Origin of the sequence: uncultured Thalassospira sp., assembly GCF_963976115.1 — a bacterium.
GTDB lineage: Bacteria > Pseudomonadota > Alphaproteobacteria > Rhodospirillales > Thalassospiraceae > Thalassospira.
Genome location: NZ_CAXBJJ010000023.1, coordinates 1 through 57494 on the forward strand (window position 1 = coordinate 1; position 57494 = coordinate 57494).

At 53.8% G+C, this 57494-nt stretch carries 48 protein-coding genes, 1 tRNA gene and 1 pseudogene; 18 read left to right on the top strand and 32 right to left on the bottom strand.

The genetic code is table 11. The features are described 5' to 3' along the window. The 5 genes and pseudogenes from AAC086_RS21430 to AAC086_RS21450 form a co-directional block, all read left to right on the top strand. Positions 1–830 (top strand): annotated as a pseudogene (locus AAC086_RS21430) (hypothetical protein); the annotation flags it as partial. Further along, complete coding sequence (gene rsmD / locus AAC086_RS21435; RefSeq protein WP_339781865.1) at positions 830–1399, top strand: 16S rRNA (guanine(966)-N(2))-methyltransferase RsmD; 570 nt, start codon at positions 830–832, stop codon at positions 1397–1399. The pseudogene AAC086_RS21430 and the gene rsmD, both read left to right, overlap by 1 nt. Before the next feature lie 118 nt (positions 1400–1517). Then, complete coding sequence (locus tag AAC086_RS21440) at positions 1518–2111, top strand: helix-turn-helix transcriptional regulator (protein ID WP_339781867.1); 594 nt, start codon at positions 1518–1520, stop codon at positions 2109–2111. Positions 2112–2224: 113 nt separating this feature from the next. Further along, positions 2225–3382, top strand: a complete 1158-nt coding sequence (locus AAC086_RS21445; protein WP_339781869.1) for an MFS transporter — start codon at positions 2225–2227, stop codon at positions 3380–3382. Positions 3383–3476: 94 nt separating this feature from the next. Beyond that, positions 3477–4940 (top strand): serine hydrolase, encoded by a 1464-nt coding sequence (locus AAC086_RS21450; protein WP_339781871.1) that lies wholly within the window; start codon positions 3477–3479, stop codon positions 4938–4940. A gap of 90 nt (positions 4941–5030) precedes the next feature. Here AAC086_RS21450 and AAC086_RS21455 read toward each other — a convergent pair whose 3' ends face one another. From AAC086_RS21455 to AAC086_RS21465, 3 genes are all read right to left on the bottom strand, one after another. Then, positions 5031–6500, bottom strand: coding sequence for an AMP nucleosidase (locus AAC086_RS21455; protein ID WP_339781873.1), 1470 nt, complete (start codon positions 6498–6500; stop codon positions 5031–5033). Between the two features lie 960 nt (positions 6501–7460). Further along, on the bottom strand, positions 7461–7703 hold the full coding sequence (locus AAC086_RS21460; protein WP_339781875.1) for a hypothetical protein: 243 nt from the start codon (positions 7701–7703) through the stop codon (positions 7461–7463). Continuing rightward, the gene (locus AAC086_RS21465) at positions 7703–8392 is read right to left on the bottom strand and encodes a sigma-70 family RNA polymerase sigma factor (RefSeq protein ID WP_339781877.1); all 690 of its coding nucleotides are present in this window, start codon (positions 8390–8392) and stop codon (positions 7703–7705) included. Before AAC086_RS21465 ends, AAC086_RS21460 begins: the two co-directional genes overlap by 1 nt. A gap of 77 nt (positions 8393–8469) precedes the next feature. On the opposite strand from AAC086_RS21465, the gene AAC086_RS21470 reads away from it, so the two are divergent. Beyond that, complete coding sequence (locus AAC086_RS21470) at positions 8470–8787, top strand: hypothetical protein (protein WP_339781879.1); 318 nt, start codon at positions 8470–8472, stop codon at positions 8785–8787. Positions 8788–8878: 91 nt separating this feature from the next. On the opposite strand, the gene AAC086_RS21475 is transcribed toward AAC086_RS21470, so the two are convergent. Then, a complete protein-coding gene (locus AAC086_RS21475; protein WP_339781880.1) occupies positions 8879–9481 on the bottom strand; it encodes a VTT domain-containing protein in 603 nt (200 codons plus the stop codon). Positions 9482–9636: 155 nt separating this feature from the next. After that, positions 9637–10086, bottom strand: coding sequence for a hypothetical protein (locus tag AAC086_RS21480; protein WP_339781881.1), 450 nt, complete (start codon positions 10084–10086; stop codon positions 9637–9639). A gap of 192 nt (positions 10087–10278) precedes the next feature. Between AAC086_RS21480 and AAC086_RS21485 the strand changes: the two genes are divergently transcribed. Both AAC086_RS21485 and AAC086_RS21490 read left to right on the top strand, forming a co-directional pair. After that, positions 10279–10782, top strand: a complete 504-nt coding sequence (locus AAC086_RS21485) for a DNA starvation/stationary phase protection protein (RefSeq protein WP_339781882.1) — start codon at positions 10279–10281, stop codon at positions 10780–10782. 133 nt (positions 10783–10915) lie between these two features. Beyond that, positions 10916–12277 carry a diacylglycerol kinase family protein gene (locus tag AAC086_RS21490; RefSeq protein ID WP_339781884.1) on the top strand — a complete coding sequence of 454 codons (1362 nt, stop codon included), beginning with the start codon at positions 10916–10918 and terminating at the stop codon, positions 12275–12277. Between the two features lie 126 nt (positions 12278–12403). On the opposite strand, the gene prpB is transcribed toward AAC086_RS21490, so the two are convergent. Genes prpB through AAC086_RS21505 form a run of 3 tightly spaced genes read right to left on the bottom strand, consistent with a single transcriptional unit; the run spans position 12404 to position 15197 of the window. Next, the gene (gene prpB / locus AAC086_RS21495) at positions 12404–13327 is read right to left on the bottom strand and encodes a methylisocitrate lyase (RefSeq protein ID WP_339781886.1); all 924 of its coding nucleotides are present in this window, start codon (positions 13325–13327) and stop codon (positions 12404–12406) included. Between the two features lie 26 nt (positions 13328–13353). Further along, entirely contained in the window at positions 13354–14526 is a 1173-nt protein-coding gene (locus tag AAC086_RS21500; RefSeq protein ID WP_339781887.1) for a PrpF domain-containing protein, read from the bottom strand. Then, positions 14523–15197, bottom strand: coding sequence for a GntR family transcriptional regulator (locus tag AAC086_RS21505; protein ID WP_339781888.1), 675 nt, complete (start codon positions 15195–15197; stop codon positions 14523–14525). The genes AAC086_RS21500 and AAC086_RS21505 overlap by 4 nt, the downstream gene beginning before the upstream one ends. 201 nt (positions 15198–15398) lie before the next feature. On the opposite strand from AAC086_RS21505, the gene AAC086_RS21510 reads away from it, so the two are divergent. The 3 genes from AAC086_RS21510 (at position 15399) to AAC086_RS21520 (ending at position 18455) form a co-directional block, all read left to right on the top strand. Further along, a complete protein-coding gene (locus tag AAC086_RS21510) occupies positions 15399–16400 on the top strand; it encodes a tripartite tricarboxylate transporter substrate binding protein (protein ID WP_339781889.1) in 1002 nt (333 codons plus the stop codon). 68 nt (positions 16401–16468) lie between these two features. Further along, positions 16469–16939, top strand: a complete 471-nt coding sequence (locus AAC086_RS21515) for a tripartite tricarboxylate transporter TctB family protein (RefSeq protein ID WP_339781891.1) — start codon at positions 16469–16471, stop codon at positions 16937–16939. 1 nt (position 16940) lies between these two features. Continuing rightward, entirely contained in the window at positions 16941–18455 is a 1515-nt protein-coding gene (locus AAC086_RS21520) for a tripartite tricarboxylate transporter permease (protein WP_339781893.1), read from the top strand. A 487-nt stretch (positions 18456–18942) separates the two neighbouring features. Here AAC086_RS21520 and AAC086_RS21525 read toward each other — a convergent pair whose 3' ends face one another. The 12 genes from AAC086_RS21525 to AAC086_RS21580 all read right to left on the bottom strand — a co-directional run bounded on the left by AAC086_RS21525 (position 18943) and on the right by AAC086_RS21580 (position 32259). Next, on the bottom strand, positions 18943–19893 hold the full coding sequence (locus AAC086_RS21525) for a DUF2971 domain-containing protein (RefSeq protein ID WP_339781894.1): 951 nt from the start codon (positions 19891–19893) through the stop codon (positions 18943–18945). Between the two features lie 242 nt (positions 19894–20135). Further along, a complete protein-coding gene (gene ftsY, locus AAC086_RS21530; protein ID WP_339781896.1) occupies positions 20136–21071 on the bottom strand; it encodes a signal recognition particle-docking protein FtsY in 936 nt (311 codons plus the stop codon). Further along, the gene (gene mtaB / locus AAC086_RS21535; RefSeq protein WP_339781897.1) at positions 21068–22315 is read right to left on the bottom strand and encodes a tRNA (N(6)-L-threonylcarbamoyladenosine(37)-C(2))-methylthiotransferase MtaB; all 1248 of its coding nucleotides are present in this window, start codon (positions 22313–22315) and stop codon (positions 21068–21070) included. The genes ftsY and mtaB overlap by 4 nt, the downstream gene beginning before the upstream one ends. 491 nt (positions 22316–22806) lie before the next feature. Continuing rightward, positions 22807–23856, bottom strand: coding sequence for a GGDEF domain-containing protein (locus tag AAC086_RS21540; RefSeq protein WP_339781899.1), 1050 nt, complete (start codon positions 23854–23856; stop codon positions 22807–22809). A 176-nt stretch (positions 23857–24032) separates the two neighbouring features. After that, on the bottom strand, positions 24033–24959 hold the full coding sequence (gene argB / locus AAC086_RS21545) for an acetylglutamate kinase (protein WP_339781901.1): 927 nt from the start codon (positions 24957–24959) through the stop codon (positions 24033–24035). A gap of 37 nt (positions 24960–24996) precedes the next feature. Beyond that, on the bottom strand, positions 24997–25659 hold the full coding sequence (gene yihA, locus AAC086_RS21550) for a ribosome biogenesis GTP-binding protein YihA/YsxC (RefSeq protein ID WP_339781902.1): 663 nt from the start codon (positions 25657–25659) through the stop codon (positions 24997–24999). A gap of 42 nt (positions 25660–25701) precedes the next feature. Continuing rightward, the gene (yidC, locus tag AAC086_RS21555; RefSeq protein WP_339781904.1) at positions 25702–27423 is read right to left on the bottom strand and encodes a membrane protein insertase YidC; all 1722 of its coding nucleotides are present in this window, start codon (positions 27421–27423) and stop codon (positions 25702–25704) included. A 51-nt stretch (positions 27424–27474) separates the two neighbouring features. Further along, positions 27475–27765, bottom strand: a complete 291-nt coding sequence (gene yidD, locus AAC086_RS21560) for a membrane protein insertion efficiency factor YidD (RefSeq protein ID WP_085580473.1) — start codon at positions 27763–27765, stop codon at positions 27475–27477. Continuing rightward, positions 27762–28220, bottom strand: a complete 459-nt coding sequence (gene rnpA / locus AAC086_RS21565) for a ribonuclease P protein component (RefSeq protein WP_339781906.1) — start codon at positions 28218–28220, stop codon at positions 27762–27764. The genes yidD and rnpA overlap by 4 nt, the downstream gene beginning before the upstream one ends. A 4-nt stretch (positions 28221–28224) precedes the next feature. Continuing rightward, positions 28225–28359: a 50S ribosomal protein L34 gene (rpmH, locus tag AAC086_RS21570; protein WP_073953396.1), complete on the bottom strand. Its 135-nt coding sequence runs from the start codon at positions 28357–28359 to the stop codon at positions 28225–28227. 470 nt (positions 28360–28829) lie between these two features. Then, positions 28830–29309 (bottom strand): RNA-binding S4 domain-containing protein, encoded by a 480-nt coding sequence (locus tag AAC086_RS21575; protein WP_339781909.1) that lies wholly within the window; start codon positions 29307–29309, stop codon positions 28830–28832. A gap of 16 nt (positions 29310–29325) precedes the next feature. Next, on the bottom strand, positions 29326–32259 hold the full coding sequence (locus AAC086_RS21580; protein WP_339781911.1) for a helicase-related protein: 2934 nt from the start codon (positions 32257–32259) through the stop codon (positions 29326–29328). A gap of 542 nt (positions 32260–32801) precedes the next feature. On the opposite strand from AAC086_RS21580, the gene katG reads away from it, so the two are divergent. Next, positions 32802–34976, top strand: coding sequence for a catalase/peroxidase HPI (katG, locus tag AAC086_RS21585; RefSeq protein WP_339781912.1), 2175 nt, complete (start codon positions 32802–32804; stop codon positions 34974–34976). A 193-nt stretch (positions 34977–35169) separates the two neighbouring features. Here the strand turns inward: katG and AAC086_RS21590 are convergent, their stop codons facing one another. Beyond that, positions 35170–35493 (bottom strand): HPF/RaiA family ribosome-associated protein, encoded by a 324-nt coding sequence (locus tag AAC086_RS21590; RefSeq protein WP_339781914.1) that lies wholly within the window; start codon positions 35491–35493, stop codon positions 35170–35172. 260 nt (positions 35494–35753) lie between these two features. On the opposite strand from AAC086_RS21590, the gene htpG reads away from it, so the two are divergent. Together htpG and AAC086_RS21600 are read left to right on the top strand one after the other, a co-directional pair. Next, a complete protein-coding gene (gene htpG, locus AAC086_RS21595; RefSeq protein WP_339781915.1) occupies positions 35754–37643 on the top strand; it encodes a molecular chaperone HtpG in 1890 nt (629 codons plus the stop codon). Between the two features lie 180 nt (positions 37644–37823). Continuing rightward, positions 37824–39149, top strand: a complete 1326-nt coding sequence (locus AAC086_RS21600) for a deoxyguanosinetriphosphate triphosphohydrolase (RefSeq protein ID WP_339781917.1) — start codon at positions 37824–37826, stop codon at positions 39147–39149. A gap of 137 nt (positions 39150–39286) precedes the next feature. Here AAC086_RS21600 and AAC086_RS21605 read toward each other — a convergent pair whose 3' ends face one another. From AAC086_RS21605 to AAC086_RS21625, 5 genes are all read right to left on the bottom strand, one after another. Further along, positions 39287–39484 (bottom strand): YqaE/Pmp3 family membrane protein, encoded by a 198-nt coding sequence (locus tag AAC086_RS21605; RefSeq protein WP_339781919.1) that lies wholly within the window; start codon positions 39482–39484, stop codon positions 39287–39289. 223 nt (positions 39485–39707) lie between these two features. Beyond that, positions 39708–40571, bottom strand: coding sequence for a hypothetical protein (locus AAC086_RS21610; protein WP_339781920.1), 864 nt, complete (start codon positions 40569–40571; stop codon positions 39708–39710). 254 nt (positions 40572–40825) lie between these two features. Further along, entirely contained in the window at positions 40826–41620 is a 795-nt protein-coding gene (gene xth, locus AAC086_RS21615) for an exodeoxyribonuclease III (RefSeq protein WP_339781922.1), read from the bottom strand. A gap of 29 nt (positions 41621–41649) precedes the next feature. Then, positions 41650–42336 carry a fumarylacetoacetate hydrolase family protein gene (locus AAC086_RS21620; protein WP_339781924.1) on the bottom strand — a complete coding sequence of 229 codons (687 nt, stop codon included), beginning with the start codon at positions 42334–42336 and terminating at the stop codon, positions 41650–41652. 272 nt (positions 42337–42608) lie between these two features. Continuing rightward, positions 42609–43595 carry a D-glycerate dehydrogenase gene (locus tag AAC086_RS21625; RefSeq protein WP_339781926.1) on the bottom strand — a complete coding sequence of 329 codons (987 nt, stop codon included), beginning with the start codon at positions 43593–43595 and terminating at the stop codon, positions 42609–42611. Between the two features lie 200 nt (positions 43596–43795). On the opposite strand from AAC086_RS21625, the gene AAC086_RS21630 reads away from it, so the two are divergent. Beyond that, a complete protein-coding gene (locus AAC086_RS21630) occupies positions 43796–44296 on the top strand; it encodes an SH3 domain-containing protein (protein WP_339781928.1) in 501 nt (166 codons plus the stop codon). Positions 44297–44351: 55 nt separating this feature from the next. On the opposite strand, the gene AAC086_RS21635 is transcribed toward AAC086_RS21630, so the two are convergent. After that, positions 44352–45752 carry a methyltransferase gene (locus AAC086_RS21635; protein ID WP_339781930.1) on the bottom strand — a complete coding sequence of 467 codons (1401 nt, stop codon included), beginning with the start codon at positions 45750–45752 and terminating at the stop codon, positions 44352–44354. A gap of 384 nt (positions 45753–46136) precedes the next feature. Here AAC086_RS21635 and AAC086_RS21640 point away from each other — a divergent pair, with 384 nt between their 5' ends. Beyond that, positions 46137–48740: an EAL domain-containing protein gene (locus AAC086_RS21640; protein ID WP_339781932.1), complete on the top strand. Its 2604-nt coding sequence runs from the start codon at positions 46137–46139 to the stop codon at positions 48738–48740. Between the two features lie 95 nt (positions 48741–48835). On the opposite strand, the gene mgtE is transcribed toward AAC086_RS21640, so the two are convergent. The 5 genes from mgtE to AAC086_RS21665 all read right to left on the bottom strand — a co-directional run bounded on the left by mgtE (position 48836) and on the right by AAC086_RS21665 (position 55569). Beyond that, on the bottom strand, positions 48836–50248 hold the full coding sequence (mgtE, locus tag AAC086_RS21645; protein WP_339781934.1) for a magnesium transporter: 1413 nt from the start codon (positions 50246–50248) through the stop codon (positions 48836–48838). A 145-nt stretch (positions 50249–50393) separates the two neighbouring features. Continuing rightward, entirely contained in the window at positions 50394–52685 is a 2292-nt protein-coding gene (locus tag AAC086_RS21650; protein WP_339781936.1) for an NADP-dependent malic enzyme, read from the bottom strand. Positions 52686–53021: 336 nt separating this feature from the next. Next, on the bottom strand, positions 53022–53918 hold the full coding sequence (locus AAC086_RS21655; protein WP_339781937.1) for an SAM-dependent methyltransferase: 897 nt from the start codon (positions 53916–53918) through the stop codon (positions 53022–53024). Next, entirely contained in the window at positions 53915–55117 is a 1203-nt protein-coding gene (locus AAC086_RS21660) for a cyclic nucleotide-binding domain-containing protein (protein ID WP_339781938.1), read from the bottom strand. The genes AAC086_RS21655 and AAC086_RS21660 overlap by 4 nt, the downstream gene beginning before the upstream one ends. Positions 55118–55482: 365 nt before the next feature. After that, positions 55483–55569: transfer RNA gene (locus tag AAC086_RS21665), tRNA-Leu, on the bottom strand. A gap of 118 nt (positions 55570–55687) precedes the next feature. Between AAC086_RS21665 and lipB the strand changes: the two genes are divergently transcribed. Continuing rightward, the gene (gene lipB / locus AAC086_RS21670) at positions 55688–56368 is read left to right on the top strand and encodes a lipoyl(octanoyl) transferase LipB (protein ID WP_339781939.1); all 681 of its coding nucleotides are present in this window, start codon (positions 55688–55690) and stop codon (positions 56366–56368) included. Between the two features lie 64 nt (positions 56369–56432). Further along, positions 56433–57473, top strand: coding sequence for a diguanylate cyclase (locus AAC086_RS21675; RefSeq protein ID WP_339781940.1), 1041 nt, complete (start codon positions 56433–56435; stop codon positions 57471–57473). The last annotated feature ends 21 nt before the right edge of the window (positions 57474–57494 follow it).

Genomic DNA, 57494 nt, shown 5'->3' on the forward strand with positions numbered 1-57494 from the left:
ACCGTTCGTTCGGTGGCGGCAATGATCGCCATGAGCGTTCTGGCAACGACAGCCGCAGTGGTGGGTATAATGACCGCGCCCCGACCGGTCGGGGTCGCGATAATGATCGTGATGACAACCGCAGCAATAGCCGGGATGACAATGCACGCCGTGGCGCACCGCAAAACCGTTCGTTCGGTGGCGGCAATGATCGCCATGAGCGTTCTGGCAACGACAGCCGTAGTGGTGGGTATAATGACCGCGCCCCGGCCGGTCGGGGCCGCGACAATGACCGTGATGATAACCGCAGCAATAGCCGGGATGACAATGCACGCCGTGGCGCACCGCAAAACCGTTCGTTCGGTGGCGGCAATGATCGCCATGAGCGTTCTGGCAACGACAGCCGCAGTGGTGGGTATAATGACCGCGCCCCTGCCGGTCGGGGTCGCGATAATGATCGTGATGATAACCGCAACAACAGCTTTGAGAACGGCGCGCGCCGTGGCGCACCGCAAAACCGTTCGTTCGGTGGCGGTAATGATCGCAATGAGCGTTCTGGCAACGATAGAAGCGGTGGCCGCTCAGACAATGACAGCCGCGATAGCGGCTATCAGGGCCGTCCGTCAGGTCGGGGGGGTAATCCGCGCAGCCGGGATGACGCGAGCGATAGAAGCGACAGCACAAACCGCCCGCTGAATAAAGGCCGGGGCCGTTATGCCGGTGGTAATGCCGGTTCGGGCGCGCCTGCGGGCAGGCCCGCTGGACATACCGGCAGTAAACCGGCAGGCAATCGCCCGGTAGGGCGCGGCGGGTCTAAACCTTCGGGTCATGGCAATCGAGGAGATCGTTAATGCGGATTGTCGGCGGAAGTTTTCGCGGTCGCACCCTGACCTGCCCTGCGGGCAGTGATGTGCGCCCGACACTGGACCGGGTGCGTGAATCGCTGTTTAATATTCTGTCCCATGCCGGGCGCTGGTATGAAGATGGTGAAAACCCGCTATTTGACGGCATCGTGCTTGATGCTTTCGCCGGGTCCGGTGCGCTGGGGCTTGAGGCCCTGTCGCGCGGGGCGCAAAAGGCCGTGTTTTTTGATCGCGATGCCAAGGCCCTTGCCGCGATTGAGGAAAACATCAAGACCCTGCGCCTTGAAGACCGCGCCAGCGCACGCCGTGCCGATGCCACGAAACCGGTCAAAAGCCATCAGGCTGCCAGCCTGATTTTCCTTGATCCGCCTTACCATAAGGAAATGATCACGCCCAGCATCGTCGCTCTGCGCGATGCGGGCTGGATTAATGACAAAACCCTGATCATTGCCGAACGTGCGCTCCGCGACCCGGGTGCCGACGTTCCTGGTATCGACTTGCTCGATTCACGCAAATATGGTCGCTGCAAGATCGAGATCATGCGCCTGTACGCCTGATCTAAAACACAGCATCCAAGAACAAACGGAGGCACATGTGCCTCCGTTTGTTTCTGCAAATATTGCATCGCATTGCCCTGAACGATATTTTACCGCAGTGACAAGATGAAATAGCCCAATGCACGCCATAAACAAACAGACCGGCATCCCCGACGATATGGCCCGATTTGGCCTTGCGCTGCGTCAGTGGCGGCGCACGGCTGAAATCAAACAGCAACGGCTGGCCGATATATTGGGGGTAACGCAGGCAACGGTGTCGCGCTGGGAAAAAGGGATGCAGCACCCGGCCCCGTTTCAACACCAGTTGTTGCAAGATATGATGACGCGCAATCGCAATGTGCGGTTGGACCATGCGGTAAAACGGCTGGTGATGCAATCATGCCAGCGCGTTCACCTGATCGAGGACCGGAGCCACCGGCTTTTATGTTCCTCCCAACCCCGACAAAAAGAATGGCAGCGCAACGACCACGATTTGCTGGGCCAGTCCTTATGGCGCTTTGCCACGGCCGAAATTGCCGCAGCCGAGAAAAGCCTGCACCCCATGGGCTGGCATGATGACCAGGCCGATCATGTTTTGTTTGCCAATTCCACCCGTGAAGGCGCGCCCATGCGCATTATTGACCAGTATATTCTATGGGAACGGTTTTACCTTGCCGATGGTCGGGCTGTGCGGCTGACAACCGGCTTTGATCACCGCCCGGCCGATTATTGATCGGGATAGCATCTGTATTAACCGGTCTGAGCGGGCACATCGCGCATATTTCATACGTGGTCATATGAAGCCGCCCACGGTAAAAGCACGCAAACTCAATATGGATCAGTCCCATGCGTGCCGTTTTATCCATCATCTTTCTTTATGGAACCGGGCTTTGTGCCTCCATGCAGGTGGGGCTGATTGGCCCGATTGCCACGATGCTACGCGCGCAATTTGACCTGTCACAGGCACAGTTTGGCCTTGTTGCTTCGCTGATTACAGCAGCCGGTGCGCTTTGCGCCATTCCTGCCGGGGTCTGGGCCGCGCGCCTGGGCCTGAAGCAAGCGGTTCTGGCCGGGGGTGCCATGATGCTGGTCGGTGCGGCGGTTTTCTCGCAGGCGGAAAGTATCGGTTTTCTCTATGCCGGGCGGTTCCTGACCAGTATCGGATATTTGCTGATCGTTGTCGGCGCGCCCAGCTGGATGACGCATTTGGGCAGCCCGCGCGTGGTGGCATTGGCAATGGGCCTGTGGGGCACGTTTGTGCCGGTCGGCATTGCGCTTGGCACATGGATCAGTGCCGGGTTAAGTGGCTATTTTGGCTGGCAGATCGCTGTTCTGGGATGTGCCATGCCCGTCCTGCTTTTTTGCATCCCTCTTGTCTTGATGCAAAACCCGCCCCGCGACGGGTTTAACCGGTCGCTGGCCAGCGGGATGATGGGGGTATTGCGCAATAAAAACGCTGTTTCCATTGCCCTGACATTTGCAATTTTCGGCGGCACAACCTCGGCAACGGTTGCCTTCATGCCCGCCATGCTGATGGACCGGCTTGATATCAGCCTGAACATGGCGGCAACCCTTATTGGCATCACCACAATTGGTGGCAATATTGTCGGATCGCTGACCGGGGGTATTTTACTGGGGAAAAACACGCCAGGCCGCGTTTTACTGTTGTCGGCGCTGCCAATTATGGCGGGCTGTATTGCGGTTATTTATATGGCCCCCAGCCTGATGATTGTCATTATTGCATTGTGCGGCTTTAATTTCGGCCAGGGCATTGTCGCGGGCACCTGTTTTGCCATGTTGCCGCGTATTGCGGGCAAAAACCTGTCCATGCCGGCCCTTCAGGGTATGCTGGCACAGTTTGCCGAAATATTTGTCGTCATTGTTCCCCCGGTTTCAGGGCTGATTATTGATGATTTCGCCTGGACAGGGGCGGCCATCGCCTTTGCCGGGTTTTATGTGCTGGCGATGATGTTTGCGGGCAAGCGCATCACAACAGCGACATGATTGTTGCATATCGCATCCCATCAGGAACACCCCCTTGACCAAAAGGTGAAAGCGGGCGACTTTCCTTGCGCGAAACAAGTTTAAGGGATGTGGGATGGCCTGGTTGAAAGCCATATTTATCGGTTTGTTACTGCTGGTTGTTGTGGCGATTTCCGGGTTTTTCATCTGGCTGGCCCCGGTCGGTGCCGGATATACGGCCAAGGTGATGTGTTCGCGTATTTTTGTCAGTGGTCTGTCATCGGAACGGGCCTTGAACGAGGATGTGCTGTCGGACAATACCAGCCTGTTATCGCTGATTACCGCCAATATCGACCTGCGTCACCAAACCGTCAGCGCCCATGCCTTTGGTTTTAGAACCCGCGTTGCCGTTTACCGCCCCAATATGGGCTGCACCCTGACCGACCCCGACCAGGTTGCCGCCTTGCAAAATACATCGCCGGTTTTGCGCCCGATTGCGCCACAACCCTTGATGACAGCCGCTCTTCCGCCCGGCATCGACAGACGCAAACTGAATAATATTATTGCCGATGCCATGGACGAACCGACCATCACCCCCAGCCGGCGCACACGGGCGATTGTTGTGTTATATAAAGGCCGGGTCGTTGCGGAACGCTACGGGGATGGCATTAGTGTTGATACCCCGCTGCCAGGCTGGTCGATGACCAAAAGCGCCTTTTCCGCCATTTTGGGCCGGATGCGGATGAACGGAATGTTACCGCCGCTGAATTATCCGGTCAGCATCAATGAATGGGACACCGAACCCGACGATCCCCGCATCAAGATCACCTATGACGAATTGCTGCAAATGAGCAGCGGCCTTGAATTTAATGAAAGCTACTGGAACCCTGTTTCCGATGTGGTGCAAATGCTGTTTGTTGCGCCCAGTGCCGCCGGTCTGGCCGTTTCCAAACCCCTGACCAGTACACCGGGCACGGAATGGCGTTATAGCTCGGGCACCACCAACGTTTTGTCAGCCGCCATGCGCAATCTGACCATTTCCATGCAGCAATATCAGTCACTGCCCGCCGAGTTACTTTTTCGGCCGCTGGGAATGCGCCATGCCGTGGTTGAAACCGACAGTGACGGCTATCTGGTTGGTTCTACATTCATGCATGCCACGGCGCGCGAATGGGCCAAGCTGGGCCAGTTTTACCTGCAAGACGGTGTCTGGAACAATACCAGGCTGCTGCCAGAGGGCTGGGTCGCCCATGCCACCACGCCAGCCCCCCATGCCCCTAACGGCAGCTATGGCGCGCACTGGTGGCTTAAAATGCCGTCCTATGGCGACAATGGGTCCTCTTCCGGCTCTGGTGCCAGCCCAGCCACCCCGCCCATCCCCGAAGATGCCTTTTTCGCCCTGGGCCGCGACGGGCAATCGCTCAGTGTTATTCCATCAAAAGACCTGGTGATTGTCAGGCTGGGATTAACACGCAGTAACAAGGCCTTTAACCCCAGCGCATTCATTGGCAATATTGCCAGCCTGTTTCCCCTGCAAGGTCCGAATGCCGCAGCCAGCGACGCATCGGATACCAGTACCGCCACAAACGACACGAACTGACTTCCGGCAATAGCGCAGCAATAGCACAACAAAAACATCCCCTGCCACACTGGGCCGGGGATGTTTGAAATATGCTTTATAATGCTGAAATTACCGAAATGCCGGTTCATCCAGCGAGCGCAACTTGCGTGAATGCAGCTGGTTTACCTCGGCGCGCAGGGTTTCAATGGTTTGCAAACCGATTTCCAGGTGCTGACCAATCCGCTGGCGATAAAAATTGTTCGCCATGCCGGGCAATTTCAATTCGCCATGTACCGGTTTATCCGACACACATAACAATGTGCCGTAAGGAACGCGAAACCGGAACCCGTTGGCGGCAATGGTTGCACTTTCCATATCCACCGCAATGGCGCGGGCCTGGTTAAGGCGCACAAACAATTCGCTATAGCGTAGTTCCCAGTTGCGGTTATCGGTGGTGGCAACGGTGCCGGTGCGCATCCGGGCTTTCATTTCACGGCCCGTCAAACCGGTAACTTTGGCCACCGAGTCCGCCAGGGCAACCTGAACTTCGGCAATCGGGGCCACCGGTATCCACAAAGGCAGGTCGGAATCAAGCACATGGTCATCGCGGACATAGCCATGGGCCAGAACATAGTCGCCCAAAAGCTGGCTTCTGCGCAAACCGGCACAATGGCCCAGCATCAACCAGCAATGTGGCCGCAAAACCGCGATATGATCGGTTGCTGTTTTAGCATTTGACGGGCCAACCCCGATATTGACCAGGGTCACGCCAAGGCCATCTTCGCGGATCAAGTGATAAGACGGCATTTGCGGCAACTGCTTCACCGCTTCGCCGCCAGCCTGCCATTTTTTAGGGGCGTTTTTGCGCACATGCACCGCGGGGCCAGGCTCCACAAAGGCCACATAGGGGCTTTTGGGGTCTTCCAACTGCAATTTGGCATATGCGATAAATTCATCGACATAGCGCTGGTAATTGGTGAACAGGACAAATTTCTGGAAATGTTCAGGGGCCGTTGCCGTGTAATGGCGCAACCGTGCCAGCGAATAATCCACCCGTTCCCCCGAAAACAGCGACAGCGGCTTGGGCCCGTCACCATTGCGAACATGCACGCCATTGGCAATGTCATCGTCGGTTCGCGCCAGATCGGGCATATCGAATGTCATTTGCAGTTGGCGAATATCGGTCGGCCCAATGGCATCGGTTGCCGTTTCAACCAGAAACGGCACCGGAATGGGCCGGTCCGATGTGCCAACAACAATCGGGACATCGTGGTTTTTCAGCAAAAGTTCGATCTGTTCGCGATAATATTCCTCAAACAGGTCAGGCCGGGTCAGGGTTGTGCCATACACACCCGGATCGCGCGGCGCGCCATAAGAAAGCGTGCTTTCAACATGCAGCTTTTCCGGCGGCACTTCGATGCCAAGATAAGGGTAATAGGCGCGCACGGGCGATGTTTGCTGACCATTGCCAAAGCGGTCAAAGGCCTCGCGAACAGCGGTTGCGCCGGTATCGTAAATATCGCGAATGCGGGCCAGTGCCTTGTCAGCATCGGTAAATTCAAACAGATCGCGTACCGATCCGTGGATTCCGGATACCATGAATATTGCTCCTTTTTATTTTTTTTGGTTGTGAGCGAGAGATTTATCACCGCTCGACCCGGTGCTGGCAACCCCCAATTGCGCAAATGTGAAATGCATCTGACAGAAACAGGAAAATACACCCACTCCGCTTTCAAGATGCAAAGCGCACAAATCCGCCCTGTTCCAGCATACCAGCGTCCCCAGTCTGCCCGGTATTTTCAAAGATTCCAAATGACAGTTTTCCCGATTCCGACAAAAACGACCCCCATCAAAAGGACAAAGAGCCTTCCCCGGTGTGCGGCCATCAGAAAACGATTCTTGCCGGTTGCCGTCAGACCGATTGCCCCGGCAATATACAGCACCGCATGGTGCACTTCCTGATAAATGACCACAGGTCAATAATTGGAAAATGCTGCCTGGATAAAAGGCTTTCCACAAAAAGCAGGTGAAGTCCGCACAAATCCGCCAAACAGGGGATGTTTTCCACCGACATGCTCTGCCCTGCCCAAACGATCCCGGCAAAAAAAAGGGGCCGGAGCAAAAGCACCGACCCAAGAAAGGGGCTGATAAGACGTTGAGGAAAAAGACCACAACCCCGGTTCGGCAAGAGGCACACTTGCCGAAAACCAGTAAATGACTACCGGTCATTTCAAAGAAATACGTGAATTTTTCCCGAAAGGCAAGCCCGCAAATGCCCCGATCAGGCAATTTTGCAATCGCCCGACATTCGCCATCGTCAAGCACAGAGCGGCCATGAGGGATGCCCCCAACACGTCGTATCCCCGTAAAACGTAGAAACAAACCAACAAAATCAGGACAATGATATAAGCTAAAACATTGTTAAGGCACGTAAAGATGTCATTGCCGACATCATGAAAGCAAAAAAAGGGCCAGTTCCTGTAATAAAGAACTGGCCAAACTGGGGATTGAACTAAAAGACGTTGAGGGAAAAGAGGTCAATCCGTTATTTCTGATCGATCAGTGAAGCAAGCCAACTGATTTGGCTAACTTCTTAAGTCTCTGTACACGGCGATATTGACGAAAATCGACCATACCGGCGTCATTTATATGACCATTTTCAATATCGACAATCGTCTTGGCTGCCATTGGGTCACTTTGAACAAGTTGTTCAATTTCGCGTTTTTCAGCATCAGCCTCGATCTTGCCGTGCACATAATTCAAGATGTCTTTTTTGCCGTATATCGCAAGAATTGCTGTCATTAACCAGCCTCCGCCATAAACCTTGACACATGCTCGCGCGTTTCAATCTGGCCAACCATGCCACGCAACTTGCGGCGAGCGCGCCCAACGCGCGACTTTACTGTCCCAATTTCAACATTCATGAACCTGGCGGCATCCTGATAGGACATTTCTTCAACGGTTGTCAGCAGGATCGCCTGGCGCTCCTGTGCGGGCAATTCATCAAGAACGCGGTCCGCATCCCGAAGCTGCAGGCGGGCCATCTGATTGCTGCCATGGCCATAGACATCGCCAAGATCGTCCCAGTCAACATGATGACCACGAGTCTTGGTGCGACGGACTTCTGAAATAAACGTATTGAACAAGATCCGGTGCAACCATGCTTTAAGGCTGGTGCCTTCCTCGAATTTGTCCTGTTTGCTGATCGCTTTAAGCAAGGTGTCTTGAACAAGATCATTGGCACGGTCCTGAGTACCACTCAAACGATATGCATGACGACGCAGAGCTGGAACGTGATCTTCAATTTCTCTCATTACCTGGCCCGACATCACAACCTCCGTTTTTTGTTGATGCCCCAACCTAACATAAATCAGATATAAACAAAGTAATTTCGTATAATTCACATCCTCAATACACTCTCTATACATGAAATCATCAACTAATGGATAGGAATCAACATAGTCATTATAAATAACATCGTCACAATACATTCCTTATTCACATTGGTTATTTTACGTATATTGATCAAATGACATATCATGATCAAAGTCAGTATTGTGGTTGAGTTATGGAGAAAACAACGGTAACGTCAGTTACTCAAAAATTCCTGAAACCACCACATATCAACGGTTTCCGCGGCACCTTTGAAGGACGCGAACGAGCAAAGGAGCACAAAGTGCCCACGTCTAAACGGACCGAGAAGCTCCAGATTATGTTGGACGACGAAGAGCTGAAGGTGATTGACGACTGGCGTTTCGAGCACAGAATGCCGACGCGCGCAGCGGCAATCCGCGAATTAATTCGCCGTGGACTGGTCTCTGAGGACCTGGATGCCCCTGACGTTGAGGGCAAAACGACCACAGATTTCCGCATCGAAGCAGAATAGTCAGACAAAAAAACGCCCGGAAAAATCGACCGGGCGTTTTTATTTCAATATTTCGACACTCAATTACTTCAATATTTGCCAATTCCAGTCTTTATTTTGTCACCCTGCTGCCTTGATTAGCATCACGATGAGAAAAATAGCGGGCAAAGCCCGCGCCGAAAAGACCCACAAGCGCGAAAAGTCCATAATACCGTAAGGCCCTGGACAAAAATATCGCGATGAAAAACAGCCAGAACGGATAATTCGTTACCCCGGCGGCCAATGCGGCAAGCTGCATCGGCACGGGCGTGATGCTAATGACAAAAACCACCCAAAAACCGCCATCCCTGAAACGGCTCTGCAACTGATCAAATTGCTGATGGCCGTTGCTCCAGTCCAGGAACGGCACAACAACGTTGTCAAACATTCCCCAGGCCAGCAAATACAGCACCACCGCCCCCAAAACACTGCCGACCAGGGTCACTGTCGCAATCTGCATACCGCGCTTTCGCGATAATGCCATCAACGGGGCGATAATGACCTCAACCGGGATTGGAATGATGGTTGTTTCTAAAAACGACGCAACGCCGATGCCGGTCAGTCCGCGCTTGCCAGCAGCAAGAGCCTCCAGAGGCCGTCGCACCCTTTGCCACAACCCGGAAATTCCAGTTTCGAGTTCCGAGTCCCGGGTATGATCCGAAGGCTTGTCTGTCATTGGTGACCTGTCTCCGTTTAGAGCATATTTCCTTTAATAAGACGCACGAACTTGGTCGGACCGGCATCAAAACTGAAAACGGCCCGCCCCACGATACCGGAGGCGGACCGAAGCACCCATGGACTTACATGCGCCCAAGCAGGTTGTGATATCTATTATTGAGCGTCAGGCTTGTCGTCGAGTGCATTCTGTGCCTTGTTCAGCGCGTCAATCGTTTCTGCCTTCACATCTTCCCATGTCTCCGAGGAAGCATCCTGAACATCGGTCATTGCCTGGCCAAGACTATCTTTGGCATCTTCCCAGGTATTGGAAACGGTATCCATGGCATCTTCGCTGTTATCAGCTGCCGATTTTTTCATCTCGTCGTATTTTTCGCCGAGCGCTTCGGATTTGGACCTGGCCCAATCCATAAAATCTTCTTTCTGCTCGTATGAATATTTCTTCGCGTCCTGATATTCATTTTTGGCGTCATTTTTCATTTCGGCTGCATCTGCCTTGACAGCATCATCCGTTTTCATCGTATTTGCAGAATCTGCATACGCCGGAAGCACAACAGCCGAAGAAACCATAATAGTACCAGCCATCAACATTGCTTTACCAAGCATCACAACCTCCATTTTTGTTTAAACAGCCACGCTTTTGTTTCACGTTGCTTGATCCTGATAACGACAGGGTAAAGATGATGTTCCCGAAGCTGGCGGTTTATTTCGATGGAACTTTCCCGTTTGCCTCCGCGTTCTAAAGGCAGTCGTCCAAAGCTTTGAACGACCTGTTAATAAGAAAATCAGGAGTTACCAATGGCTCAGAGCAATATGCAGACCGTTGCCAACGAAGTACCGATCGAAACCGGTGTTGAACGCAAGGACCGTCGCACGCTGGCGGAAATGCTGACCCGGATCGTTGCGTCTTCGCATGTTCTTTATGGCAAGGTTCGCGGCGTGCACTGGAATGTCGTGGGTCCGAATTTCTATTCGCTGCACAAAATGACCGAAGAACAATACGAAGACCTGCATACAGCCAATGACGATATGGCAGAACGTATTCGTGCCATCGGCTTTGCCGCCCCCACCGGCCTTTCAACCATGATCAAAAATTCGGTCGTCACCGACGAGACCGAACTTCTCAGCACCGACCAGATGGTCAGGGAACTGATTGAAGATCACGAGAAAATGGCAAAGCTTCTGCGCGAGGGTGTAACCGAAGCCGACAGCGTTGATGATCCGAAAACCGCAGATATGCTAACCGAACGGATTGGCGTTCATGAAGAAGCAGCCTGGATGCTGCGCGCCACCCTTTCATAAGGGCATTTGCCGCAAAGACAATGAACCGGCACCACAAAGGCGCCGGTTTTTTAATCATCATAATTTAATATATGGCATCACATCACAAGACCGCGTCAGGTTGCGGTTTTGAAAAAGCAGGGAGATCCCACAGGTGGATAACGCAGACCTCACCGGCAAGGTTCTTTTGTTGCTGACCCGTCACAAGGTCATCGATCAATGGCGTCGTGACGGGGCACAGGCCCTGCGCAGTGTTTTTGAAAACGCCAACTATCGGACAGAACTGGTGTTCTGTGACGACCCTGGCGACATGATTGAACACATCAAAACCAATACCCGGCCCGGCGATATTGTGGCCATTGGCGGCGGCGACGGCACCATCAACGCTGTCATCGACCCGATATGCCAGTCCGGCACGGTCCTGATCGCTTTGCCGCTTGGCACCGCCAATGACTTTGTCCGCAGCCTGAAGCTGCCCGATGACCCGCTACAGGCCGCACAGGCCGCGATTAATGGTCAACTGACCTTGCTTGATGTTGGCCGGGTTAATGGCAAAAGTTTTGTCAATGCAGCATCCATCGGTGTGCCTGCCGACGCCCGCAAACGCATCAACCCGGATTTAAAACGCTGGACCGGTGCCATTAGCTATGCGGTTGCCAATTGGCAAAGCTGGCACGACATGCCCCCGCTTGACCTTGACGTAACCTGTGCCGGGCACGATCAGCAGCATTTGAAGTTACGCCAGCTTACCGTGACCAACGGCCAGTATTTTGGCGGCGGATTACGCCCGCGTGAAAACAAGCGCCTGGATGATGGCAAACTGCATGTGTTTGCCATTCGCGCCGATGTCGATACCCTGTCGGGGATGGATATCGGGGTGGCCTTGTTGTTTGGGTCGGTCGATGAATCGGAACTGGCCCTGACACTGGAATGCGACGACATCCACATTGATTGCGCCGATCCCCACCCGATTTTGGCTGATGGCGAAATTATCAGCAAACTGCCCGCCCGTTTCACCCTTGAGCGGGCAATATTACCGGTTTTCGCCCCCAATGCCTTTACCGGCAATGCGATTAACCCCGACGACATTGCTGATGGCGACGCCCTCAATGACATTGCCATCGATAGCGAAGACCTTGCCATCCGCATGGAGGCCATCTACGGCTTCGCCCAAAGCACGCGCCTTAAATCGATCTGCCATGACAATTCCCGGGTGCTGCGCGACATTCTTCGACAGCTTGAACTGGCACTGCGCCCCTATGGCTTACCGCTGTCATCCCCCGACCCTGATTTGCACAGCATGGAGCAATTACGCGACAAGGCCCTTTCATGGGTGATCACGGACTTTGATGCGCGCCTGGCCAGCGGCCTTGCCAATCAGGTCAACATGCTTCTGGCCCTGCTTGAAGACTGCCCGATTGACGATAAACCCGAACAGATCAGAAATAATCTGACTGCACTGACAAAGGCCCTGGCCGATATACACGCAGCCCTTGAAGCCTTTTCGGCAAAATAACGCCAAAATCCGTTAACCAAAACGGATCAACACACAATCAGATCATAAATGACATTATCGCCCGGTGGCCCTTTGCGAAAGCGAACCACCGGGCATAATTGCAAACATAAAGTATATTTCGGCCTGCTATTCAGGCAGAACGGTCCGCTGAATTTTACTATCCAGCGCTTCATAGCCGAAATAGCGGATCACATCATACAGCTCTGCACGGGTTTGCATCTGATCAACAGCCCCCTCGGCGGTGCCGGTTAAGGCCAGTTCGTCATAGAATTTTTCCATCGCCCGGGCCGCAATCCGAAGGCCAGATACCGGCCAGATCGCCATCGCATAGCCCATTTCGTCAAATTCCGCCGCAGAGGTTTGCCCGGTACGACCAAACTCGGTCATATTGGCCAGCAACGGCGCGTCAATCGCGGCAGAAAAGGCACGAAACTGTTCTTCGTCGTGCAAGGCTTCGGGGAAGATCGCATCGGCCCCCGCCTCGACATACAGCTTTGCGCGCGCAATCGCGGCCTCAATGCCCTCGCTTGCGGCGGCGTCAGTGCGTGCAACAATGCGCAAATCACGGCGCGCCCGCGATGCGGCAGCGATTTTTTCCGCCATATGTTCGGGCGAAACCAGTTGCTTGCCATTCAGGTGACCGCATTTTTTGGGCAGAACCTGATCCTCAAGCTGCACAGCCGCAACACCGACATCTTCAAGTTCGCGCACCAGACGCATCACGTTAAGCACCTCGCCAAACCCGGTATCGCCGTCAACCAGCAAAGGCAGGCGCGTGACACGAACAATCGCCTGTGCACGCTTCACCAGCTCTTCCATCGTGACAAGACCAAGATCGGGCAAGCCCATCGATGCCGTAAGCGCCGCACCAGAAAGATACAAAGCAGAAAAGCCTGCTTTGCGGGCCAAAAGCCCGGCCATCGGGTCATGGGCACCGGCAATCGACAAAAACCGTTTTTGATCCCAATATTCTGCCATTTGCGCACCAAGGCCGGTTGGCATCGGCTGTTCCAGCCAAACGCTTGTGCTGTTATTTTCGTCTTGCGTCATGATAACTCCGTCTTCAGTAAACTATGTCAGGTGAGAACAGATGGAGAAATACAAACAGCACCTTCCATCAGGCGACGCTGTGTGCGGTAAAGAAAGGCGCGTTCGATCCCGGGAACGGCACCAGCGGCATTGGCGGAGGCATCAAGCGCCGTGCCAACAGTCACAACACCGCTTGGCGTTCCAATCGGCAAACGCGCACGATCGCACCCGGTGGAGGCAATAATGTCGGCAATAATGCTGCCGGGTATGACGGCGGCACAGGCAACCGCCAAAGCCCCCGTAATCGGTACAGCTTTATGCGGTTGCCCCGCCGAGATCATGCGAATGGTCAAAGCATGATCGGTCGCATTGACCGGTTGCTTTGACAAATCATGATAATTTTGCGCCCGCGCGACAATTGCCACCTTGGGAATAGCAATGATGGCTGTCGCTTCCTCGCGGGAAGCAGAAATGCCCATTGCCACAGAAGCAGCACAGCGAATTTCTTCTAGCCGCGCCATTGTCCGGGAATCGTTTTCAAGATCATGATCCATAATCTCCGGCCCCAAACCAGCAGATGACGCCGTGACAAAAACGGCTGGCACACCTGCATCAACCAAAGAGGCCTCGCAGCGTCGCCCATCGGCAAGCTCCAGCACGGATCGCGCAGCACCAGCAGGTAAAATCCCGCGCCCCTGCGTCCCGCCGGGATAAAAGAAATCAAGGCGAACCGGCGCCCCCGCCCCGGCAACACCAGGTATCGGCAGGTCACCAACCACAACAGATTCACCCCCCTGCACGGCAAAGGTGCTGTGAATGATCTTGTTGGTGTTGGTATTAAATATTCGAATGGTGACATCCCCGTCATCGGGAACCGGCACCAATTTCTCATCAACAGCAAAAGGCCCGACAGCGGAACTCATATTGCCGCAATTGCCGCTAAAATCGACGGTATCGCCGGTCACCGATACCTGGGCAAAGGTATAATCAACATCGGCATCATCGCGCGCCGACGGGGCAATGACGCAAATCTTGCTCAACGATGAAATCCCGCCGCCCATACCATCAAGCTGACGCCCGTTCGGATCGGGACTGCCGAGCATCGCGCGAAAGATTGCCGGCCATTTTTCACGATCTGACGGAAGATCGCCTTGTTTCAGCATCAGGGCGCGCGATGTGCCCCCGCGCATGAAGACGGCAGGAATACGATGCTGTTTCATGGCTCAGGATCCCCGACTTCAAGCTGCCCTCTCAGGGCATTCCAACTCGACTCGATATGACGACGCATCAAAAGCGCGGCAAGCTCATCGTCGCCGTTAAGAATCGCATCGGCGATGTTTTGATGTTCGCGCAACGCAACCCGCCCCCGACCGGCAACATTTCGATGCTGGCGGCGTAACAAAGCAAGCTGCGGATATAATTCATCTGCTAGCAGATCGCGCAAAAGCGGATTCTGTGCCATTTCCGCAATCACGATATGAAAATCGGCGTCCTTGCCATTCTGCAAATAGGCCCCCGCCGGATGGGCGGCAATACCTTCCGCATGTTGGCTCAACAAGGCAATCAAGCCCTGCGCCTGATCCTTACCCGCCCGGCGTGCGGCCCAACGTGCCGCATCGGATTCCAGGGCTGCGCGCAACTCATAAAGAGCCCGCGCATCCTCCTGCGAAAACACACGTACCCTGGCCCCGATATTGGGCAGGAACGAAACCAGCCCGGCCCCGGCAAGCTTGCGCAGCGCATCGCGAACCGGGCCACGACTGACCGAAAAGCGTGCTGCCAGAGGAACTTCTCCCAGGCGCTCGCCCGGCGCAATGCGCCCGGTCAGAATATCCTCGCGCAGTTCCGCTTCAAGCGCGGACCAGGCTGAACCATGCTCAACAGGTATCATTGTTAACAATAACTCCTGATTTAAAATTATCAAAAATTGTCACATCGATCTCTCCAATGCCTTTTACATCGAAAATCGGCAAATAACATAGTATTTTTTGTCTTGACTTATTGCACCACAATTGGCCCAACTATAGGCGAAATTAAATATTGTTAACAACAAATGTGCGCAGAACACATTCGGTCATACACGGAGGAAGAAATGAGACGTAAAATTTTATCAATGACATCCGCAGTTCTTTTCGCGGCAAGTACATTCGCAATCTCCCTGGCACCTGCATCGGCCCAGGCAGAAACCAAATGGCCTGATCAGCAAATTACGTTTGTCGTTGCCCTTGGGCCGGGTGGCTCGGCAGATCGCACGGCACGCGTTGTTGCCCAGCGCCTTCAGGAAGAACTCGACGTGCCCATTCGGGTCATCAACCAAAAAGGTGGCGGCGGCCATGTCGGGCAAACCTATTTTTTAAACATGCCCGATGACGGCACTTTTTTCCTGGCAAGCTCGATCCACCCCTATATTAGCAACGCCATCCTTCAGGCGGGTGCCGATTACAGCCTGGATGATTTTGCTTTTGTGAATGGTCAGTGGACGGACGTTGACCTTTTTGCCCTGAATGCCGACCTGCCCTACACGTCACTTGATGAATTTATGGCGGCAATCAAGGAAAATCCGGGGAAAATGCGCATTTCTGTCGTGCCGGGTTCCACAGGATATATCAATACCCTGCAACTGCTTGAAGCCTATGACCTCAAAGAAGATGACGTCAATATTGTCACCTATGAATCGGGCAGTGCCGCGCGTACAGCCGCCGCTGGCGGACAGGTTGACATGACGGTTTTGGGCGCAGATGGCAGCATTTCCATTGCTGAATATATCCGCCCCCTTGCCATTGCCTCTGACAAGCGCGTTCCAATCTGGGATACCCCGACTCTGAACGAAGTTCTGGCTAAACATGGCAAGAAAATCGCCCCGCTGGTGGGATCAATGCGCGGCATTGCCGCCCGTGCCAGCTTCAAGGAAAAATACCCGGAACGTTTCGAGATTTTCACCAACGCCTATAAAGCCATCCTCAGTGACCCGGCTTTTATTGCCGACCTCGAAAAGCAGGGCATTGGCAGCGACTGGCTTGGCCCGGAAATGACGACCGGCATTATCAAGTCGAATTTCGAAATCCTGAAACGTTTCAAAGACATCGCAAACTGATCCTGCCTTGAAGTGTGCAACCCGTTGCACACTTCCCTGTTCTGTTCCGTCTGCTCAGGAGCACCGATATGCCCGGTCGCCAGTCAAACCTGTCCTTATCTCATTTGGCTTTTCTCATCCTTATTGCCGCAGCAGCCGTCTTTTTGAACTGGAGCGCAATTTCCGCATCAACCAAGCTTTACAACCTGGTTGTTGTGGTTCCCGTCGGCATTGCCCTGATGGTGCTTGTGATTGGCATCATCATCAAAAATCTGCGCTGCACCGACAAAGCACCGGCCAAAGACCCCGTTGAACAGCGTGCAGATCGTCGCACCACAATGATTGATCTGGTTTTGCTTGGCCTTTTTGCAGCACTTTGTTTCGGCCTGACCACTGTTGGCTTTGACATCGCGACATTTTTGTTTGTCTGGGTCGGCATTGTTATTGGCGGCGAACAACGCTGGTGGTTACCGCCGCTTTACGCCGCACTTTTTACGCTGCTGCTTGTCGAAGGTTTCGGATCGCTTTTCCCGTTCCCCATGCCGTTACTGGTTCTTTAACATGATCGACAGCTTTGCTTTTTCCCAAGCCCTTTCGCTGCTTTTTACCGATTTCACCCCGTGGCTGTATGTCATACCGGGCCTGATCATCGGCCTTGTGTTCGGGGCAATACCCGGTTTGCAGATTTCGATGGCGATGGCGGTCTTTCTGCCGATTACCTGGTCGATGGACTTTCTTCAGGCGATGCTTTTCCTGACGTCGATTTTCACAGGCGGGGCTTATGGTGGCGGCGTTACCGCGATCCTGATGAATATTCCCGGTTCGTCATCATCCGTCGCCACGGCCTTTGACGGGCACCCGATGGCCCGACAGGGCAACCATAACGAGGCCCTTGGCATCGGTTTGGGGGCATCGGTTTTCGGGGCCTTTTTTGGCTATGTCCTTTTATTGCTGCTGATCCAGCCCCTTGCCTTTATCGTTTTGAAACTGGGTCCGCTTGAAATGGTGATGGTCGTCACCTGGGGCCTGACCCTGATTGCAACCCTTAATCAAGGGGCTGTTGCCAAGGGGCTTGTTGCCGGGTTATTTGGCCTGTTGCTAAGCCAGATCGGCATGTCGACAACCGGCATCATGCGCACCACCATTGGCAACCCGTACCTGATTGATGGTATCGCCGTGGTTCCGGCCATGATTGGCATTTTTGCAGCATCCGAATTACTGCGGCTGCGCGGCAGCACCTATCTGGTTGAAGCCAGCGAAAACCGTAACATCTCGTTTCGCAAGTTAATTGCCGGTTTTATCATGGCATTTCGTCGCCCTGGTGCCTTGTTGCGCGGCAGCATCATTGGTGTATTGATCGGTGCTGTACCCGGTGTTGGGTCATCTGTGGCCAACCTGGTTGCCTATAGCGAAGTCCGGCGCAGTTCCAAACACCCGGAACGGTTTGGCACGGGCGAACCAGATGGCGTGGTTGCGGCGGAATCGGCAAATTCAAGCTCGGAAGGTGGCTCCATGACCGCCTTGCTGGCCCTTGGCATTCCTGGCGGTGCTGCAACGGCAGTGTTGCTGGCGGCGTTTTCGTTCCACAATCTTGTCGGCGGGCCAGCCTTTATCCGCGACCAGCGCGATGTCGTTTATTCGATCATTATTGGCAATATGGGCCAGGTCTTGCTGCTGGCAGTTATCGGATTGTTATCGTTACGCGTGCTTGGCATGATTGTGCGTGTGCCGCTGAGTTATCTGGTGCCATCGGTTTTGGCTTTATGTGCATGGGGCGGATTTGGCATTACCGGCACCATCTCAGGGCCGGTAACGGTCATGGCCTTTGCCGGTATTGGCTGGCTGATGCGGCGCCATGAATACCCTGTAGCGGCCACCGTGATCGGCCTGTTGCTGGGCCGCATGACAGAGGGTGAGATCGTCCGCACCCTGCAAATTTCGGGCGGAAATCCGCTGTCCTACCTTGTGGAAAGACCCATCGCCATTGGTTTGCTGTTTCTGCTGATCGGGGCCGTTGCCGTGCCGCCCTTGATGCGGATGCGCAAACGCAGACGCGAGCAAGCCGGGAAAAGCTAAATCCCGCCAACCCGACCAAAGACAATACAAACAAAAATCCCCCGAAGGTTAAAGCACAACTTTCGGGGGATCTAACAATCATTTCAATTCATTACACGAAAAATGCCCAAGCTGCGCAATATTGTGCGTCAGCTTGAGCTGGACCTTCGCCGCTACAGGCTTCTCGCCATACCAGAATTTCCACAACCTGGAAACCGTGCGTGACAAGGCCTGTCATAGCCTCTTAACGATCTTGATGAACACCTGCTCAATCAGATCGGACAGCTTCTGGCGACGATTGAAACCTACCCGATTGATGGAGCCCGACCAGATCCGCGAAAGCCTTAGGGCGCTCAAAACAACGCTGACTGATCTGGAAACTCAGTTGTCTCCCTTCGGTACAACAAAAACCGGCCAACTCACCACTATCAGTGCCGTATCCTTAGAAGGTTGCTCGGCACATCACAATTTGAAATTGTGCCAGTCAATTTCTAAATTTGTCTAAATTTTAATTTTCTGTTTCTTCAATAACGTCAAAACAGTCAAACACATCTCGATACCGGACAGGTAAAAAAGATGAAAACAATTCATCCTCATCGAGACGACGTTTTTTAAGTTTAAACGTCCCGATCTGTTCGCACATCTCAGAAAATTTCACAGGGCGCTTCCTATTGGCAAGCGCTTGAATGATGGCGAACTTAACAGTCGATTTGCAACGCATTCCAAATATAACTTCTTCCAGCTCAAGATGAGAATTCTGAACCCCTCTTTGTCCTATGAGCCGCCATTCTTTCTCATAGCGCCAACTTCCGGCCTTGGTTAACAATACTGCATTATCCACTCGCAGTTTCGCTTCTTCATTATTCTCCATTAATTCGATGTCGCTGGCCAAAACTTTACGACTACCACCATACGCAACTTTATGTATGTTTGATGCAATATCCGGTGGCACAGAATACCCGACGCATACACCATGATGCTGATCCCCATAATGGCTCCACATTAGTGGACATATCGCATTTGTACCAAAGGAGACGATTCCACCATCATACCGGCATAAGAGTTCTTCTTCCAACAACTGCCGTAAGGTCTGCTGAAGCGGATTATCAACGTCAATGTTAGGGTTAGTGGCATTATAACGAGCTTCTTGAAGAAATTGCGATGCCTTCTTCTGACTATGCCTTGCGATATGCTCAATCGTTTTGAGACCGCGATATTTAAGGGTTTCAGCCGCAGCCTGCATTTCAGCGGTCAAGCGTTGATCCCACATACGAAGAAGAATTTCTTCCAGTTTTTCATTTGATAGATTGGCCTCTAACGACGGACGACAATCAAACGGGTCATTAAAATCGCTCGGGTCTGAATAATACAACTCGTCAGCTACGAGCATGTCGAGAAGACGAGGACTAAAGGCCCGATATTTATATAAAAATTTAGGTACCTTATCGATTTTAGACATCTGCGCCTCGTCGTTTTTATATTAATTACAACGGTATCCCAACAATCCTATTTTACATTTTTCACGACAAGACGCGCCACAGTATTAAAGAATGAGCCCAAAAGTAAAATTCCTGTCGTTTCCGATTCTCCGTAACACACTCGACAGAAGTTGAGCCAAAACAGCATGAAGCTGTCATTTCAAAACAAAACTCCGCCTGAAATACTCCGGACGGCATTTTACGTTCGGGAATACTTTGGGTCTTAATCTGCCAACCCGGCAAGGCTGCGGGCAAAATTGCGGGCCTCGAACGGGCGCAAATCTTCGGCACTTTCGCCAACACCAATCGCATGAACCGGTTTGCCGAACTTTTCGGCCAGAGCCACAACAACGCCGCCCTTGGCGGTGCCATCGAGTTTGGTCACAATCAGGCCGGAAACATTGGTCGCGGCTGAAAACAGTTCGACTTGTGAATGGGCATTTTGGCCCGTCGTGGCATCAAGCACCAGCAAAGTATCGTGCGGGGCGGTTGCATCGCACTTCTGGATTACGCGAACGATCTTTTTAAGTTCGTCCATCAAATGCGCTTTGTTTTGCAAACGCCCGGCAGTATCGATCAACAACACATCAACACCATTGCGCTGGGCCTGCTCGATCGCATCAAATGCCAGCCCGGCGGCATCGGCACCGGTATCGCGCGAAATAACCGGGCATCCCGTGCGCTCGCCCCATACCTTTAACTGTTCGACCGCTGCGGCACGAAAGGTATCACCTGCCGCCATCATCACGTTCAGGCCCTGGTCCTTATAGGATTTCGCCAGCTTGCCAATGGTGGTGGTTTTACCCGAGCCATTCACGCCAACCACAAGAACAACATGGGGTTTACGCGACGCGTCAATCACCAGCGGGCGTGCAACAGGCTCCAGAATCCTGGCGACTTCTTCGGCGATAAACGCCTGAATTTCGGTGGGATCGACTTCTTTATCAAACCGGGTTTTCGCCAGTTCCGCGCTCAGCTTTGCCGCCGTTGTCACACCCAGATCGGATGTAATCAGCAAATCTTCAAATTCTTCCAGCGCCTCGTCATCAAGACGGCGCTTGGTAAAAATATCGGCAATACCGGTGGTCAGTTTTGATGAGGACCGTTTCAACCCGTCCTTTAGTCGGGCAAACCAGCTTTTTTTTTCCTCATCACTCATTCCATCAGCTCCGCAATCAGTTTTCCATCTTCATGGCCAATGACTTTTGCCTTGGCGATTGTGCCCGGTTCTATCACGCGATCCAGCACAACGGGAGCAAAATGCTCCGTATGGCCGGTATTTTCCTTTTCAACCAGCACATCTTCGACCAACCCCACACGCGATTGCAAAAATGCGGTCAGTTGAATGTCGCCAGCGTCGCGCAGGGCCCCCGCCCGTTCCTTGCGCTTTTCCTTGGCCACCTGCGGCATTTTGGCCGCGGGTGTACCGGGACGCGACGAATAGGGGAACACATGCAAATAAATCAGCCCGCATTCTTCAACCAGGCGCAAGGTATTCGCAGCCATTTCATCGGTTTCGGTCGGAAAACCGGCAATAATGTCGGCCCCAAAAGTGACATCGGGGCGCAAGGCCCGCACTTTGACGCAAAAATCGATCACATCCTGGCGCAGATGGCGGCGTTTCATCCGCTTTAGCACCATGTCATCGCCCGCTTGCAGGCTGATATGCATATGCGGCATCAGGCGCGGTTCGGTTTCGATCAGCCGGAAAATATCGTCGTCAATTTCAACCGGGTCCACCGATGAAATCCGCAAACGCGGCAATTCGGGCACCTGCGCCAGTAACCGCCGCGCCATTTGCCCCAATGTCGGCTTGCCCGGCAAATCATGACCATAAGATGTAATATCCACCCCGGTCAAAACAACCTCGGCATAGCCATTGGCAACCAGTTCACGTACCTGGGTCACAATTTCGCCCAGCGGCACACTGCGCGAATTACCGCGACCATAGGGAATAATACAAAACGTGCAGCGATGATCGCAGCCATTTTGCACCTGGACAAAGGCGCGCGCCCGGCCTTCAAAACCCGACACCAGATGGCTGGCGGTTTCTTCAACCGACATGATGTCATTCACGATCACGCGCTCGTGGCTGATATCCATGAAGGTTTCCGCCTTCATTTTGGTATCATTGCCAAAAATGCGGTCGATTTCCTTCATCCCGGCGAATTTTTCCGGGTTTACCTGCACGGCACAGCCGGTAACAAAAATTTTGGCATCCGGGTTTTCGCGGCGCAGGCGGCGAATATTTTGCCGCGCCTGGCGTTCGGCCTCGGTCGTAACAGCGCAGGTATTGATGATAATGGCATCATCAAGCCCGGCGGCCTTGGCGTGGTCGCGCATCACCTCGGATTCATAGGTGTTCAAACGGCAACCAAATGTAATGACGCGCGGCTCTGTCATGCTCGGCTTTCGAAGACTGGCGGTAAAAGGAAACAAAGTCTTGTCGTCTGGCAAAGCAGGGCATCCCACCCCACCCTGGCAAGCCAGATCGCCCGGCAACGTTTATCGTGTGCAGGCGCTGGTTACATACGCTTTTGGGCACATCATTGCAAGACCGGAGCCCGCCAGGCCAACATCTGCCACCAGCGCCACTCAGCTGCGATCCGATCCGGTTTTGTCAAATCGCAGCATTGAGCAAAAACGCAAAACCCCACCTAACCCACTGTCATCAAGCAGTTATCTGCGCCATGGAGCCATTTCAAAACCCCCTGGCATAGGCAGGTTCATGCAAAATTATAGGCCCGCACGGCATTTAAACGGCATTTAACAACACAGCCATGCATCATCTTGAACACCCCAACGGGAAACCGAAATGCGATATAAAGCCCGAGACCACCTGATAATGCAGTTTAAACCCTATACCCCAAGCGCAGAACTTCAGGACGATACGATCAGGGGGCAACACTTAGCTGATCAACATCATATGGCAATGCTGTACTGTACCGGTCGCGGCCGCTCTGCTTGGCGCGATACAGGGCACCGTCGGCACGATCCACCAGAGAGGACGACGTTTCACCCTTATGATATTCGGCCACACCGATGGAGACAGTCATATGCCCAAACGACGTCCCTGACGGTTTGGCGCGAATGTCACGGGTCCGCACACGATTACCCAGTTCTTCGGCCAAAAACAGGGCTTCATCAAGCGTGGTTTTCGGCAAAATCACGGCAAATTCATCCCCGCCATAACGCGCAACGGTGTCACGGCTCTTGATGCAGGATTTGAGAATCCCGGCAATCAACACCAGAATTTCATCACCGACCCGATGCCCGTGGCGATCGTTGATCTGCTTGAACTGATCAAGATCCACCATCATCAGACAAAAAGGCTCGGAAGCGTCGCCAGCATCAACAGCAGAGGCAAGCTCGATCAGGATCTGCTCAAAATGCAACCGGTTGGAAACACGCGTCAAACCATCGGTAAAGGATTGATCGCGGGCTTTTTTCAATTCATTTTGCAGATAGGAAATCTGTTGATGATAGCTATCAAGCTGTTCTGACAGTCTCGTGACTGTTTTATCAACCTGGCGGGTTTGATGTGCAACGGCCTGCAAAATCTCAAACGATTTGCCATCGCGCCGCAAGGCGGCATCCGTCGCTTCAAGAACCTTATGATAAATGCCAAGTTCGGAACTGACAGAACCAATGCTTTGTTCACTTTGTTCGATAACATCGGCAAAGCTGTCCATACCCTGGCGCAGAAAATCTGTGACATGGCGATGCAGGATGAAACGGTCATACAGGTCGCGCAGCTGTTTTTCGTCGATAGCCGTACCCTGCTGCCGCGCAAGATCAATCGACCTTAGGATATCAGGGTTTTCGTCGGCGAAATAAACGAACCAGACGTGAAACAGCTCGGGCGCAGGGGCCAGGTCATATTCACGCAATGCTTCAAGGGTCGCTGCGGCAGTATCCCAATGACGGGATTTAAGAGGAGACACCGTTGTCACCTTACATGCTCCATAAAACCCAAAACAGCACATTGTCAGCGCAGCAGGACACAAAAAACAATATCCCGCCCATACGGGATAACCCGGATAGACGAGAACTATATACCAGATTGTGCCGGGCGCGCGAGACTACCGGTAAAAAAGAACGTCGATAAAAAATCCGGGGATTAACCCCGGATCATGGTTCCGGCACCACGTTCGGTAAACAGCTCCAGCAGAACGGCATGGGGCGCACGCCCATCAACAATAACCGCTGCCTCAACCCCGTTTTGCACGGCATCCATGCAGGTTTCGGTTTTGGGAATCATCCCGCCCGAAATGGTCCCATCCGCAATCATGGCATTGATGCTCTCAACATCGGCATCACGGACCAGTTGCTTGTTCTTGTCTAAAATACCCTTCACATCGGTCAGCATATACAAGCGACGGGCACCAACAGCCTTGGCAATTGCCCCCGCAGCCGTGTCCGCATTGATGTTATAGGTCTGCCCATCCTCGCCCACACCAATCGGTGCAATCACGGGAATGATGTCTGTATTGGTGAAACAATCGAGCACATGGGGATTAACCGCCACCGGCTCGCCAACAAAACCCAGATCCAGCACCTTTTCAATGTTGCTTTCCGGGTCGCGTTTGGTCCGGGTCAGTTTGCGCGCCGTAATCAGATGCGCATCCTTGCCACACAAGCCAACACCAACACCACCAGACGAATTGATGTTGGAAACAATTTCCTTGTTGATCTTGCCAGCCAGCACCATTTCAACAACGTCAATCGTGCGCTGGTCGGTCACACGAAGACCATCGATAAATTCAGACTGAATATTGAGCTCTTTCAGCATCTGGCCGATCTGCGGCCCGCCGCCATGCACCACAATCGGGTTCATGCCAACCTGCTTTAACAACACCATATCCTGGGCGAACAAACGCGCCAGTTCGGGGTCACCCATGGCGTGACCGCCATATTTGACCACGATTTTCTGGCCGTTATAACGTCGCATGTAAGGCAAAGCTTCCGACAGAACCTTTGCACGGGCCAAAGTCCGATACGCACTGGATTCGGAACTTTCGTCTTCGGGACGGATTTCTTCGCTCATAACGCTCCCCAATTCATGCAACGCGGCAGTCTGATAATTATAACAGGCTTGCAACCTCGGCACGCAATTCCGCAATGCCTGTGCTTTTTTCGCTTGAGGTTGCAAAAATCTGATTAAGGGCAGCAGGATGTTTTTTCAACGCTTCAACCACTTCGGCAATGCGTTTTTCCATCTGCCCTTTTTTCAGTTTGTCCGCCTTGGTCAAAACAACCTGATAAGACACAGCCGCTTCGTCGAGCATTTTCATCATTTCAAGATCCGCCTCCTTAAAGCCGTGGCGCGAATCGATCAGGACAAAAACACGTCTTAACGTAACACGTCCGCGCAAATAATGGCGGATCAGCCCCTGCCAGCTGCGAACAACATCCTTGGGTGCCTGGGCAAAACCATAACCGGGCAAGTCCACCAGGTTAAAGGCTCCGTCAAGATCAAAGAAGTTCAACTGCTGGGTTCGGCCCGGCGTGTTTGATGTCCGCGCCATGTCCTTGCGCGAACAAAGCGCATTAATCAGGCTGGACTTACCAACGTTGGAACGTCCGGCAAAACAGATTTCAACCTTGCCTTCGGTCGGCAGTTGCTCAAGTTTGGCAACCCCCAACATGAAGGTAACCGGGCGCGTAAACAACATGCGCCCGGCTTCGATCTGCTTTTCTTTATAGGTCGGCACTGAAGACAGCACCGGCATTTTTGCTTCGGTCATATTTTTCCGTATCCGCCCTTGGCGGCCCGAAGACGGGGGTCGTTAGACCCCCATCCGGTACATTATGTAACGCTGCTGAAGAATCGACAGCGTGTTGTTCCAGGCCCAATAGATCACCAGACCTGCCGGGAAATTCGCCAGCATAAAGGTAAAGATGATCGGAAGGAACATCATGATCTTGGCCTGGGTCGGATCGGCCGGTGCGGGATTGAGTTTCTGCTGCAAGAACATGGTAACCCCCATGATCAGCGGCCAAACACCAATCATCAGCATGTGCGGCGGCGTCCAGCTGATCAACCCGAACAGGTTGAACAACGTGGTCGGGTCGGGTGCCGACAAATCCTGAATCCAGCCAAAGAACGGCGCATGGCGCATTTCAATGTTCACAAACAGCACTTTATAAAGCGCAAAGAACACCGGAATCTGCACAACGATCGGCAAGCAACCCGAAGCCGGATTGATCTTTTCACGTTTGTACAGGCCCATGATTTCCTGTTGCTGACGCTGACGGTCATCGGCGAACTGTTCGCGGATTTTCGTCATTTGCGGCTGCAACTTTTTCATGCCGCTCATGGATTTGTAGGATTTGTTCGCCAGCGGGAACATCACCGCCTTGACCAGAACAGTAAAGGCCAGGATCGACAAACCAAAGTTGCCAATCACGTGGTTGATCCACTGCAAAATCTGGAAGAACGGGATGGTCAGGAACCAGAACCAGCCAAAGTCAATCGCACGATCAAGCAATTTGATATCGTACTTGGTCGCATAGGCATCCAGAAGGTTGTATTCCTTGGCCCCGGCAAACATATGGCTTTCCGAGCTGGCACTTGCCCCGTTGGCAATGGTGCGCGCAGCCCCCAGATAATCGGCCTGGAACTTGTCGGCATTGTTCGCCATGTGATGGCTGAAACGGGCCGTCAGGCTTTCATCATTGGCCGGTGCCAAAGCCACCAGCCAATATTTGTCGGTAATACCAACCCAGCCGCCGGTCGATTTTTTGCTAACCGCCCCGTCATCTTCCATCAGGTCCTTGTAGCTGATTTCTTTCAGCGACCCGTCGATCACACCGATGGGACCTTCATGAAGAATATAATAACCCGAGGTGTGCGGCAGGCCACGACGCGAAATCAGACCATACGGATAAAGCGAAACTTCCTTGCCGCTGTCATTTTTGACCGACTGCTTCACCGAGAACATATAATTGTCATCGATGGAAATCGTGCGGGTGAAAGTCAGGCCCTGTCCGTTGTCCCAGCTCAGCGTTACCGGCTTTTCCGGGGTCAGCTTGTCGCTGTCCGCGGTCCAGCGGGTATCGTTACCCGGCAGGGCAACGTTTTCACCGTCTGCGGCAACCCAACCAAATTCACCAAAATACGCATTGTCTGCCCCGGCAGGGTTCAGAACGTGGATCAGCGGGCTTTTGGGGTCCTCGGTTTCCCGGTAATCCTGCAACTGGATATCGTCAATCAGGCCACCAACCAGACGAATCGAACCCTGGACGCGCGGTGTATTGATAACAATACGCGGCGACGACGCCAGAGCATCATCACGGTTCGCGACGGGCGCTGCGGTTTTACCACCAGGCACAGACGGGGTCTGCGTCGATGAAGAAGGCTTCGGTGCAGTGGAATTCGCATCCAGCTGCTCGCGAACCTGCGCCTCGCGAACCTGGGGATCAGGTTTGTGAGGGAAAAGGAATTGGAACCCGACCAGGATTACGACCGAAACCGCAATCGCAATCCAGAGGTTACGTTGTTCGTTCATCGCCTCTTTCCGCTTTCGTCCGGCGGCCCTTCGGCCTGACCGGCTGTTATTCTATCTATATGACGAAAGCGCCGAGGACCGAGGGTCTCTGTCCGGCGGCGCCTCTTTTCGTTCGCACCCACAATCAGGCACAGGATCATATCCATGTCCACCCCAGGGATGGCAACGCATGATCCGTTTAAACCCGATCCAGCCACCTTTCAACGCCCCATGTTTCGCCAGGGCCTCCATCATGAAGGCCGAACACGTTGGCTGGTAACGACATTGCCAACCAACATAGGGAGATAAAAAAAGCTGATAGCCACGAACGGCGAGTTGCATGAGGCGCGCAAGAGGACTCATTTTACCGAACCTCCTGCCTGACGTTTACCGCCCTTGCCTTTGTTCCGGCCCCGCACAGGGCGTGATCGGTCAGCAGGGGATGGTTTGGCGTCAGGTATACGCCGCAAGGCAGTTCTCATATCGTCAACCAGGGCTTCGAATGGCCGCTCGATGGTCTGATGCCGTCCTATAACGACATAATCCCACCCGGGCAAAGCCAGTTCGGCAACCAACTGGTCAGCGACAGCACGCAAACGCCGCCGAACGCGATTGCGTACGACGGCCTTTCCCACCTTTTTGGTGACGGTAAAACCGATTCTGGCGAACCGGTCTTCTCCGGCGCTTTGTTCTTCCGGCTGGATCCCGGGACGCGGAGCGCCTTGCAGGATCAAACCGTCTGTTACCCATTTACGACGGGTCCCGGCGACACGGAGAAACTCCGCACGCTTTTTCAGGCGTTCCACCGTAACGGTCACAAGATTAAGCCGACAGACGCTTGCGGCCCTTGGCGCGGCGTGCGGTAATCACGCGGCGGCCACCGACGGTCGCGTTGCGGGAACGGAAGCCGTGGCGGCGTTTCCGTACGAGTTTGCTGGGCTGGTAGGTGCGTTTCACTGCACATACTCCGTTCTAATGAAGGTAATCCAATAAAATTCGAGGTCCGCTGTATAGGGCTTCCCACCTGCGCTGTCAATCACGCCACCGCCTTTTATCCCCGAAATCCGGCAACAGCGGCGGGTTTTGTTAAACGCAGTATCGATTTGGAGCGCAAGGCCGCAGTGGATAAGGGGCTTGGCGGGCAAAGTCAATGTGATTTAACGTTAAGCCCCTGTCGATACGGCGAATCGCCCCATATAAACCCAGGCGACAAAACATAAAAACAACCGCGCCACCTGATTGAAAACCCGGACGGATACAAATGCGCCAAACTGCGCCTGAATGACAAAAAAGCAGGATTCGCGTCTATAGTGATACAAGGAAATACCCGTTCAAATAACGCAAAATGCCCCCGGGAAGGCACCTTATAATGCGATATTGCCAGCCAGCCACCCAGGCGGGCGCCACAGACCGTCACAAGCCAGGCCTTAATCCTCGTCGTCCTCGCCGCGCAGGCGGTCCAGGGCGCGTCTTTCGGCCTTGGTTGGGCGTCCGCTACCTGTTTCACGAATGGCAACGGCAGCGGTGCGAATATCGGCGTCGGCATCCTGTTTTTTAATGCGGGGTGGCGACTGGTCATCATACAGGGCCTGGGCTTCGGGCGCGGGGCCACGACGGGTTCCAGTGGCAACAATTTCAACAATGCGAATATGCGGCCCCTGAAAAAACTGGATTCGGTCCCCCGGCCCCACTGCCACACTGGGCTTTGACACCGTATTGGCATTCAAAACGATATGCCCGCCCTGGCAGGCCTTGCTGGCAATCGAGCGCGTTTTGAAAAATCGTGCATACCACAGCCATTTATCAATGCGGACCTTGCCGCCATCCTGTTCGGCCATTGCCTTTTCCTGTTTAAAAACAATTTCGGCCTGCTGCGAAACATCACAACAGGCCGAAATCCTGATCACGACTGCCTGCCAGGATTTACCCCTTGGCAGCCAGCATTTCCTTAAGCTTGGCAAAAGGTGAATCTTCGTTGATCTGATTGCTTTTTGCGGCAGGTTGCTGCGGATTGCCGTTATTGCGGCCACCGCCACCCTTGGGTCCGGCCTTGGGGCCACCCTTGGCATGACGCGGACCACCCTTCTGGCCGCCCCGGTTCCCGGCACCACGGCCTTCACCGCGAGCATTGTCGGTAGTACGACCTTCAGCAGCACCCGGACCAGCCTGATGGCGCGGACCACGGGCATTCTGACCCGACTGGTGACGCTTGCGACGATCAACACGAACAAAGAATTTTACTTCTTCATATTCATCCTCGGTATTTTCGGTCGCAACCGCGTCGGCAGCCTCAGCCCCCTCAGCCGATTCGACAGGTGCCGCAGCATCCTGTTCCGGGGCTGCAGGCGCATCGCCAGAAACCGCATCGGCCGCATCTGCATCGGTTTCGGTCGCAACGACCGCTTCCGAGTCGGCAGATGCCTCTGCCAAAGGCGCGACCGCCTCGGCAACCGGTTCGCTGACGGCTTTTTTCACCTTGACGATTTCCGGGCGCCAGCCCAAAGCAGCAAACACGCCTTCGGCCTGCTCGACCGTGCAGCCCAGCAACGAAAGAAGATCAGGGTCCGGGCGGACCTTGCCATCATTTTCGCGGGCTTTTTGACGCAGCAGGGCCGCAAAACGTTCGAGCATGTCAACGCGCGCGGCCAACGGGCCAACCGGCATATAGCCCGCCGCCAGATAAAACCCCTTGGAATTGCTTCGGTCATTGGGGACCGATGTCCGACCTGCCGGGGGCAGTTCGGGCAATTCTTCCAGATCGCGTGAGACAGCCCACAAAATGCCACGCAACTCAACCGGGTCCGGCTTGAGGGCATCAAGCACATGCACCGTTTCCACACCCAGACGAACACCCAGCTTTGCCAGCGCCTTACGATCCTCGTCGGTCAGATCTTTGATCAGACTTTCAAGTTCGGCGCGCGGAACACAGCCCAGACCTTCGTTAAGCTGAAACAGCAACCCGCGAATCGCACCTGTCATCTGACAGTCGCGCAAGCGCGTCAACATTTTAAGACGGGTTTCAATATGGCTGTTTAGCCATGTTTGAATCCGTATCCGCACCCGTTCCCGGGTGGGACCGTCAAAAAATTCGCTGTCGATGACGCTGATTTCGGGGCTTAGCACCGTGTCGCCCTTTTTGAGGGTCGCGACAACGGAGTCGTGCCAAAGGATCTCTAGTTTGCCATTCACGGCGAACTGGGTATCCTCGTCCGTTTCCAGTGTTTTGACACGCTGGGCAATTTCTCCGCTCAGCGCACGACGGGCGGCGCTGGCGATTGCTTTGCCCTCAAAGGCGGCGTCGGTTTCATCGGCAATGAAACGGAATCCTTCCAGTCGGCCGACGAATTCACCTTCGACCTGGACTTCACCATTCGCAGTGATGGTAGACATGAGTTCAGACTTGTCCTTGAGACTTTTCAATAAAACCGAGGTCCGGCGATCCACAAACCTTTGGGTCAACCGTTCATGTAGCACATCTGACAGCTTGTCCTCAATGGCGTGCGTTCGTTCTTGCCAATGTATCGCATCGTCAAGCCAATTATGCTTGTGCGAAACATATGTCCAGACGCGAATACCCGCCAAACGCGACGACAGCTGATCAATATCACCATCATAACGATCCATACGCAAGACCTGTTCGCCCATCCAGTCAATTGGCAGCCTGCTTTTTGGCTGACAAAGGAACTGATAGATGGATGAAAGCAGGCGCGGATGGGCGTCAGTATGGATATTTCGGAAATCTGGAATCTGACAGACTTCCCACAATAACCGCACCCGGTCCGGCGACCGGGTGATACGGGCTATATCTTCGATATGCGACAGATGATCCAGCATGATTTCATCTACAGGTTCGCGAACCCGGATCAATGTTGGATTATCAGGCAGGCGACGCAGCGATTTTTGCAGGCCCTGAACCGATCTGAAATCCGGCAGAGCCGATCGCCAATACACTTTGGCCAGCGGTTCAAATTCGTGTTCTTCGATCTGTTCGATAATATCAGGGTCGATGCCCGACAGATTACCGGTGACGCCAAAGGTGCCGTCATTCATGTGACGCCCGGCACGCCCGGCGATCTGGGCGGTTTCCGCCGCACTCAGGCCCCGGTGGAACTGACCGTCAAACTTCGACAGGGCCGCAAAGGCCACATGCTGCAAATCCAGGTTGAGGCCCATGCCAATGGCATCGGTCGCGATCAGATGTTCAACATCGCCATTCTGAAACATTTCCACCTGGGCATTGCGCGTGCGCGGGCTTAGCGCGCCAAGCACCACCGCCGCACCGCCCTTTTGGCGACGCACCAGTTCGGCCACGGCATAGACTTCCTGGGCTGAAAACGTCACCACGGCCGATTGCGATGGCAGGCGCTGTATTTTCTTTGGGCCCGAATATGTCAGGGTTGAAAAACGTGCCCGTTTATCAAATTCAACATTCTCGACCAATTGCCGGATAACCGGGCGAATGGTTTCGGCCCCCATGAACATGGTTTCATGGCGCCCGCGCGCATGAAGCAGGCGGTCGGTAAAAACATGGCCACGTTCCGGGTCGGCGCACATCTGAATTTCGTCAATCGCCATAAAATCAACCGGCATATTCACCGGCATGGCCTCGACCGTACACAGATAATAGCGCGCATGAGGCGGCAGGATGCGTTCTTCACCCGTAATCAGGGCAACAGCGCCCTTGCCCACCCTGGCAATGGCGCGGTCATAATTTTCGCGCGCCAGCAAACGTAACGGAAAGCCAATCATACCCGTGGTATGTGCCAACATCCGGTCCATCGCCAAGTGGGTCTTGCCGGTATTGGTCGGCCCCAGAACGGCAAGGATGCGGGGACCTGATCGGGTTGAAATCTGCATTAAACTCTTCCAGAAGGCGATTGCCCGATAGGGGAACCACCGGTCTTAGCGCTTTTCAACACTTTGCCCGCACAAAGTCAAGTATTCTGCCGTTTTGCCCGGTCCCGCAATGGCGCATCCTTCGCCCGCATCAACAAAGCCCGGTCCCCGCCCCTGCCTATCGGTGCGATTGCGCTGTCGAAACATCGCAAATGTGAAACCGCCATCCCGCGTTGCCCATGATTGTTTTGGGCAATCGCGGCGGCAAAATCGATAAACATGTGCCTCGTTACGCGCGTTATGGTAGATTTGCACCCGGATAAAAAACCCAAAAGACCCACTTTGTGATCCTTTGGAACCAGAGCCGACGAAAACCGGTTACCCGCCCCGGCACCAGTAATAGAAAAAAACTATCGAAATTTAATAAATTTGTGAATTTAACTTATATCGCCGCGTTGTTAGACTTCTTGCAGTGAAGAGATCGCGTTCACAGAGAAAACGGCACAGGGTTCAATGGCCATTTGCCGGTAAATTAGTCAACGAAGCCATGATCGGAGATTAAGATGGTTGGAAACGGTAATAATACGGCCGGCAAATGCCCGGTGATGCACGGCGCACATACGTCGTCAGGGGAAACCAACACGGATTGGTGGCCCAACGCCCTTAACCTGGATATTTTGCATCAGCACGACACCAAAACCAACCCGCTGGGAACGTCATTTTCCTATCGTCAGGCGCTGAAAAGCCTTGATGTCGATGCGCTGAAAAAAGACATGCACGCCCTGATGACCGACAGCCAGGAATGGTGGCCGGCAGACTGGGGCCATTATGGTGGCCTGATGATTCGTATGGCGTGGCATTCTGCAGGTTCCTATCGCCTGGCAGACGGGCGCGGCGGCGGCGGCACCGGCAACCAGCGTTTTGCCCCGCTGAATTCCTGGCCCGACAATGTAAGCCTGGACAAAGCACGCCGCCTGTTATGGCCGCTTAAGAAAAAATACGGCAACAAGGTCAGCTGGGCCGATCTGTATATTCTGGCCGGGACCATTGCCTATGAGTCAATGGGTTTGAAAACATTCGGTTTTTCCTTTGGCCGCGAAGATATCTGGGCACCGGAAAAAGACACCTATTGGGGGGCCGAAAAAGAATGGCTGGCCCCAAGTAATGCACGCTATGACAGCGTTGACAAACCCTCCACGATGGAAAACCCGCTGGCCGCCGTTCAAATGGGCCTGATCTATGTGAACCCCGAAGGGGTAAACGGTACGCCTGACCCGCAAAAAACAGCCGGACAGGTGCGCGAAACCTTTGCCCGTATGGCAATGGATGATGAAGAAACCGCCGCCCTGACCGCAGGTGGACACACTGTTGGCAAAACCCACGGCAATGGCGATGCCAGCCGCCTGGGACCGGAACCTGAGGCCGCCGATGTCGACGCACAGGGCCTTGGCTGGGCCAACCCGAACGGCAAGGGGTTTGGCCGCGACACCATTACCAGTGGCATCGAAGGCGCATGGACGACCAACCCGACCAAATGGGATAATGGTTATTTCAAACTGCTGTTCGGTTACGAATGGGAGCTTAAGAAAAGCCCGGCTGGCGCATGGCAGTGGGAACCAATCGACATCAAACCGGAAGATATGCCCGTTGATGTCGAGGACCCGTCCATTCGTTGCATGCCGATCATGACCGATGCCGATATGGCCATGAAGGTTGACCCGACCTATCGCAAGATCTGCGAACGCTTTGCCAATGATCAGGACTATTTTTCAGACGTCTTCGCCCGGGCATGGTTCAAGCTGACCCATCGCGACATGGGCCCGAAAGCCCGTTATTTCGGCCCCGACGTTCCGCAAGAAGACCTGATCTGGCAGGACCCGATCCCGGCAGGCAGCACCAGCTATGACGTTGCTGCCCTGAAGGCCGCAATTGCCAATAGCGGACTGAGCCTTGCGGAATTGGTTTCAACCGCATGGGACAGCGCACGGACCTATCGGGGGTCGGACATGCGCGGGGGGGCCAATGGTGCGCGCATTCGTCTGGCACCGCAAAAGGACTGGGCAGGCAATGAACCGGACCGTCTGGCAAAGGTTTTGGACGTTCTTGAACCCATCGCCGCCCAACACGGGGCAAGCCTTGCCGATACGATTGTTCTGGCCGGTAATGTCGGTATTGAACAGGCGATCAAGGCGGCCGGTTACACAATCGACGTTCCCTTCAGCCCGGGCCGCGGCGATGCAACGGACGAGATGACCGATGCCGATTCGTTTGACGCCCTGGAACCGGTCCATGACGGCTATCGTAACTGGCTGAAAAACGACTATGTCGTCAGTGCCGAAGAAATGCTGCTTGATCGCACCCAGTTGATGGGCCTGACGGCCCCGGAAATGACGGTTCTGGTCGGGGGCATGCGCGTTTTAGGCACCAACCATGGCGGCAGCAAACATGGTGTGTTAACCAGCCGCGAAGGTACGCTCAGCAACGATTTCTTTGTGAACCTGACCGACATGGCAAATATCTGGAAGCCTGCCAGTAAGGATGTTTATGAGATCCGCGATCGTAAAACCGGTGCGGTAAAATGGACAGCAAGCCGTGTGGACCTGGTGTTTGGCTCCAACTCCATTCTGCGGGCCTATGCCGAACTTTACGCACAGGATGACAACCAGGAAAAATTCGTGACCGATTTTGTCGCCGCCTGGACCAAAGTCATGAATGCGGATCGTTTTGACCTGGCCTGAGACCTGGTAACTGTTGCCTGGTGCCAATACAGCATCAATCAATAGCTGTTTTGTCCCTGCACCCCCGCTGGTGCAGGGATTTTTGTATGAAACATGCTTTAAAACAACAGCGGGGCAGCACACATGCTGCCCCGATCCTTATCCTTGATGAAAACACAATGATCAGATGTTTACGATCCCGAAACCGGGCTGATCAATGATTGCGCATTTTCTCGGCATAGTCTTTTAGCTGCCGTCGCGCCGCCTGAAAGCTGTTTTTCAGCGCGATATAAACGTCCTCGTGCGCATGGTCGGCACTGTCACGCTTGACCATAATTTCCTTTCCCGGGACGTTGATGCCAAAATGAACAGAATATTGCGCGCGCGCATGAGAGGAATGGGGCTTTTCAATAACCACATGGCACGATGTCATGCGGTCGAAGGTTTCTTCCAGTTTCTCCACCTTGAAACGGATGCGCTCGTCAAGCGCATCAGATTGATCAACATCACGATAGGTGATTTGCACGGGAACCTTCATATATGGCCTCCTGTTTAAGCCTTGGACGTTCACAAGGCATTGTGCCTTGCATTTTATCCGGGATGACGCCCATCCCGGGGCAGGACCGACACCCAAATTTGCAGTGCCGGGAAAAACCTTGTTGCTATAGATGTAGGATACAGGGCTTGCGCCGCAAGATGTGTTGACGCATATCAAGCAGGTTGCGATCTTGCCGGATATAGTCATATCCTTGTAAATTGATGGTAAGCATATTGATCTAAAAGGAGAAAAAAGAGATCATGACGGAAGAAAAAATGCGGTTCGAGGCTGAGGTCAGCCGCCTTCTCGACATCGTTGTCCACTCGCTTTATTCCAACAAGGACATCTTCCTGCGCGAGCTCATTTCCAACGCATCCGATGCGTGTGACAAGCTGCGCTATGAAGCCATTTCCAACCCGGAACTGCTTGCCGGAGATAGCGAATTTAAAGTTCGCCTGATGACCGACACTGTGCGCAATGTCCTGACCATCATTGATAACGGCATTGGCATGAACAAGGCCGATCTGGTGGAAAATCTGGGGACAATTGCCAATTCGGGTACGGCCAAATTTGTTGAAGCCATGTCCCAGGCGAAGGATGCGAAAAAAAGCGTCGATCTGATTGGTCAGTTCGGGGTGGGCTTTTATTCGGCCTTCATGGTTGCGAGCAAGGTTGAAGTCACCACCAAAAAAGCCGGTGATGACCAGGCATGGAAATGGACATCGGATGGCAAGGGTGAATACACCGTCGCCGAAACCGAAATGGAAGGCCACGGCACCCAGATCACCCTGCATCTGACCGATGAATCCAAAGATTTCACTGAAGAACACCGCCTGCGCCACATCGTTAAAACCTATTCCGACCATATCGGTATTCCGGTGGTGCTGATGAAGGCCGACGGCGACGATGAAACCTTAAACGAGGCATCGGCCCTGTGGACGCGGCCAAAGTCGGAAATCACGCCTGAACAATATACCGAATTTTACAACCACAGCTCGCATGCCTTTGATAAACCTTGGAAAACCATCCACTATCAGGCCGAAGGGGCAATTGAATATACCGGGCTTCTTTACATCCCGACCATGCGCCCGTTCGACCTCTATGATCCGGCGCGCACCAACCACCTGAAACTCTATGTGCGCAAGGTTTTCATAACCGAAGGTGCCAACGAATTGCTGCCGCCCTGGCTGCGTTTTGTCTCGGGCGTGGTCGACAGCCAGGATCTGCCGTTAAACGTTTCGCGCGAAATGTTGCAGGACCACCCGCTGCTGACCAAAATCAAAAACGGCCTGACCAAAAAACTGCTATCCGAACTGGAAAGCAGTGCCAAAAAGGACACCGAAGGTTACAACACCTTCTGGGAGGCCTTTGGCTCGGTGCTTAAGGAAGGGCTGTATGAAGATTACACCAACCGCGACCGCATTTTAAAGCTGGCCCGCTTTAAATCCTCCAAAGCCGATGGCTGGACCAGCCTGGAAGACTATGTCAGCCGGATGAAAGAAGGCCAGAAAGCCATCTATTACATCAGCGGCGAAGATGTTGACGCCCTGCGCCGGAGCCCGCAGTTGGAAGGGTTTGACGCCAAGGGCGTTGAAGTTTTGCTGCTGACCGACCCGGTCGATGAATTCTGGATGCCTTCTGTCGGCCAGTTTGACGAAAAAGACTTCAAATCGGTTACCCGCGGCGGTGCCGATTTGAATGACGTCAAAACCGATGAAAGCGATGCCGATAAAAAAGACGAGAACGACGACAAGCCGGTCAGCGCCGCCGAACTTGATACCCTGATTGCCGCGATCAAGATTGCACTGGGCACCAATGTGAAAGACGTTCGCGAATCGGACCGTTTGACCAGTTCTGCCTGCTGCCTGATTGCCGATGAAAGCGACATGGACCTGCGGATGGAACGGTTGATGAAACAGCACAACCGGGTTGACGATGTCAGCACGCGCATTCTGGAAATCAATCCCAAACACAGTCTGATCAAAAAGCTGTCCGATGTTGCCAAGGCCGATGCCAAAGCCGACATCCTTAATGATGCAGCCCTGCTTTTGCTCGATCAGGCGCGCATTTTAGAAGGCGAAGCCCTGCCCGACCCTGTCGCCTTTGCCCGCCGCCTTGATCTGGTGATGGAAAAAGGTTTGGGTGCCTGACAGAGGCCGCCCGGTTCACCTGAAACACCGAAAAACGGTCCGTTTTACGGACCGTTTTTTATGCGTAAACGCTGTTGGTCGGTGCTCCGAAAAATAATAAGTTGGCGCGTTTAAAAGGGTTGTTTACCTTACCCCCGCATACAGAGGGAAATCCCCGTTTTTGGTGAAAGTCGGCATAAAATGATGAACTGGCAAAAACTGCTGTCCCCGGCCCGGTTGGGCACCCGGCATTCATCTGTGGGGACATTTGGCCGGTCCGATTTCCACAAGGATTACGACCGGATCATTTTTTCATCGGCCTTTCGCCGCCTGCAACGTAAAACCCAGGTTCATCCCCTGCCCGAAAACGACAATATCCACACCCGGTTGACCCACAGCCTGGAAGTTTCCTGTGTGGCGCGATCAATGGGGTTGATGGTGGGGCATCGTTTGGCGGAAAAAAAGCATCTGCCCGACCATGTCGAGGCGGATCATTTGGCCGCCATCAGCCAGGCCGCCGCCCTGGCCCACGATATTGGTAACCCGCCCTTTGGCCATGCCGGGGAATATGCCATTCGCCAATGGTTTGCCGAGGCAGATGAAAAATTCCTGGCCCCGTTATCCGACGCGCAGCGCGCCGACCTGCTGACATTTGAAGGCAACGCCCAGGGCTTTCGTTTGCTGACCAACAAACGTACCGGGCTGCATGATGGCGGCATGCGCCTGACCTATGCCACCCTGGCCAGTTTCATCAAATATCCCTGGACCGCGATTGACAGCCCGTTCCCGGAAAAGCGCAAATTCGGGGCCTTTCAGCGCGAAGTGCCAATGCTGGTCGAGGTCGCCGAGGTGACCGGGCTGATTGAACGGAGCGCACATTGTTATGCCCGCCACCCGCTGGTATATCTGGTCGAGGCGGCCGACGACATTTGTTATGCCCTGATCGATATTGAAGACGGTATCGAGCTGGAACTGGTTGATTTTCAGGTCTTTGAAAACCTGATCATGCCCTGCATCCATGATGTTCCGGGCGAATATCACCACGAGCAAAGCGTGCCCCGGAAAATGAACTTTCTGCGTGGCCGCATCATGACCGGGCTGCTTGCCGCAACCAGTGATGCCTTTATTGCCAACGAAGAACAATTGCTAGCAGGCGAGATGACGGGTGAGCTTTTGAACCATGTGGACGGTCCCTATAACGACATGATCCTGCGGGCCAAAGAGTTTTCCGAACAACAGATCATCCTGAATCGCCGCAAGGTCCAGATCGAAGTTGGGGCTTTTGCCTGCATCGAAGTCTTGCTCGAAACTTTTTGCCGCACAGCACTGGAAATTCATCAGGCGCACAGCGAAAGCGAATTGTCCTATCGTGCCGCGCGGGTTCGTGAACTGATTGGCCGGGATGATCTTCCGATCAATGGCGGGCTATATGATCTGTATCTGTCGATACTCGATTATATTTCCGGCATGACGGATGATTTTGCCGCCCGCCTGACCCGTGATATTGGCGGATCACAGGGGCGATAGTTGACGACAACAACCGATCCAATCCTGTGGCGATACGCATTTTCGAGCCTGCAATAACGGGCGCATTATTGCAGGCTCGAAAAATCTACTTTTGAAGCCCGTTATTTCGTCGCGGGATGACCATACAGTCTTGCGTTTTAGAACCGGCGATCACCAAGTGCGGTTTCAATCTTTCTATCCGTCTTATACTGGCTTAGGGCATAGACCGCCCAGATCGCAGCAGGAACCCATCCAACCAGGGTCAATTGCAAGATCAGGCAAATAATCCCTGCAATCGGCCGACCAATGGTGAAAAACAACAACCATGGCAACAACAATGCAATCAGCAAACGCATTTCAAATTCCTTGTTCAAACGCGGAACGGGTCTTTGCCATTCCGTCCAGATTAAAGCATGTTTCCTTTAATACCGAAACCGCAAGCGCAGCATTGTCAATCTAACGATCTCCATCGCCCCGCCATATAATTGGAAAATTCGGGCAAGTTTACGGCGATTTTCCCATGAAATCATGTCATTGAAACACATACGCACATTAACCGGATTACCAGGGTTACCAGGTTTATTCGGACTTGCCGCCAAGCAAGCCTTTCATGGCATTGCCCACCGCATCGGCACCGCTTTTTAGCGAACTGCCGTCATCAGCCCCGCCTGAGCCGGCTTTGCTGCCCGGCAAACCCAACGTCCCCAACGGGGCAGTCAGGCTTTTGCTAAAATCGCCAACGCCCTGCATCAAACCATCCATATTGAGCTGCGAAACCGACTTAATCACAGCACCGTTCATCGCAGACAGGATTTTCTCGGCAACCTGGGCAGGCGTCGCACCGTTGCTGTCGCGGCCAATATCGGTCAAATGCACATCAGGCAGCGAGGTTGACAGTTTTTTACCGCCCAGAAAACTGGCTGAAATGGCAACAGAACCATTTTTAATATAGACATGATCAATCACAACCCGGGTGCCATTTTGATCAGCATTGATTTCCTTGGCATCCTTGGTGGCGTTTTCGCCAGCCGGGCCAGAAACGCGGCTGATAAAACTTTCAACATTGCGCTGGATCGTTGCGATGTTCGATGTGTTATCGCCCACCTCGTAAATGATCGAGGGTGCATCAATCGTTACTTTTTCAACGTGAAGAACAGGTTCGGTTAGTGACGATCCGTCAACCACAACCGCGATATCGCCCAGGGAAAAGGCCTGCTCGCTGTAAAATCCGGCTGGATTGCCAATTTTCAAACCTTTGATTTCGGCCCGGTTCTGGGTGGTTTCAATTTTTACGGCATCCACAGTAACTTCAACCTGTGTCACCCGCGTTCCCGCTTCCTCGATTGTCGTTTTTACAATCGAATCAAGATTGGCATAAACATAAACAAGAAACCCGACGACGATCAGAATAATGATCGTCAGGCCAATCAGGATTTTACGCATAGCATTGTCCCCACTTCCCGATATACCCGATGAACCGACACGATATCCCATCCCCGGCTTAGGACACCAAAGGCACAAACAGTCATCGTCAGCCAAAAAACGACGGCGAGTTTCCCATAAAAAAAGCACCGGCGGAAGAAAATTCAACCTGTTTCAGGCAGATACCCATCTGTACTTTCAGCGTTACGGTCGCAGCCGCCTGGCAGACCAGCGGGGAAACCACGGCCAAACCCTGTCGGGTCTGGCCGCCAAAATCAGATATTGAACTCGGCAATGACCGGCGCATGGTCCGATGGTTTTACCCAATCGCGTGTGGTGTCATAAACCGACGCCCGTGTTACCGTTCCGGCCATTTCCGGTGTCATCCACACATGATCCAGCCGCCGCCCCTTGTTGGATGCCCGCCAATCGCGGGAGCGATAGCTCCACCAGCTGAACAATTTTTCCGGCTCGGGATAAATTTCGCGCACGGCGTCAATAAAATCGCCGCTTTGACGAAAACGCTCCAGCGCTTCAACCTCGACCGGGGTGTGGCTGACCACTTTCAAAAGCTGCTTGTGCGACCACACATCGTTTTCTGACGGGGCAATATTGAAATCGCCCACCAGAACCGCCTTGCGCGGCGCAACCTGCCGACGCTCGGTCCACCATTGGGTCATTTCCTGCAGAAATGACAGCTTGTGGGCAAATTTCTCGTTGATGGTGGTGTCTGGCTCGTCTCCCCCGGCCGGGATATAGAAATTATGCACTTCAACGCCATTTTCAAACGCAGCCATACAATGACGACGATCTTCCTTGCCGCAGAAATGTTTGATTTCAGTGCCGGTAAACGGCATTTTGGCAATAATCGCGACGCCGTTATAAGATTTCATACCGTGAATGTGACGGTGTTTATAGCCCAACGCATCAAAGGCCTCGTGGGGGAAATGCTCGTCCGGGCATTTCAGTTCCTGCAAACACAGCACATCGGGCTGCTGGTCGCGCAGAAACTGCGCAACCTGTTCAATGCGCAAACGCACCGAATTGATATTCCAGCTTACGATTTTCAAAACAGGCTCCGTTACTGGGGTTATTCGGGTTATTTCAATGTCACTGACAGCGACCCGACATTTTCAATTTCCAGATCTATCCGATCACCCCGCACAACCGCACCAACGCCTTCGGGGGTCCCGGTATAAAGCAAATCGCCTGCCTTAAGTTCGATCAGGGTGGAAAGATGAACCAGTGCATCAATCGCGGGCCAGATCATTTTCGCGGTTGTGTCGTTCTGGCGCACGGCATCATTGACCGACAATTTCAAATGAGTGTCAGCCGGGCTACCACAGGCATCCTTGGGGCGAATGGCAGAAATCGCAGCACAATCATCAAATGACTTGCCCATATCCCACGGCAAGCGGCGCTCTTTAAGGTCGCCCTGCACATCGCGCCGGGTCATATCAAGGCCACAGGCATAGCCGAAAATTGCCGCTTCAATCGCCGCGCGGTTCAGATCCTTGCCACCTGCGGCCAGGGCGACAACCAATTCGCCTTCATAATGCAAATCAGTGGTGGCAGACGGATAAGCCAGATCGCCGTCGCCGACCTTCAGGCAATTGGCCGGTTTCATGAAAATGCAGGGCGGTGTGCTGGCCGGGTCGGACCCCATTTCACGCACATGATCGGCATAGTTTTTACCGATACAAAAAATACGGTTTACCGGAAAAACATCGTCACTGCCATCAACCGGAACAGTCGTGGCATCGGCAGGTGTAAACAAATAGGCCATTGGGGGAACTCCCTGAGAGACATTTATCCCTCAGTGATAACGAAGCCTGTGGCAAAAGGAAATGGCGCAACGTTCAAATTCACCACACCCCTGTCAGGATATGTCAGGAGGAGCGCTGAATTTACCTGACCATCACCACCCCACCTGCCGCAAAAATTATGCGATATATTTTACCCTGGCGGGTCAGCAGCATAAAAAAGCCCACCGTTCATCCTTCCGGCAGGCTTTTTTGCAATTGATATTTATGCAGACCCGAAAACAGAACCTGTGCCTTACAGCAACCCTTCAATCACCCGGTCGGGCGGGGTATGGCCATCAACAAAGGTTTTGATATTGATCAGCACTTTTTCGCCCATATCAATACGTCCCTCAATCGTTGCCGATCCCATATGGGGCAACAAAACAGCGTTATTCAGTTCGATCAGTTTCGGGTTTACGGCAGGTTCATGTTCAAACACATCCAGCCCGGCCCCGGCGATTTCCTGATTGGACAGCATCCGCGTCAGGGCAGCTTCATCAACAATTTCGCCGCGCGCGGTGTTGACCAGAATGGCGTGTGATTGCAAAAGCTTTAACCGCCGTGCCGACAACAAATGATAGGTCGCAGGCGTATGCGGACAGTTCACCGATACCACATCAACATGGGCCAGCATCTGGTCCAGGCTTTCCCAATAGGTGGCATCAAGTTCTTGTTCAATGTCAGGATGAACCCGGCGACGGTTATGATAATGCACCGACAGCCCAAACCCTTTGGCACGGCGGGCCAAAGCGCGGCCAATGCGCCCCATACCGACAATCCCCAGCCGCTTGCCCCAAATCCGGTGCCCCAGCATCAATGTTGGGCCCCAACCGTTCCAGTTCCCCGAACGGATCAGACGTTCGCCCTCGCCCACCCGGCGCGAGACGGACAGGATTAACCCCATCGTCATATCGGCGGTGTCTTCGGTCAAAACATCGGGGGTATTGGTAACAGTAATGCCGCGCTGCCGTGCCGTTTGCAGGTCAACATGGTCGATGCCATTGCCAAAATTGGCAATAAGACGCAAATTCGGCCCCGCATGTGCCAAAACCGCCGCGTCGATCCGGTCGGTAACGGTTGGCACCAGAACATCGGCATGTTTCACCGATTCGATCAAGGCGGCTTTATCCATCGGCGTATCGTCGATGTTCAACCGGCTGTCGAACAGTTCCATCATGCGGGTTTCAATCGCGTCCGGCAACTTGCGGGTCACGATGACGAGGGGCTTTTTCTTGGTCATCTGCCGATCCTATGCGGTCTTTTAACTCTTTTGCTGGCAAGATCGGTTTTCGAGCCTTTGCATCTTGCCGCAATGCAGTGATGCCACGGCCAAAGGTACGAAAGCAAGAATTTTGACGTTATTTTTGTAACTTTATTTCTTAAATGCCCGATTTCGACCAGAAAATCGGGTCAAAGACCACAAATAAGGGAATCACCCCCATGCCTGCTGGGATGCGAAAGCTCCTTCTACTGATCGTGTTATGTGGATTTATTCTGCCAAATTTTGCCACAGCCCAGGAATCGGGTCTGCCGATCCCCCGGTTTGTTGCACTGCGATCAGACAAGGTCCATCTGCGCTCTGGCCCGGGGCTGCGATATCCCAAGGTCTGGATTTACCAGCACAGCCATTTGCCCATGGAAGTTGTTTCAGAATTTGATACCTGGCGCAAAGTTCGCGACTGGGAAGGTAGCGAAGGCTGGGTGCATCAAAGCCTGCTGATCGGTACCCGATATGTGATTGTGACCGGCGACGAAATTACCATGTATACTGCGGCTGATAAAAATGCCCGCCCGATTGCCCTGGTCAAAGCAGGCGTGGTGGGCCGGGTTGAACGCTGCCCCAAGGGTGTCGACTGGTGCCAGGTCCAGTTTCAGGATTATGACGGCTGGGTTCAACGCCAGGGCATCTGGGGCGTGTATGACAACGAAACGATAGAATAAACAGGGTCCCGTTGATCGATTGCGACCAACGGGATTACGGGATTTGATCTACCGATCAGGCTGCGGCGGGCAATGTCCGACGCAAAACGGCAAACATTTCAAGATGCGGCGACCACAAAAACTGGTCCACCGGCACCACTTGCTGCAATTCATAGCCCCCATTGCGCAACAGGCGCATGTCGCGGGCAAAGGTTGCCGGATTACACGAAACCGCCAAAATCCATTCCGGGCCAAAATCAGCCAGAACTTCACATTGTGCAAGCGCACCGGCGCGCGGCGGGTCAAACACCACCACATCAGCATCTTTCAAGGCGTCAGCATCAAGGGGCTGACGAAACAGGTCGCGATGGATCACTTCAATCGGGGCCGATGATCTGCCAACAGCATATTGCAAAGCACGTACCGCCGCGATATCGCCTTCAACCGCCATCACCCGGCGACGATCGCCTGTCAGCGCCAGGGGAAAGGTAAAGCTGCCGATCCCGCAAAACAGATCGATGACCTGGCGGGCAGGAATCCGCGACAACGCATTGGCAATTGCATTGGTCAGGGCGGCTTCGCCCTGGACGGTCGCCTGTAAAAAGCCCCCTGCGGGCACAGAAACCGGCACCCCGGCAAAATGAACTTCTGGCGTCCGGCGCTGGGCAACGGGTTCGGCCGGATGATCGCCCACTTTCCACGCCAACCGCGCCAGATCGACATCATCGGCCAGTTCGGCCAACCCCTGGCGCAAGTCAAGATTGGGCTCTGCGGTGGCCCCAATCATGACATCCAGGCCCTTTTCACTGACATTGACCACCATATTGCGAATAATGGTGCCAGTGTCACGCGGCAGTGATTCCAGAAAAGACTGGAACTGATTACGAAACGCGACAATTTCCGGAACCAGCACCGCACATTCAGACACATTTACAATGTGGTGACTAAATCGTTCGGTAAAACCAACAAAGACCCCGTCCTGGGTGCAGATAACCGAAAAATCGGCCCGACGGCGGCTGGCGGGCGGTGATGTTTCAAGTGCTGCCACCATGGCTTCGGCGGCGTTCGCATCAGAAATGCCCGCCCGCATCACGGCCTGAACCGCGCGGTGACGTTTCCATGTGCGATAATCTTCGTTTGGAAGATGCTGCAACGAACACCCCCCGCACTGGTCATAATGCGGGCATTTGGCGGGCGCGTGGTCCTTGGGGCGGGCCTGAACGGTAACAACTTCGGCCCCGTATCCGTCGCCGCGTTTCTGGCGCAACTTTACCCGAACCTCATCGCCCGGCAAAACGCCGTCAACATAAACCAGTACCGATTTACCGCCGATGGCTGCGGTTTCGGCCAAACCGTCACCCCGTGCACCGATATCGACAATTTTAACATCAACCTCAACCCCGATCAGCGGATCACGCCGGGGCGCTCCGGAACGATGGCCGGGACGGGAACGGGGATTGCGCGAACGGTTTTTCATGATCGGTCTCTTATACGGGATAAAATTTCAAACCCGCCCAGGCCTTCGTTGCGTAATGGCGTTTTTATCTGTCACGACGGGACCGACGGGTTATGACGGCCCCTGTTATAGGGGTTTGGGCGGTCTGTGCCTAGCCTTTGCCAACAGCAACCGCGCATGGCATTCATGTTCTGTTCGGTGCGGGCCAATTTGGTGTTTGCCGCCAACAACCGTTGGCAAAAACATTTCGCGACACATTTGACATGAAATCCGATAAGCTGGCGTCTAAATGGGCGAAACGACAGGGGCAAACTTTAGTTTGCCCGGATCACCGGGGGGCAGTCCGGCCAGATCAGAAAACAGTCATCGCACAGGACAAAACATAAAGAACAAAACGGGGAGCCCATGCAGGACGGAGGCGATGTGCCTGACGATGGTCAGGAAAAAGACAGAACAGCAATCAAGCCGCGTGCGATGGTTATTGCGGCAGTGTTCTTCTGTATGGTGGGCGGTGCTTTCTGGTTGATCGCCCAACAAATGGAACAGGCGAACGAGCACGCCCTTGTCGCCAATGCAAACCTGCTGGCACAGGGGCTGGGCGACCGGATTGATGAAACCGTCAACGCCAATTTGCACGCCCTGGAAAACTTTGCCGACAGTTGGCAAGGTGACGCCCCGGCTGACGAACAGCGCTATCTGGCGCACGCCGCCCCGTTACAAAGCCGGTTCGAGGCCTTGCAGGCCATCAACTGGATTTCCCCAAATTTCATCATTCAGTATGTCGCACCGATCAAGGGAAATGTCCCGGCCATGGGGGCGGATTTAAAACGCCACCCGGTTGCCGGTCCGGTACTGGACATGGCATTTGATCAGCGCAAAATGCAAATAACGCCAACGCTGGAACTGCTGCAGGGCGGGCGCGGATTTGCCGCTTATGTGCCGGTAATCGACAGCAAGGGCGATATTATCGGCATGGTGAACGGGGTGTTTCGCATCCGCACCATGCTCGGCAACGTTCTGGAAAGCGAATATCTGGCGGGCTACACCATTCGGGTGCGCGAAAACGACAGTGTTCTGTTTGAAATGCAGGGCGACAGCACCGATCCCAAACTGACGCGCACCACCCGCATCGATGTCGCGGGACGACGCTGGGATATCGATGTTACCGCCGATCCCGGTATTGCCGGTGTCGGCACACTATCCCCCAACATGATCAGCGCTTTCGGATTTATCATGGCCGCCGTGCTCGCAGGCGTGCTGTTTATATATGCCAGTCGCAATGCCAACCCGGCATTGAAAAACCTGCAACGGTTGCGGGCGCGTGAAAACATCAGCGACCTTGCCCTGACCATCAGCCGGGCCGACGGCCATTTGCGCATGATGTCGCCTGAGACAGCCAGTTTTTTTGATCTGCGCAAAGAAGATTACGGCTTCATCCGGCTTTACAATATCGCGCCGGAATTTCAGCCCGATGGAACATCATCGCATCGCGCCCAGGATAAATTACTGGCCGCCATCACACAGGGCGAAAAAGAAGCACGGCGTGAATGGGTGATTCGCAGTGCCGAAGGCGTGCATGTGGTCTGCGATCTGTTAATGACCCCTTCTGAACTGCATCCCGATTGTGTTGATGTCATTTTGCATCACAACCCGGCGGCAAATGCAGCGGTAAACCGCCTGCGTTATCTTGCCACCCACGACCCGTTAACCGGCCTGCCCAACCGTGCCCTGTTTGATGACCGGCTGAACCAGGCGGTTGCCCATGCCAAACGTTACGAAAAGCTGCTGTCGGTTCTTATCGTCGATATCGATAATTTCCGTGCCGTTAACGACCGTTACGGTTCAGATGTGGGCGATGAAACCCTGCGGTCCATTTCCGGGCGATTGCGTGCCACCGTGCGCGAAAAAGACACCTGTGCGCGTTTGGCGGGCGACATGTTTGCCATTATCGCCGCCGACCTGTCCGAGGCCGAAGGAGCCGCCCTTGTTGCAGAACGGATTGTCGAAGCTATTTCCCATCCCATTCCCATTGCTGGCGACGAGATCCGGCTGCATGTCAGTGTCGGGGTCGCCCTTTACCCCAATGATGCGCGCGCACCGTCGCAATTGATGGCAAATGCCGACGCCGCAATGTATCGGGCGCAAAAATCGGCCGAATCGTCATATTGTTTCTTTGTCGAGACAATGAACAATGTCATGCATGCCCGCCTGTCGCTGGAAACCCAATTGCGCCGGGCGGTCGACGAAAAACGTTTTATTATTGAATATCAGCCGCGTTACCGCCTGTCTGATCATCATGTGACGGGGTTTGAAGCCCTGCTGCGCTGGGTGGATGATCGCGGGCAACGCCATTTGCCGCCCGATTTTATCGCTGTCGCCGACAGAGTCGGGCTTTTGGCACCGCTGGGGCGCTGGATATTTGAAACGGTTTGCCAGCAGATCCAGGAATGGCGCACAGAGGGTTATCTGCCCGTACCAATCGCGCTTAACCTGTCGGGGCGGCAATTTATTCAGGCCGACATCATCAAGAACATTATCGAGGAAACCGAACGCCATGATATTTCCCCGGCTCTGATCGAAATTGAAATCGCCGAAGACATTGCCATGCGCGACCCGGAACGCTCGTTAACACAGTTTTACCGCTTCGCCGAAGTCGGCATCAGTCTGACGCTGGACCAGTTTGGCGCGGCCAATTCGTCGCTGCGCTATCTCAAACGCTTTCCGGTCCAGCGGATCAAACTGTCGCGCAGCCTGTTTGACATCGAACTCTATGAACAGCCCGACAACAGCGTGCTGAACCCCGCCGTGCGTTTGTGCAAAAGCCTGAACCGCCGCGTTGTCGCCGTGGGCGTTGAAACAGAAGATCAACTGGCGATGCTAGGTGCGGCCAATTGTGATGAAATGCAGGGATTTATTTTCTCGCCGCCGGTATCGAAAGAACAAACCCACACATTTCTGACCCGCCAGGCCACAGCCGATACCCCGACAGAACAGCAATCGAACAGTTAACGGATAACGATAACAACACACGGTTTTAAGGCCTTAAAGTATCCGTCTTGATCAAGCAGTTTTTGGCAGAACATGGGTTTCGCGGGCGGCAAGATTTACATCAGAAATGCCGCAGCCAAGCCCAAAAAAGCAAAAAAACCAACCACATCGGTAATGGTTGTTAAAAAGACCGACGAGGATACCGCCGGGTCCACCCCGGCCCGCTCCAGGGCGAGCGGAATAATGGCGCCAGAGGCACCAGCCATGATCAGGTTAATGATCATGGCAACACCAATCACCGCCCCCAGGCGCATGTTATCAAACCAGAACCAGCTAATACCGCCGCTTAATAGTGCAAATGCCAGGCCATTAAGCGTGCAAACGGCCACTTCCTTTCGCACAACGCGCCAGGCATTGGTACTGTTAAGTTCACGCGTGGCAATGGCGCGCACCGCCACCGTCAGGGTCTGTGTGCCCGCATTGCCGCCCATCGAGGCAACAATCGGCATCAACACCGCCAGGGCAACCAGGCTTTCGATTGTATGCTGAAACAGACCAATCACCATCGACGCACCAATCGCGGTGAAAAGATTAACCAGTAACCAGGTAAAACGCGACCGGGTGGTATCAAGAATGGCGCTGGAAAGGTCGTCTTCCTCGCCGACACCAGCCATCCGCATCATGTCTTCTTCATATTCTTCATCGATAACGTCCACCACGTCATCGACGGTAATCACCCCCACAAGCCGCCCGTTATCGTCCACCACCGGGGTGGAAATCAAATCGCGCTGGCGAAACAGATGAGCGACATTTTCCTGCTCGTCGGTGACCAGCACCGTGCGCATATCGTCTGTTTCCATCACATCGCGCACCAGCACCGGGCGGTTGGTGCGAATGGCCCGCGACAACGGCACCATGCCCACGGGGCGATAGCGCGGGTCAACCACGATGATGTCGTAAAAATCCTCGGGCAGGTTCCTGGCCGAGCGCAGGAAATCGATTGTCTGGCCAACGCTCCAGTAATCGGGGATCGCCACCAGCTCGCGCTGCATGATACGGCCAGCGGTGTATTCCGGGTAGGATAATGCTTCCTGAACCCGGGCGCGCTCAATTTCCGACAGGGCACCCAGCAATTCACGCTGATCTGCTTCTTCCAGATCCTCGATAACTTCAACCACGTCATCCGAGTCGAGTGCGGAAATGGCTTCGGCCACCACATCGGTGCCAAGCTGCGCAATCACTTCTTCGCGCAACTCGTCATCAAGTTCGGTCAGAAGTTCGGGGTCAAAATCGGGGCGAATAACATCAACAAGCTGCTGGCGTTCCGCACTTCCCGCCCAACCCAGCAAATCAGCGATATCGGCAAAGTGCAGCTCGCCAAGCAGTTCGGCGACGCGGGACGTGTCTTCGTCATGCAAGGCATCAAGAATTTCACGGGCATATTCAGGTGTCAGATCAACATAATCATCGCCCGACGATACAGACGACGTTGCATTGCCCGGCCGTTCCCGTTCATCGATGTCTGTCATCTGCCCCTCCCCCGTTTATTTTAAGCACTGCGCCGGGTGCCGGCCCAAAAAAAACCGCGCCGGACGTTACGGTCCGGCACGGCTGTTTCTGCGCCAACGTTGATGCCCGGTCAAGTGCAGCAATGCACTGCCAGGTTAAACGCAATCAACTGCGGGACTGTTCCCGATCAATGGCATCAACAACGGCAATCGCACTCATATTTACAAGGCCACGCACCGTAATGGACGGGCTGACAACATGTGCCGATTTAGCCGCACCGACCAAAATCGGGCCAACGGGCAAACCATCGCCCAGCATTTTAACCATATTATAGGAAATATTCGCCGCATCCAGGGTCGGCATCACCAACAGGTTGGCTGCCCCCTTCAACATCGAATTGGGGAAAATGCGATTACGGATGGTTTCTGAAATCGCGGCATCCGCATGCATTTCGCCTTCAATTTCCAGATCAGGTGCCTGAATACGAATAATTTTCAGGGCCTCGCGCATCTTGCAGGCCGACGGATTTTCGTGGCTGCCGAAATTGGAATGCGAAATCAGCGCCGCCTTTGGCGTAATCCCAAACCGTTTCACAACATCCGCAGCCATAATGGCGGTTTCAGCCACATGTTCAGGGGTTGGATCAACCGAAACATAGGTATCGGTCAAAAAGAACGTCCCCTGTTTCATGATCATCATGTTAACGGCCGAGAAATCCGACACGCCCTTGCGCAGGCCAACCAGATTACGCACATAGCGCAAATGACGCAGGAAGCCGCCCTGGCACCCACAAACCATGGCATCCACCTCGCCACGGCGCAGCATCAGGCAGGCCACCACAGTGGGCCGGGTCCGCACAATAGAACGGGAATATTCCGGGTTAATCCCGCGACGGCCCATAATATTGTGAAAATCCTGCCAGTCCTGTTCAAAATGGCGGTTATCATCGGGGTCGTGAATTTCAACCTGCTCATCAGGGATCAGGCGCAGGCCAATTTCCTTGATGCGGTCCAGAATAACATCGCGACGACCAATCAGTACCGGATGGCAAACACCATCATCAACCAGCACCTGGCAGGCCTGCAGCACGCGGCGCGATTCGCCTTCGGGGTAAACCACGCGTTTTTTATGGCTGCGTGCCATATCAAACACCGGCTTCATCACCAGACCAGAGCGGAAGACAAAGCCTTCAAGCTGCTGGCGATAGGCGTCAAAATCCTCGATCGGGCGTTTGGCAACACCGCTATCCATTGCGGCCTTGGCAACACGGGGCGGAATTTCCAGCATCAGACGCGGATCAAACGGCTTGGGAATCAGATATTCCGGGCCAAACTTAAGTTCTTCGCCGCCATAGGCCGTCGCAACAATATCCGAAACTTCGGCAGTTGCCAGGTCGGCAATCGCCTCAACCGCGGCAATCTTCATGGCCTCGTTAATTTCGGTGGCCCCCACATCCAGCGCGCCGCGAAACAGAAACGGGAAACACAGAACGTTGTTGACCTGGTTGGGGTAATCGGTCCGCCCGGTTGCCATAACCGCATCGGGGCGGATTTCCTTGACCAGTTCGGGCGAAACTTCCGGTGTCGGGTTCGCCAGCGCCATAATGATCGGCCGTTCGCCCATCTTGCGCAGTTCTTTTTCGCCCATGATGTTCGGGGCAGAAAGACCCAGAAAAATATCGGCCCCTTCGATCACGTCATCAAGGGTGCGGGCATTGGTTTCAATGGCATATTCCGCTTTCCACGGGTCCATTTCTTCTTCGCGGCCCTTATAGACCACGCCGAAACGGTCGGTGACCGTAATGTTTTCGCGCGGCAGACCCATCGATACCAGCAGGTTCAAACAGGCAAGAGCCGCAGCACCGGCACCGGATGTGACCAGACGCACCTTGTCCAGGTCCTTGCCGACAACGCGCAAACCATTCCGCACGGCGGCCGCCACACAAATGGCCGTCCCATGCTGGTCATCATGGAAAATCGGAATATTGCAGCGTTCCCGCAATGCTTTTTCAATGATGAAGCATTCCGGCGCTTTGATATCTTCAAGATTGACGCCGCCAAAGGTAGGTTCCAGGGCCGCGACAATATCGATGAATTTTTGCGGGTCCAGTTCGTTCACTTCCAAATCGAAAACATCGATATTGGCGAACTTCTTGAACAGGACGGCCTTGCCCTCCATCACCGGCTTGGATGCCAGCGGGCCAATCGGGCCAAGACCCAGCACAGCCGTACCATTGGTGATGACGGCCACCAGATTGGCGCGCGCCGTGTAATGCACTGCGGTTTCCGGGTCCTTAACGATTTCCTCGCAGGCAAAAGCAACGCCGGGCGAATAGGCCAATGCCAGGTCGCGCTGGTTTGCAAGCGTGGTGGTTGCCGCAACAGCCAGTTTACCGGGGGTGGGATACCGGTGATAGTCCAATGCCGCTTCGCGCAGCTTGTCGTTTCTGTTTGTCATAATAATGCCTTTAACTTCAGGTATTTAGGTGAAATTAACCTAAAGCCGATTAAGCCCTGAAAAATAGTGGCCGTGTGGGACGGACCAACCTAGTGGAATTATCACACCGAGAGAAGCGTTCTGTTGTTTCGTCACCGAAATTGCCCGCCCCCTTTGCGTGAAAAAACGCCAGAATTTAGCGGAGCATAGCACGGATGAAAGCCCATCTGAAAACTTTAACATTTTCCAACTGTTTTCAAACCGCATGAGATGAAACAATTTCCATCTCCGGCATTTCCCGCCATCCGGTATGCCCGAAAATGCAGTTCCACGCCAAAACCGCTGGGCTATCTAATGTTATTCAAAATGGGCCACGGCAACATATTCCCCATAATGCAATCGCGGATGCCGTCCCGGAGCCATATAACGCTTTTTAAAATCATCCGTGGCGTCGATCGCATCGAGTTTGCAGCCCTGCTTTTCAAGAAACGCTGGTAACAAAGGCCCTTCCATCGACCATTTAATCGGCTCGCCAATCAGTTTCAGATATAAAAACAGGGCCAGCCGAGTGTTGTTTCGCGGGCTTTCGCGCGGTTCGACGGCCGTAAACACAAATCGGGTTCCTGCGCCGCTCAAATTCCGAATGGACGCAAACATATGGATCACTTCATCCTCGGTCAGATACATCGTCACCCCTTCACTAATGAAAAGGGTCGGACGGCTGCGATCAAACGGATCAAAACGCCGTAATCTGTCTTCGATATTCTGGTGGGTGAAATCAACATCCAGATATTTTAAATTCGCCAGCCCCGACTGGGCCTCGGCGGCATGATCAAAGGCATCTGCCTTGAATTTTTGCGTATCGGGATGATCGATTTCAATAAAATTAACCTCGGGAAATTCACATGACAACCGGAATGCCAAGCTGTCGAACCCCGCCCCCAGGCTAATAACCTGTGTCACACCTGCCGCAATCGCCTCGCGGGTTTTTTCCTCGATGCAACGTTTGCGCAAAATATAATGCAGCGTAATACCTGGCAAAAAAATGAATTCGCGAATCCCTGTTTTAAGCCTGATGGTCGGTTTTTCCAGTGCACTTAGCCGGGCACGGCCTTCTTCCGATGCCGATAAAACACATTCCCCCAAACGCCGCATTTCATCCGGCACAAGATAGCTGTGCGATGTACATTTCGCGATGTAAACCAGCCCCTGCAACACCGTATATGCCGTTGAGCTTGCGGTATTTTCCTTCACGATACTTCATCCCCGAAAAAAACAATCTGCTGTGCCGAATATTCCAGCTTCTTTTGGTTTTTCAATTTTTGCAGATAATTTTCTGCTTCTTCGGGCGCGGCCAACGCCATATCGGCAAATTCATGCAACGACACCCTGGCCTTTAAAATATCCGGGTTGCGCGGGTCCGGGATGGCAGCTTTACGCAGCATATCGGCAAAATAAGCCAGACGTTCTTCCAGCGGGGCATGCGCGTATATCATGCTCAGATTATTTGCATCCCGCAGGCGGCCTGAAAGAATCTGCATCAGGTCTTTCAAGCGTGACGGATCTTCGTAACTTTTTTCCCAGAACACATCACGATTGATCGCCACCAGTTCGGTATTGCGGGTGGTCACCGCCGTGGCCGACCGCGGCGAACTGTCGATCAGGGAAAGTTCGCCAAACATGTCCCCGGCCCTCAGCTTGGCCAACCGCAAGGTTTTCTGCGAAGCCTCGTGGTAGCACGTAATGTCAACGCCGCCCTTGGTAATCAAGAATGCTTCATGACCGGGCTCCCCCTGGCGAAATATGTCGCCTCCCCGATCAACCAGATACCACTGAAAACAGCCACTGAAATGATCAAGCAGGTCTTTTTGTTCCCGGAACATCCCGAAAGCCCATCGATACATCGGCTCCATTGGCGTCACAAACGGCGTAATTTTGACGCCGATTTTTCCCATCGGCATCGGCGGCGAGAGTTGCTCCCAGCCCAATCTCTGATAAATGCCCGACGTATCGGCATTGACGGTCGCTATAATGTGGGTCACACCCCACATATGGCCAATATCAATGGCCATCCGAAATAATCCGCCAAAAACATTCCGCCGATTGCGCCACTCCGCCGCTATCGCCAGCATACCGGCACTGGCAAAAACCGGCGTGTCCCGCCCTGCAATCTGCTCCTGCTCAAGGACACATTGACGATATGTGGAAAAATCAAACAAATGATCCGCTGGCAATTTCAACGCCGAATCAAGATTGATACGAATCGTCGCAATCGGTGTTTCACCACTATAGGCGATAACATTGGCAACCGACGGAATGGCATCAAACAGGTCAACAATCACGCCATCATACAATTCAGCAAATCGCCCTTGCTCGGAATAGACCTGATAGCGCAAACGATAAACGTCACTTAGTTCCTGTTCGGTTTTGGCAATTTTAATGTTGATAGACATATTGCCGCTTCTCTAAACCCACGAAATCCACGCCGCCATTTCCCCATCAGTACATCATGACAAAAACGTCCATCGCAGCCGTGCATGTCGCACCAGCGGCAACGATTGGATGATCTGGAGTATGTTCTGGCTCCCCCTATACCCCGAAATGAGAGACATAATATACGGAAGTATGTATTTATCTATGAAAGATTGAGGAATCTTTTGCCCTGAATCGCTCGGTGTGCAAACCGACCCGTATTCATATGACATCGGGAAATGTCATGATCGGTCACGATAACCAGCAATAATCAGGAACAGGAAACAGCACCACCAGGGCCTGGAATCAGAAAGGCCCTTCCTTGAAGATCAAGGAAAGGCCTTTTTGGTGCGGTCGAGAAGACTCGAACTTCCACGGGGGTTAGCCCACAGCGACCTCAACGCTGCGCGTCTACCAATTCCGCCACGACCGCATATATAATAGTAACAAGCCCTGTGAGGTAACTTTGCGGGCTTGCCTTGGCGCGGAAAGGGAGATAGCAAAAAGCCTGACCCCAATCAAGGGGAGTTTTCATTTATTTGACAGGAAAAATGAAAAGTATCGATTTTAATGCCCAAAAACCGGAATGGCGGGTCGCTTCGACACCGATTTCCTATCCTGAAGCGCTTGCAGAAATGGAATTTCGTGCCGACGCCATTTATCGCGACGCGGCAAGCGAACTTGTCTGGCTGGTCGAACATCCGCCGCTTTATACTGCGGGCACCAGTTCAAAAAAAGAAGACCTGGTCGATCCCGACCGATTCCCCGTCTATGAGGCGGGACGCGGCGGCCAGTATACCTATCACGGCCCGGGCCAGCGCACCGCATATCTGATGCTGGACCTGCGCAAGCGGGGCCGCGATGTGCGTGCTTATGTGCACAGCCTGGAAGAATGGATTATTCGCACCCTCGCCCTGGCCGGTGTTAGCGGGGAACGCCGCGAGGGTCGGGTCGGCATATGGGTGGACCGGGGCAATGGCCGCGAAGACAAAATTGCGGCAATCGGTGTGCGGGTGCGCCGCTGGGTTACTTTTCACGGAATTGCGATTAATTTAAACCCGGATTTGACACATTTTGGCGGCATCGTGCCCTGCGGCATTGCGGAACACGGCGTTACCAGCCTGAAAGATCTGGGAGTCGACATCACAATGGCGCAACTTGACCAATTTCTGGCACAAACATTTAACGATGTATTTCCAGCCCCGGCCATACCCAACGCCGATGAGGCATAGAAGCATAACCGCAAACACCGCAAACCCGGCCCGACCAAAACGAGACGGCACAACAGGGCACAATATGGCTGCACCGATGGATGAAATGACCAACCGCGACGATGATACCTCTGCTGAGGGATACACAGACATGCCCGAAAGCATCGCGGTCGGTAATTTTGTTGATGCCGAGCGGCAAATTCTTGCCGAACTTGAAACCGCCCTTTCTGAACATATCGCACTGGTGCTGGATTGGAACCGGCACCTGCTGGTAAAAGAAGAAGAAACGTCGGACAAAAAAACGCCCGCCACCACAGCGCCCCCCCATACCCATGGCGCGCACACGGCCAACAAGCATGATTATTGCAATTTTGGCGCCTGGTATGCCCTGAACCAGCATAACCGCCTGATGGACCAGCCCGCGATAAAATCGCTGGCAACCACGCATCAACAGCTTCACGCCGCCGCCCGCCGCCTGCTGGAGCATTTCGACCATGACGGCACAGTCGATGCCGCCGAATATGATGCGATGGCATTGCGGGCCGAGTCCTTTTTCGCACAAATCAGACGGCTGGAACGGGCATTTCGCACCGCGCGCTCCGATGTAGACCCGTTAACCGGAACCTATAATCGTCAAACCATGCTGTCTGATCTGGAAATTGAACGCGAGCGGGCCACCCGCACCCGCTCATCCGCCGCGATTGCCCTGGTCGATCTGGATTTTTTCAAGGCCGTCAACGACACGCATGGCCATCAGAACGGCGATCTGGTGTTGCAGGCCATCGCAGGGATCCTGCAATCGCATGTACGGCCATTCGACAAGGTTTATCGCTATGGCGGGGAAGAATTCCTGATCTGCCTGCCCAATGCCGACATGCGCCAGGCGGCACATGTTCTTGAACGGCTGCGGCGCGTCATCGAAGCCTCGCCGGTCACCCTGCGCAACGGAACACCCTTGCCGGTGACAGCTTCGATTGGTGCCGCCCCGATTTTACACGACAAGCAAATCGGCCAGATCATTGAAAAGGCCGACCGCGCCTTGTATGCAGCCAAGGAAAGCGGGCGCAACCGGGTTCGCGTCTGGCGCAGCCCCGATGGCGCTGACACCGCCAAAAAAAAACTCTGATTAAAGGAAAAGTGCTTTAAA

Coding starts and splice junctions, on each gene's coding strand:
- htpG (WP_339781915.1), top strand. CDS start 35,754: ATGACGGAAGAAAAAATGCGGTTCGAGGCTGAGGTCAGCCGCCTTCTC.
- AAC086_RS21635 (WP_339781930.1), bottom strand. CDS start 45,752: ATGAAAAACCGTTCGCGCAATCCCCGTTCCCGTCCCGGCCATCGTTCC.
- AAC086_RS21675 (WP_339781940.1), top strand. CDS start 56,433: ATGGCTGCACCGATGGATGAAATGACCAACCGCGACGATGATACCTCT.
- AAC086_RS21590 (WP_339781914.1), bottom strand. CDS start 35,493: ATGAAGGTTCCCGTGCAAATCACCTATCGTGATGTTGATCAATCTGAT.
- AAC086_RS21460 (WP_339781875.1), bottom strand. CDS start 7,703: ATGACAGCAATTCTTGCGATATACGGCAAAAAAGACATCTTGAATTAT.
- AAC086_RS21450 (WP_339781871.1), top strand. CDS start 3,477: ATGGCCTGGTTGAAAGCCATATTTATCGGTTTGTTACTGCTGGTTGTT.
- AAC086_RS21625 (WP_339781926.1), bottom strand. CDS start 43,595: ATGACCAAGAAAAAGCCCCTCGTCATCGTGACCCGCAAGTTGCCGGAC.
- AAC086_RS21465 (WP_339781877.1), bottom strand. CDS start 8,392: ATGTATTGTGACGATGTTATTTATAATGACTATGTTGATTCCTATCCA.
- AAC086_RS21470 (WP_339781879.1), top strand. CDS start 8,470: ATGGAGAAAACAACGGTAACGTCAGTTACTCAAAAATTCCTGAAACCA.
- mgtE (WP_339781934.1), bottom strand. CDS start 50,248: ATGACAGACATCGATGAACGGGAACGGCCGGGCAATGCAACGTCGTCT.
- AAC086_RS21660 (WP_339781938.1), bottom strand. CDS start 55,117: ATGTCTATCAACATTAAAATTGCCAAAACCGAACAGGAACTAAGTGAC.
- mtaB (WP_339781897.1), bottom strand. CDS start 22,315: ATGACAGAGCCGCGCGTCATTACATTTGGTTGCCGTTTGAACACCTAT.
- AAC086_RS21500 (WP_339781887.1), bottom strand. CDS start 14,526: ATGAAACAGCATCGTATTCCTGCCGTCTTCATGCGCGGGGGCACATCG.
- katG (WP_339781912.1), top strand. CDS start 32,802: ATGGTTGGAAACGGTAATAATACGGCCGGCAAATGCCCGGTGATGCAC.
- AAC086_RS21610 (WP_339781920.1), bottom strand. CDS start 40,571: ATGCGTAAAATCCTGATTGGCCTGACGATCATTATTCTGATCGTCGTC.
- AAC086_RS21640 (WP_339781932.1), top strand. CDS start 46,137: ATGCAGGACGGAGGCGATGTGCCTGACGATGGTCAGGAAAAAGACAGA.
- yihA (WP_339781902.1), bottom strand. CDS start 25,659: ATGACCGAAGCAAAAATGCCGGTGCTGTCTTCAGTGCCGACCTATAAA.
- AAC086_RS21600 (WP_339781917.1), top strand. CDS start 37,824: ATGATGAACTGGCAAAAACTGCTGTCCCCGGCCCGGTTGGGCACCCGG.
- AAC086_RS21440 (WP_339781867.1), top strand. CDS start 1,518: ATGCACGCCATAAACAAACAGACCGGCATCCCCGACGATATGGCCCGA.
- AAC086_RS21580 (WP_339781911.1), bottom strand. CDS start 32,259: ATGCAGATTTCAACCCGATCAGGTCCCCGCATCCTTGCCGTTCTGGGG.
- AAC086_RS21630 (WP_339781928.1), top strand. CDS start 43,796: ATGCCTGCTGGGATGCGAAAGCTCCTTCTACTGATCGTGTTATGTGGA.
- AAC086_RS21520 (WP_339781893.1), top strand. CDS start 16,941: ATGATCGACAGCTTTGCTTTTTCCCAAGCCCTTTCGCTGCTTTTTACC.
- yidC (WP_339781904.1), bottom strand. CDS start 27,423: ATGAACGAACAACGTAACCTCTGGATTGCGATTGCGGTTTCGGTCGTA.
- AAC086_RS21445 (WP_339781869.1), top strand. CDS start 2,225: ATGCGTGCCGTTTTATCCATCATCTTTCTTTATGGAACCGGGCTTTGT.
- AAC086_RS21515 (WP_339781891.1), top strand. CDS start 16,469: ATGCCCGGTCGCCAGTCAAACCTGTCCTTATCTCATTTGGCTTTTCTC.
- rsmD (WP_339781865.1), top strand. CDS start 830: ATGCGGATTGTCGGCGGAAGTTTTCGCGGTCGCACCCTGACCTGCCCT.
- prpB (WP_339781886.1), bottom strand. CDS start 13,327: ATGACGCAAGACGAAAATAACAGCACAAGCGTTTGGCTGGAACAGCCG.
- AAC086_RS21650 (WP_339781936.1), bottom strand. CDS start 52,685: ATGACAAACAGAAACGACAAGCTGCGCGAAGCGGCATTGGACTATCAC.
- argB (WP_339781901.1), bottom strand. CDS start 24,959: ATGAGCGAAGAAATCCGTCCCGAAGACGAAAGTTCCGAATCCAGTGCG.
- lipB (WP_339781939.1), top strand. CDS start 55,688: ATGAAAAGTATCGATTTTAATGCCCAAAAACCGGAATGGCGGGTCGCT.
- AAC086_RS21480 (WP_339781881.1), bottom strand. CDS start 10,086: ATGCTTGGTAAAGCAATGTTGATGGCTGGTACTATTATGGTTTCTTCG.
- AAC086_RS21455 (WP_339781873.1), bottom strand. CDS start 6,500: ATGGTATCCGGAATCCACGGATCGGTACGCGATCTGTTTGAATTTACC.
- AAC086_RS21510 (WP_339781889.1), top strand. CDS start 15,399: ATGAGACGTAAAATTTTATCAATGACATCCGCAGTTCTTTTCGCGGCA.
- AAC086_RS21605 (WP_339781919.1), bottom strand. CDS start 39,484: ATGCGTTTGCTGATTGCATTGTTGTTGCCATGGTTGTTGTTTTTCACC.
- yidD (WP_085580473.1), bottom strand. CDS start 27,765: ATGAGTCCTCTTGCGCGCCTCATGCAACTCGCCGTTCGTGGCTATCAG.
- ftsY (WP_339781896.1), bottom strand. CDS start 21,071: ATGAGTGATGAGGAAAAAAAAAGCTGGTTTGCCCGACTAAAGGACGGG.
- AAC086_RS21620 (WP_339781924.1), bottom strand. CDS start 42,336: ATGGCCTATTTGTTTACACCTGCCGATGCCACGACTGTTCCGGTTGAT.
- AAC086_RS21525 (WP_339781894.1), bottom strand. CDS start 19,893: ATGTCTAAAATCGATAAGGTACCTAAATTTTTATATAAATATCGGGCC.
- AAC086_RS21475 (WP_339781880.1), bottom strand. CDS start 9,481: ATGACAGACAAGCCTTCGGATCATACCCGGGACTCGGAACTCGAAACT.
- AAC086_RS21505 (WP_339781888.1), bottom strand. CDS start 15,197: ATGATACCTGTTGAGCATGGTTCAGCCTGGTCCGCGCTTGAAGCGGAA.
- AAC086_RS21485 (WP_339781882.1), top strand. CDS start 10,279: ATGGCTCAGAGCAATATGCAGACCGTTGCCAACGAAGTACCGATCGAA.